Below are 55,613 nucleotides of genomic sequence, written 5' to 3'. Positions count from 1 at the left end.
GCACAGCTTGACGACAACGACACATCCCGCGGTTTCCTCCTTCGCGGCTTGCCCAACGCCGGCCGGAGACGCTTGCGTGCATCAGTTTGAGTCTGTGACGGCGGCCGGCATCGGACAACCCTTAACGGGAGCTGTCGATCACCATATGCCCCGTGTCGGATTGCGTGTGAGGTACCACAAAAATTACCCCAACCGTCGATCCCGCGCAGGAAACGGTGCGCTTACGCGACCTTCAAGTTGACCGCCTCAATCGGCGCCAACCCGCGCAAACGCAGCGCAATCGCCAGCGCCAGGCCGAGCGCCAGCGCCAGCAGGCCCACCACCCCATTCCACCCCGCCGCGCTCCACACCAGCCCCGACACCGACCCGATCACGCTCGACCCAATATAGTAAAAGAACAGGTACATGGCCGACGCCAGCGCTTGCGGCGCCCTCGCCCGCCGTCCCACCCAGCTGCTGGTCACCGAATGGGTGCCGAAAAACCCGAACGTGAACAAGCTCATACCCGCCAAAATCAGCACCAGATGGCTCGATAATGTCAGCAGCAGCCCGGCCAGCATGATCATCATTACCATCCACAGCACATTGCGCCGTCCGATCCGGTCGGCCAAGCGGCCGGCCCACACGGAACTGAACATCCCGATCAGATACAGCACCGACAGCGCCCCCACCGCGCTCTGGCTCAGGTTAAACGGCGCGGCCAGCATGCGGTAGCCGATGTAGTTATACAGGCTCACAAACACGCCCATCACCAGGAAACCCAGCCCAAACAGCCACGGCATGCCATCGTCGCGCAGGTGGGTGCGGGCGCCTTCCAGCAAACCGCGCAGGCCAGGCTTGCCGCCCCTGAAATTGCCTGACTCCGGCAGGCTGCGCGCAAACTCCCAGGCGGCGTACAAACCGGCCGCGCCCATCAGCCCCAGCGCCAGGCGCCACGAGTAATGGTCGCTTGCCACCGAGGCGATCACCCTCCCCGCCATGCCGCCGAGCGCGGTGCCGCTGATGTAGAGCCCCATGGACAGGCCGAGCGACGGTCCCTCGATCTCTTCGCTCAGGTAAGCCATGGCGACGGCCGGCATGCCGCCCAGCGAAAACCCGAGCAAGGCGCGCAGCACCAGCAACTGGGCGTAGTTCTGGGCGATGGCGGTCAGCACCGTGAAACCGGCGGCGCCCACCAGCGCGAAAGTCATCAGCTTCTTGCGACCGATGCGGTCCGACAGTGCGCCGCTGATCACCAGCGACACCGCCAGCGCCAGCGTCGCAATCGACAGCGACCAGCTGCTCTGGGCGGGCGTGAGCGCAAACTGGTGCGCCAGCAGGGGCATCAGCGGCTGCACCGAATACAACAGCGCGAAGGCGGAAAAGCCGCCGCACAGCATGGCGCGGTTGATCCGTTTGAAGGCGGGCGAACCGGCGGTGACGGCACTGGAAGACATGATGGGCGACCCGAAGTGAATAAACTGGAGCCATCTTAGGTTTGCGCTTTAATACCGTCCAATATATATTTAAGTCGTTTCTAATACACTAAATCGATTACAGCCATGGAATTTCGCCAGCTCCGCTACTTCATCGCCGTGGCCGAAGAACTGCATTTCACGCGCGCGGCCGAGCGCCTGCACATCGGCCAGCCGCCGCTCAGCCACGCCATCCAGATGCTGGAAGCGGACGTCGGCGCGCAGCTATTCGAGCGCAGCAAGCGCTGGGTCAGGCTCACCGAAGCTGGCCGCTTGTTCCTGGCCGATGCGCGCCGCATCGTCGCCTTGTCCGAGCAGGCGGCGGCCACCGCGCGCCGGGCCGAGCGCGGCGAGGCGGGCGAGCTGCGCATCGGGTTCACGTTTTCGACGCCGCTCACGCCCTTGTTTGCGAATGTGATCAACCGCTATCGCCAGCAGTATCCGGCGGTGACCTTGACCTTGCACGAGATGGCCACCGTGCCGCAGCTCGACGCGCTGGCGCGGCGCGAGCTCGATCTGGGATTCGTGCGCCCGCCTGAGAATGGTCTGCCCGAGAACATCGGCTTGACGGCGCTGCGCGAAGACCCGCTGGTGGCGGTGCTGCCGACCGGCCTGGCCCTGGCGCGCAAGAAGGCGATCGCGATCGGCGAGATGGCCGAGCTGCCGTTCGTGATGTATCCGCATAGCGCGGGGACGGGGATTTATCCGCAGATTTTCAGGCTGTGCAGGGATGCTGGCTTCGTGCCGCGGGTGGAGCAGACAGCGGGGGAAGCGTCGACGATTATCGGGCTGGTGGCTGCGGGGTGCGGGGTGTCGGTGCTGCCAGGGTCGTTCGAGCGGATCAGGATGGATGGGGTGTGTTATCGGCCCTTGCTCGATCCGGCGGCGACGACGACTTTGCTGCTGGCGCAGAGGAAGGGCGAGCATGCACCGTTGGTGCAGGCGTTTTTGGCGTTGGCGAGTGAGGTTGCGGTGTAGCTGTCCGCATAGCATTCCTGCCACTGGCAGACATGATTTTCCGCGCCAAGGCTGCACCGGCGGGAATCCATGGCATCTATGTTCAGACCTGCTATGGATTCCCGCCTTCGCGGGAAAGACGGTCTAAAAGCTAACGGTGCTAATCAATCCCGGGATCCGGCCTTAGCCGTAATCGGCATCGAGCTCCGACCCCGCGTAATTCTCGAACTCCGCGAACAAGGTCTTCATCGCCGTGCGCGTTCGGATTTTCTGGATGACGGTGCAATTGGTCCGATACGACGCGATCCGCTCCGCGATCACCGGCTGGTGCTGCGCCGGCACCTGCTTCATCAGCGCCGCCCAGCCCTCTTCATAATCGGGCTTGTTCTTGCGTACCGATTTCACCAGGCGCTCGAAATCGGCCTGCCCGGTGCGCGCCACGATCCGCCCGCCTCCCTCGATCGCGAAAATGATCGCTACCGCAATCACCCCTTCCGCGTTCAGGTCGGCGTCGTTGATCGGCCCCGCGTAATGATGGCGGCGCAGCCAGCCGGCCGCGCGCACGATCGCCTGCACCGCCTTGCGCTGCTTGTATTGCACCTCGAACTTCTCGTACCCGGCCCAGTTCTGATGCGGATCGGCGCTGCAGATGTCGACGAACAAATCCTTCAGGCGCCGCTGCGCGTACACCGGGTCCTGGTCGTACTCGCCCACCAGCGAATCCTCGGGCAAGGCGGCCAGGTCGCGCACCATGCGAAAGCCCGCCTGGAACGCGTGCTCGGCTCCATGCTCGATCAGAAAATCAAGCGCCGCTTCGTCACCTTCGTGCATCAGCTCATGTTCCAGCCCCAGCGACACGCAGCCCACCGTCAGCAGCAAGGCTTTCTGGATGCCGTCGGCGGTGCGGTCGTTGGTGAACTTTTCGGCCACCATGGCGGTGATGCCGGCCAGTTCGTCGGCCAGGATCACGGTTTCGTCGCCGATCTCGCGCGCGGACAGGCAGCGGATCGCCCGCACCAGCCGCGGCAGGCGTTCGACGACAATCGCGGGCAGCGTGTTTTGCGCCGCCTCCATCACGAAAAGATTCCCGTGCCGATGCTCTTGCGCACGCCGCGCTTGGGCACATTGCTGCGCGACGATGGCACCTGCTTGCGCAAGCGGTACAGCAATTCCTTGGTCGAACGCTGCAGGAATTTCTGCTCTTCGTCCGGGTCGTCGTTGTACTCGGCGTCGGCGATGTCGCCGCTGTGGCGGAAGTCGGGGAACAGCTCGAACAGGGCACGGTCCCAGCCATCTTCGCTGGCCTTGGCCAGTTCGATCGCCAGCGGCGCGACGTCGCTGTCGGACGAGGTCTGGCTGGTGATGTACGGGCCCTTGGCCAGCACTTCGCCGGCCAGTTCCAGCATTTCCTTCGGCGCCATCGAGAACAGGATCGCGAACACGGTCGCGCCGTGGTCGGTGGCCGAGGCTTCGGCCAGCAGCTCCTGGCGGCGTTCCGGTTCGTCGGCGGAAAACACGATGCCGTGCACGTGCGCGAACAGGGTTTCGGCGACGCGTTCAGGGTCGTCTTCGATCATGTCGTCCGACCAGGTCGCGGCGAAGAACGCCAGGCTGTCGGCCCAGGCCTTGGGCGGCACCAGCAAGGTGGCCAGCGAGGTCTTGCCGCCGTCGAAACCGGACAGGTGCAAGGCCGTGACCTGGGGCGCCAGCGTCGCCAGCACCTCGACCACGGCCAGGTCGCCATGCTGCTCGACCGCTTCGGAAAACGCATGCTCGGCATGCGCCAGCGAACCGGCCAGCACCAGTTCGCTGATCTGTTTCGACAGCGCCGGCAGATTGCTATTTTCACTCATGCTCAATCTCCTTCCTGGTCGAACATCTGGGCGAAGTCGTCGGTGACGCCGTCGTCTTCGTCGTCATGGCGGTCGTCGCCGTCATCGTCGCGCGAAAGCTGTTCGAGCGATTCGTCCTCTTCGTCCCACAGGCGCGGATGCTTGAACAGGAAAGCGGTGATGATGGCCTGGCGCGCCAGTTCCGGGTGCTTGCCGGTCATGGCGCTGTACATGGCTTCGGCTTCGCCTTCGCAGGCGGCCATGGCGAACACTTTTTCCGGGCTGCCGCCTTCGTAGTCGCCCGCTTCCACCAGCAAGCCCTTGGGATTGCTGAAGGTGATGTGATCGACCAGCGCGAAGCTCATCATGTTGACGTCTTCGATGCCGCCGCCGCCGGCGTATTCGCCCACGAGCGCATTGAGCATCATGTCGTAGTTCTTGCGGTTCGGCGGGTCGCCCAAAATGCCGTCGATCTGGCCGCCGAGTTCGCGCGACTGGTAGGCAAATTCGGGATGTACTTTTCTCATTTTCTGGTCCTGTTGTGGTGCGTATGACTGCTGATGTGCTGCGCGTGGAGCTTGGCGCGGATAGGGGGGCGGCGCTTACGCCGGCAAGGTCACGCCATTCAGGCTGAACAGCGAACGCCACAAGGCAAATGCCTCTTCTTCCGCATCGATGATGATGCGGTGGTTGACGCTCTGGTTGTATTCCTCGCGCTTGGCCGGGTCGGACAGGATGTCGTAAGCCTTGGTGATGCTCTTGAAACGCACTTCCGCACCGGGGGCGTCGTTGCGGTCCGGATGGAAACGCATCGCCAGCGAGCGGTAAACCTTCTTGATCTCGTCGTCGGTCGCATTCGGCGCCACGCCGAGGATGGTGTATAAATTGTCCACGGGAAACTCCTGCTGCCGAAACTATAAAGCGAGATTATCCTATAGAACGGCGTCGGCCGGGCGGAACGACGGTGCGGGCGCCGGGGGATGGGCGATATACGCATTGCGTCAGGGATGCCATAGGAGAGCGCGTGCCCGAACGAGACCGCGGCCACTAACGCAATATATACGCATTGCGTTAGAATGACGCAACCCTATCATTCGCAAAGCATTTCTCCATGAGCAACGAAAAAAACCCTGCGGCGCCGGCTGCGAATGCCCCGTCGCCGAACTTCCTGCGCGCCATCGTCGAGAACGACCTGGCCGCCGGCACCCACGTGCGCGAGGGCTTGCCGCCAGTAATTACCCGCTTTCCGCCGGAGCCGAACGGCTACCTGCACATCGGCCACGCCAAATCGATCTGCGTGAACTTCGGCCTGGCGCGCGACTACCAGGGCCGCTGCAACCTGCGCTTCGACGATACCAATCCGGCCAAGGAAGAACAGGAATACGTCGACACCATCATCGACAGCGTCAAGTGGCTCGGTTTCAGCTGGGAACAGCAGGGCGAGAGCCACCTGTACTACGCGAGCGACTATTTCGAGCGCCTGTACCTGATGGCCGAATACCTGATCACGGCCGGCTACGCCTACGTGGATAGCCAGAGCGCCGACGACATCAAGAAAAACCGCGGCAACTTCGGCACGCCCGGCGTCAATTCGCCGTTCCGCGCACGCACGCCGGAAGAATCGCTGGCCATGTTCCGCGACATGAAAGCGGGCAAGTACAAGGACGGCGAACACATCCTGCGCATCAAGATGGCCGCCGATTCGATGGCCTCGCCCAACATGACCAACCGCGACCCGGCCATCTACCGGATCCGCCATGCGCACCATCACCGCACGGGCGACGCTTGGTGCATCTATCCGATGTACGACTTCACGCACCCGATTTCGGACGCGCTGGAAAACATCACCCATTCGGTGTGCACCCTCGAATTCCAGGACCACCGCCCGTTCTACGACTGGCTGCTGGCCACCCTGTCCGAAGGCGGCTTCTTCAAGCTGCCGGTGCCGCGCCAGTACGAATTCGCGCGCCTGAACCTGACCTACGTCGTTACCAGCAAGCGCAAGCTGCGCGAGATGGTCGACGAAGGCATCGTCACCGGCTGGGACGATCCGCGCATGCCGACCATCGTCGGCCTGCGCCGGCGCGGCTACACGCCGGAAGCGATCCAGCTGTTCTGCGAGCGCATCGGCGTGTCCAAGGCCGACGGCTGGATCGACATGAGCACGCTGGAAGGCTGCCTGCGCGACGACCTCGACCCGAAGGCGCCGCGCGCCACCGCCGTGCTGCGTCCGCTGAAATTGATCATCGACAATTTCCCGGAAGGCGAATCGGTCGAATGCAGCTCGCCCGTGCACCCGCACTTCCCGGAGCGCGGCCTGCGCACCTTCCCGATCACGCGCGAACTGTGGATCGAACAGGATGACTTCATGGAAGTGCCGAGCAAGGGATACTTCCGGTACTTCCCGCCAATCGGCGACGCTCCCGGCAGCCGGGTCCGCTTGCGCCACGGCTACGTGACCGAGTGCACCGGCGTCGACAAAGATGCCGACGGGAACATTACCGCCGTGCACGTGAAGTATTTTGAAGACAGCAAATCGGGCACCGAAGGTTCGAACACCTACAAGGTCAAAGGCAACATTCACTGGGTCAGCGCCGCGACCGCTTTGGAAGCCGAAGTGCGCCTGTACGACCGCCTGTTCACCGAGGCGCAGCCGGATGCCGGCGGACGCGACTGGAAACCCTTCCTCAACCCGAACGCGCTGGAAGTGGTCACCGCCTACCTGGAACCGGGCATGAGCGCGGCCGAACCGGACCAGCGCTTCCAGTTCGAGCGCCACGGCTACTTCGTCGCCGACCGTGTCGATTCCACGCCAGGCAAGCCGGTATTTAACAGAGTTACCACGCTGAAAGATAGCTGGGTTAAATAAACGTTGCCAAAACACGACATTTTTTCCCCCGAATCCCGCCCTGCTCACTGCTGTGGTGGGATTCTTTCGATATTCAGACTTTTCCGATCTCCATACCTATCAGCTCGACTAGGTATTCTGACAACTTACTTCCGGTTAATGTTGATCAAACAATGCATCGCCATTTGCGGCTACCGAAAGGAATGCAACGCGCAATGCTTACTTTAAAGACAACTATAAAAACATTCTCTATGGCACGTCCTGCCCTATGGGTTGGCCTGCCCTTCTCGCTGGCGGTCGGCATGGTGCTTTACTTTGCGACCGCCAATTCTATCGAAGCCGATTCGCGCACCCGTTTCGCCGGCCTGGCGCAAAACGCCCGCAATACCATCAGCGCCCGCATCAAGTCGTACACCCACGTGTTGCGCGGCACGGTCAGCCTGTTCCAGATCAGCGAGCCACTCACGCGCCATCAATTCCATGGCTATGTGAAGGGATTGGACGTGACGCGCAACTTCCCCGCCATCGAAAACATCAATTACGCCCAGCTGGTGCATGATGCCGAGCGCGACGCCTTCCTGCGGCGCATGCGCGACGAGCGCGTGGCCGACGGTTTGGCGCCGGAAGCGTTTGCGATCAAGCCGCCCGGGCACCGTCCGACCTACACCGTGGTCACCTTTACCGAGCCGGAAGAACCCTGGGCCGCCACGCTCGGCTACGACCTGCTCGCCAATCCCCTGGTGCACGACACGCTGGCCAGCATGCGCGATACCGGCAAGCTGATCCCCTCGGGCATGCCGGTCTCGTTTATCTCGGGACCGAAGCGCACCGGACTGGCGATGCGGCTGCCGGTGTACAAGCCGCACGCTCCCACCACCACCACCGAGCAGCGCCGTGCAGCCTACATCGGCACGGTCGGGATCGCCTTTAGCGTGCAAAAGCTGGTGCAGGGCGTGATCGATGAAATTCCCATCAAGAATGTGCGCATGACCCTGGTCGATAACGCAATCGGGGTCGACCGGCGGCGCGGACGCGTGCTGTTCGACAGCCATCCGGCCGACGAGAATACGCTGGCACCGTTCCTGATGCCGCCAAGCCGCTTCAGCGCCACCCTGCCGATCGACTTCAACGGCCGTCCGTGGGATGCGACCTTCAGCGTCGACACCACCGAAATGTACACCGCCTTCGAGGAATTCGCGCCCTGGCTGGCGTTGATGGCCGGCTCGGTCAGCTCGATGCTGCTGTACGCGCTGTTCCATGCGCTGACCTCGTCGCGCCGGCGCGCCATCAAGATGGCCAAGGGCATGACGCGCGAACTGCGCGATAGCCAGGCCAAGCTGCAACTGTCGCACCAGAACCTGCGCCGTCTGGCGGCCCACGCCGACCAGATCAAGGAAGGCGAACGCAAGCGCATCGCGCGCGAAATCCACGACGACCTCGGGCAAAACCTGCTGGCGCTGCGCATCGAAGCGGACATGCTCAGTTCGCGCACGCGCGAGCGCCATCCGCGCCTGCACGCACGCGCGCGCTCGACCTTGCAGCAGATCGACGCCACCATCAAGAGCGTGCGCCAGATCATCAACGACTTGCGTCCGAACGTGCTCGACCTGGGCTTGTCGGCGGCGGTCGAATGGCAAATCGCCGAATTCAAGCGCCGCACCGGCATCGCCTGCGAACTGATCGATGAACCGAAGGAAGTCGCGCTCAATGACCATGCCGCCACGGCCTTTTTCCGCATCTTGCAAGAGTCGCTGAGCAATATCGTGCGCCATGCGCAAGCGACCAGGGTCCGCGTCGAACTCAAGCTCAGCGGAAATCGCCTGTCGATGACGGTGACCGATAACGGCATCGGCCTGCAAGCCGGCGAACAGGGCAAGGTCGGCTCGTTCGGCCTGGTCGGCATCGAAGAACGGATCAGCATCCTCGGCGGCTCGTTTTCCATCTCCAGCCACGGCGGCGACGGCACCACGGTGTGCGTCAGCGTGCCCCTGCACAACGAACCTTCGCGTGGCGGCCCGGCCGACACCGCATCCGGCAAAAACGAATCGCATGCCGCGTTTGTCTGATGACGCCAGGCATTGTCCTAAACAGAATCCTCTTGAATGACCTGCGGCACAGTCGGAGCATCCGGTATCCGCTAGGAATTACCTCAATTAATGATTGAGCTAAGTCAAGAAGCGGCGTTTGGACCGGCGCAACATCCTCAAACAGTAACGGAAATCAATGTAATCGGGCAATTGATTTACCAGAGGAAAGGAAGGAGGCGATTGCTTTACAACAGCCGTAGCACCCGCAGGATCAAACAGGGATGTAGCACATAAATCAATCACAACTCTAAAAAAGAGGCTTAATCATGATGACCAACGACGCAATCAAAGCAATCTCGGAACTCGATCTGGAACCGATCAAAATGAAGCTCATGCACGTGGAATCCGGCGAAGGCTGGTCCCTGGAAAAAGCCGAGGCCGTTGAAGTGGAATATCGCCGTTTCCTGTATCTGATGAAAGCGTTCCCTGAAGAAGACACCTCGCCACTGGTGGAAGTCGATATTTTCTGGCACTACCATATCCTGGACACGATGAAGTACGCGAAAGACTGCGAGCAAGCGTTTGGCTACTTCCTGCACCACTACCCGTACGTTGGCATGAGCGGCGCGCACGACGATGCGCAAGTGCTGCAAGCGGGCGCCGACCGCATGCGCGATCTGTATGAACAGGTATTCGACGAGCCGTATGGCCAGCGCGCCGCAGCCTGGTGCGCCAAGGCGGCGCCGGTAGCGCCCACATCGGCGTGGTGCGCCAAGGCGGCTGCCGCTGCGCTCGAATCGGCGTGGTGCGCAAAGGCCGCTCCCGCTGCACACAAGTCGGCGTGGTGCGCCAAGGCTGCTGCTGCTGCGCTTGAATCGGCGTGGTGTGCAAAAGCGGCTCCCGCTGCGCTCGAATCGGCGTGGTGCGCAAAGGCGGCTCCCGCTGCGCTCACGTCGGCATGGTGCGCAAAGGCGGCTCCCGCTGCGCTCGAATCAGCGTGGTGCGCAAAAGCGGCTCCCGCTGCGCGCGAATCGGCGTGGTGCGCAAAGGCGGCTCCCGCTGCGCTTGAATCAGCGTGGTGCGCAAAAGCGGCTCCCGCTGCGCGCGAATCGGCGTGGTGCGCAAAGGCGGCTCCCACTGCGCTCACGTCGGCATGGTGCGCAAAGGCGGCTCCCGCCGCGCTCGAATCGGCGTGGTGCGTCAAGGCAGCTCCCGCTGCGCGCACGGCGGCATGGTGCGCTAAGGCGGCCCCGGCTACACTACAGTCGGCGTGGTGCGTCAAGGGCACTCCCGCTGCGCTCAAGTCGGCGTGGTGCGTCAAGACGAGACTACCGGGCGTCGGCGCGGCGGCGTCCAGCACCGTCGAGCCGTCCGCGGCAGCCCATGCCATGCGCGTGAGCGCGGCAACGGCGGCGCTGATCCAGTCTATCGCGCACGGCAATCCGCAGCCGGCGTAAGCATGGGCTGGAAGGCACTGCGGGTTGGAACACGCGCAGGGCCGTTGATTCGAACGACAATGCGAGCGGCAAGAAAGAGGGATGGCGAGGCGGTTGCGCGCACGAGGTCGATGACCTGGGCGGACGCCCCGCAAGATCCTGAAGCGATCCGGTTGCAATGTCGAGGGGCACACACAGTGCCCCTTTTCTTTTGCCCAGCCTCAGGCGTTGATATTGATGCTCACTGCGGGCACGCCCATCATCGCGCGCAATTCCCGGATACTGAAATCGCTGATTTCATGCATGCGCAACAGGATCGTCGCGCCAATCGGCAAGGTGCGGTGGCGGATTTTACTGATCACGGGCGGCGCCACTTCCAGTGCGCGCGACAGGGCCGCGTCGTTTTTGAGCTGCAAGCGCTCAATGATGGCATCGAGCACTTTATTCGGATCGTAGGTCGGATCTTCCGGAAATCTGCGATTGGTCATGTGATTGAATCTTTCCAAATTCGCACCCGTGGCATATTCGCCGGTGCGCTGTCTTTACAGTCGATTAAGTAAGCGGTACTGGCAAAAACAGCCCGAATATGCGGCTGTGCTTGCATAGGCGTGCATCATACACCTATGTGTTGACATTCGCTCAACCAGTAGAACTTTAGTTCAATTAAGTTTGTATTTAAGGCAATACTTGGTGAGAATTGCGCCGGCGGGCGGCGCGCCGGACAGGCGCAAACAGCCAGTCCAGAGCCACTTGGGTGGCCAAACAGCTGTAATTGGTGGGAATCAGATAGAATTGAACGAGCAAGCGCTCACTATCGGTGGGTACCAGGCGCCAGCCCAGCTGGCGGCGGATCTCGTCGGGAGGGGGCGGCGGACGGCGCGCGCTTTCGCGCCTCGCCATGTAGGCGCGCACTTGTTCTTTGGTAGGCTGAATGATTCGATGCGGCATGGCAGTTGGCACAAGTCAGCAATTGAGGGACGACACTGCACACAATACGGCCACGCCGACGCCAGAACTTGATGGCCGTCAAACGAGCGTAAGTATGCGCCCATTGACAAGCCGCTTTCCGCCCTATTTCTTCTGGCTTGCCAGATACAGGGTTTTGGCATCCTGATGCGCGCGGTCGACCGTGCGCATGGCTTCCTTCTCGTCATGTTCGACGAAAAAATCCGCGTCCTGCGCTTTTACGACCAGCTTGATCGCGGCGGCATCGCTCAGATTGAATTTTTCCGTGATCAGGGTGGTTACTTCATCCAGGTATTCTTCGTAGGTCATCGTGCTTCCTTAGTGGGGACCGTCATTTTACCAGCGCCATCGCCGCCACCGCAGGCGCAAGGTGCGGATACCGCAGGCGCACCCCCAGTTCGCGCTTGATGCGCGCATTGCTCATGCGCCGCGACTCGGACATGAACGACAGCAACATGGGCGATACCGAAGCAACTAGTTGCGATCGCGCAACGCGAGGCGGGCGCGCCATGCCGAAGGCATCGGCCACGGTATCGAAATAATCGGCCATTTTCATGTGCGTATCGTCGACCGCGTGATAGATGCGGCCGGGCAATGTCCTGTACAAGGCCAGCGCGACGATGCGCGCCAGGTCGTCGGCGTGGATGTGATTGGTGAAGACATCCTCGGACGCCAGCAGCGCCGGCGTGCCCTGCTCCAGGCGGCGCAGCGGCAAGCGCTCGCGCGCATAGATGCCGGGCACGCGCAGGATCGCCAGGCGCGCCCCGCTGCGGCTGGCCCAGGCGCGCAGCACCCGTTCCGCGTCGACCCGGCGCAGCGCGCGGGCATTGCGCGGCGCCACGGTGCGCGTTTCATCGATCAGCTCGCCGGCGCAATCGCCGTACACGCCGGTGGTGCTGATATACACCATGCGCGCCCCGGCCGGCAGCACCGCGCACAGATGGCGGGTGCGGCGGTCGAGCGTGCCGTCGGTCTGCGGCGGCGCCATGTGCACCACCCAGTCCGCCAGGCCGGCCAGGCGTTGCAGGCTGGCGGGCTGGTCGAGGTCGGCGATGATGGGAATGGCACCGGCCGCGCGCAGTTCGGCGCAGCGCCCGGCGTTGCTGGTGACGGCGAACACGCGAAAGCGCGCGCGCACCAGCGGCAAGAGGCGCATGCCGACATCGCCGCAGCCGAGAATGAGCAGGCGCGGCCGCTTGAAGGGGGAAGTGGTGGTCATGTGGAATTGTTTGTCGTCGATGGCGTAGCCACACAATATACAAGATAAGCGCAGCGTCGGCAGGGTCCGCCGCTGGCCGTGGCGGCGGCCCTGGCGCACCCGGCCAGCGCAGCGGAACATGTAAAATACCCGCACCCGTTGCTCGCGACCGTAGCGGCGCGATCAACCCCGACCATGTAGTTCTTCTTGATGACGATAACACTATGACGTTTCAGATTACTGTCCAGCCCAGCGGCCACCAGTTTGCCTGCGAAGCGGACGAAACCGTGCTGGCGGCGGCGATCCGCGCCGGCATCGGCCTGCCCTACGGCTGCAAGAATGGCGCCTGCGGTTCCTGCAAAGGCAAGGTCGTTTCCGGCACGGTCGCGCACAAGGCGCACCAGCAGCGCGCCCTGAGCGACGCAGAAAAAGCCGCCGGCTTCTCGCTGTTCTGCTGCGCCACCACGTCCGCCGACCTGGTGATCGAAGCGCGCGAAGTCGGCGGCAGCACCGATTATCCGGTGCGCAAGATGCCCTCGCGCGTGGCCAGCATCGAGAAAGTCGCGCCGGACGTGGCCATCATCACCCTGCAACTGCCGGCCAATGAAGCGCTGGCTTACCGCGCCGGGCAATACATCGAATTCATGCTGCGCGACGGCAAGCGGCGCAGCTACAGCATGGCCAGCGCCCCCAGCCTGGCCGGTCCGCTGACCTTGCACATCCGCTACATGGCCGGCGGGCTGTTCACCGAGCAAGTGTTCAACACCATGAAGGAGCGCGACATCCTGCGCTTCGAAGGCCCGTTCGGCACGTTTTACCTGCGCGAAGACTCGGACAAGCCGATCGTGCTGCTGGCCTCGGGCACCGGGTTTGCGCCGGTCAAGGCGCTGGTCGAGCACCTGATCCACCTCGGCTCCACCCGTCCGGTCAGCCTGTACTGGGGCGGACGCCGCCCGGGCGACCTGTACATGAACGCCCTGTGCGAAGAATGGGCCGCCACCCTGCCCCACTTGCGCTACGTACCGGTGGTCTCGCACGCCTTCCCGGAAGACCACTGGAGCGGGCGCACCGGCTACGTGCACGCGGCGGTGATGCACGACCTGCCGGACCTGTCCGGCTACCAGGTGTATGCCTGCGGCGCCCCGGTGGTGGTCGAGGCTGCGCGGCGCGAGTATGTCGCGCAATGCGGGCTGCCGGCCGAGGAGTTCTACGCCGACGCCTTCACCAGTGAAGCCGACCTGGCCTAGTTCGCACCCGGGAACCGCCGTGGCCGCCCCCTCGTCCTCGACCAGCAACTGTGCTTCAAGCTGTATCGACCTCGCTGAAGATGACACAGCGCTACAAGCCGCTGCTGGCCGGGCTGCACCTGAGCTATCCGCACTATCTGGTGATGGTGGTGCTGTGGAAACAGGAAGGCGCGCGCCGCTTGCTTAACCGGGGTCAGAGCTCTAATTAGAAAGATTTCAATTTAGAGCTCTGACCCCGGTTGTAGGATTATTTACGCTTGACTGCGGAGGCGTCGAATTGGTCGCTGTTTTTGCCGGTCACGCCGCTGTAGAAACGCTGGATTTCGACCATATCGACCGTGATGTCGCCCGTGGTGTGGAACATGCAGCCAATGCCGCCCGTCTTGCGCTTGAAGTCGAGGAAGGCAAGCGCGATCGGGACGTTGGCGCCGTGCGCAATGTGGTAAAAACCGGTCTTCCAGTGCGTGACCCTGCCGCGCGTGCCTTCCGGCGCAACAATCACCGCCAGCCGCTCGCGCTTGGCAAACGCGTCAATCGTGTTCTGCACCGTGTTGTTGGAGGCCGTGCGGTCGATCGGAATGCCGCCCAGCCAGCGCGATAACCACCCGATCGGCCAGGTAAACAGGCTCGACTTGGCCATCCAGTACACCCGCAAACGCAAGGCGAAACACACCATCAGCGTGATCGGGAAATCCCAGTTGCTGGTGTGCGGCGCGGCGATGAGCACGTACCGGGAATAGCCGGCAATCTGCTCCGGCGTCAGCCCATCGGTACGCCACCCCATCAGCCGCAGCGTCAGGAGCGAGAATCCTCTCATCAAGGTGTTGACGACAGGTGTTTCAAATATGGTGTTCTGCATAAAACGATAACGGCAAGGAAGCGGCACAGCCAGCAGGGTCGGGAAACATCGGGCACAATGCCATGCTGATTCCAGAAAGAATCATTTTACCCTACCCGCGTAGCCAGTCCCGAAAGTTCCTATGCCTGTGATGCCGCCGTCCAACGGTTTCAGTGTTTTGCGCCACCGAAATTTCTCGTTTTACCTGGCCGCGCGCGTGCTGGGGACCCTGGCGGTGCAGATGCAGAGCGTGGCGATCGGCTGGCAGGTATATCAAATGACGGGCAGCCTGTTCGACCTGGGCCTGATCGGCCTGGCCCAGTTCGCACCTTTCCTGGTGCTGATCCTGCTGGCCGGCCATACGGCCGACCGCTATGACCGGCGCCGCATCATTATCCTGTGCCTGCTCACGCAGTTGCTGTGCGGCTTGATGTTGCTGGCCTTTACGGCGAGCGGGGTGGCGGTGGTGTGGCCGGTGTTTGCCATCCTGGTGCTGTTCGGCAGCGCGCGCGCATTCATGATGCCGGCCACCCAGGCGGTGCTGCGTAATATGGTGCCGGATGAACATTTCAGCCAGGCGGTGGCCCTGAGTTCGTCGGCGTTTCACGTGGCCGTGATCGCCGGTCCGGTGCTCGGCGGCTTGCTGTACATCACGGGGCCGGCCACGGTGTATCTGGCGGCCGCGACGCTGCTGGTGTTGTCGGTGATCCTGATGTCGATGACCCACAGCGCGCCCCAGGTCGTCAACAAGGAGCCCGCTACGTGGCACACGGTGCTGGAAGGCCTGCGCTTCGTGTGGTCGCGCCCGATCATGCTGGGGGCCATTTCGCTCGATCTGTTCGCGGTGCTGTTCGGCGGCGCCACGGCGCTGCTGCCGGCCTATGCGCACGATGTGCTGCAGGTCGATGCGGTGGGACTGGGCTTGCTGCGCACCGCGCCGGGCGTCGGCGCCGCGCTGTGTTCGGTGGCACTGGCGTTTTATCCGATCCGCCGCCGGGTCGGCACGTGGATGTTCGGCGGCGTGGCCGTGTTCGGCGTGGCGACCCTGGTGCTGGGCTGGAGCGCGAGTTTCCCGGTCGCCCTGGGTGCCCTGTTCCTGCTCGGCGCCGGCGACATGGTGAGCGTGTACGTGCGCCATCTGCTGGTGCAGTTCGAGACGCCGGATGAAATCCGCGGCCGCGTGAGCGCGGTCAATGCGGTGTTCATCGGCGCCTCCAACGAACTCGGCGAATTCGAGTCGGGCCTGACCGCCGGCTGGTTCGGGCTGACGCGCGCGATCCTGTTCGGCGGCGCCGCCACGCTGGCGGTCACGGCGATCTGGATCTTCAAGTTCCCGGTCCTGTCACGCATGGACCGTTTCCCTCATCACGAGAAGGAAGAGACGGCGCTGCGCGACGGCAAGGCCGGCGCGTGAGCGCGCTGGCCGCCCATCTGCGGGCCTTCGCTGCGCGTGCGCCGGTGGAAGCCGACGCGCCCTTCCTGGCGCGCCTGTACGCGTCCACACGCCAGGATTTGCTCGGCACAGGCAGCGCCGACCCGGCCCTGGCGGCGTCGCTGATCGCGATGCAGCAGCGCTTGCAGGCGGCCGATTACCGCGCGCGCTTTCCGGATGCCGAGTATCTGGTCTTGCACCAGGCTGGCGAGCCGGTGGCGCGCATCGTCGTCGACCATGGCCGCGCGGCGCTGCGCCTGGTCGATATCGTCCTGCTGCCGCGGGCACGCGGGCGCGGCACCGGCCGCGCGCTGCTGGGCGCGCTGCAGCGCTTTGCGGCCGACCATGACCTCCCGCTGACCTTGTCGGTCCACCACGCCAACCCGCGCGCGCGCCGCCTGTACCTGGGACTGGGCTTCCGGATCGAGCGCGCCGACACCCACGCCGACGCCCTGCGCTGGCAGGCGGCATGACCCGATTTCATTTGCGCTGAGCAATATCAAACAAAGGTGTAAGATAGGCCGTGTGCTTAACGATGTGCCAACCCTGGCGCGGCGCAGCAATGCGCCCAGGCAGCACATGCAAGTCAACAAGGGTTGTGCCAGTACCTTTATGAACAGCCGGGAGTGAGCTTATGCAAATCAACATCAATACCGATAAAACGATCGAACGTCATCAAGGCCTCGACGATCATGTCCAATCCGTGGTCACCGCTGCCGTTTCGCGTTTTAGCGAACACATTACCCGTGTTGAAGTCCACCTCAGCGACGAGAACAGCCAGAAATCCTCCGACGGCGGCAACCGCTGCCTGCTCGAAGCGCGCGTGACCGGCTACCAGCCGATCGCCGTGAGCGACCACTCGGTGCATCTGCACCAGGCCATCACCGGCGCAGCGGACAAACTCAAGCGCGCTATCGAAAGCGCCCTGGGCCGCCTGCACGACAAGCAGCTGCACGCAACGCCGAAACTGGTGCCCGAGCCGGACGAAGTCAGCGAGTAACTACGAAGTAACACGGCCAGGGCCAGCGCCCTGCCCCCGCGGCAGGCTGGCCCGAGGCAACGCCAGCAAGACAGCCAGCCTGTCTTGCTGGCGCAGGATCAAAACATCGATGCCGACTGTGCCAATGCGCGCAAGTAGCGCAATCCGGCCAGCGAGCGGCTGCCGTACCACGACATCATTTCACCATCGATCACATGCACCGGCTTGCCGATCTGTTTTTCCAGCGCGTCCGCGTGGACGTCCGTGAAGCGGTAGGGTTCGGTCGACAGCAGCACGCCGTCGATGCGCGCCACCAGTTCATCGGACCAGGTGACCAGCGGGTAGCGCGTCGCATAGCGCGCGGCGCTACCCGACGGGTCGTCCAGTTGCGGCACGCTCCAGCCGATCTCGGCCATCATGCGGGCGATGTAGGTGTCCGCCGAGACGCTCATCCACGGATCTTTCCAGATGCAATACAGCAGCGTCGCCGGCCGGCCCTTGGGCAGCGCCCGCAGCGCCGCGTATTCTTCCTCGAAGGCGGCGCACCAGGCGGCGGCCTTGTCATCGGCGCAAAAAATCCCGCCCATCAGGCGCGCCAGCGCCAGGTTGTCGCGCGGCGCCAGCGGGTGCGTGACGACGATATTGGGCACGCATTGCGCCAGCGCCTCGACGGTCGGTTTTTCATTCTCGTCGATGTTGACTACCAGATGGGTGGGCGCGAGCTTGCGGATTTTTTCCAGGTTGACATCCTTGGTGCCGCCGATCTTGGCAATGGCGGCGACCTGGTCGGCCGGATGGATGCAAAAGCCGGTGCGCCCGACCAGCTGCCCGGCCAGGCCGAGCTCGCACAGCAATTCGGTAATCGAGGGCACCAGCGACACGATGCGTGCCGCCGGGTCGGGCCGGTGTGGGGTGCCAAGGGCGTCGGTGAAGTGCATGTGGGGGCGGGTTCGATTCGGATGACGCTATTGGAACACTGATATGATGCGAACGCCAATGGTTATAGCGGCGCACACCTGACCGGAGAGACTATTTTGGAACAGATCGGCACCTTCGCTGCATCAAGTTACACCATCCGGGACTTGCATTTGTTCCGCGACATCGACGACGAGCAGATCGCGCGCGCGCTGGCCGAGTGCACCGTGGTGCGGCTCGCACCCGGGGCCAGGGTCGAGGATAGCAACCGTGCGCGCCTGTACATCCTGCTGCGCGGTGCGCTGGCGGTCGAGGCCGACACCCGCAACGGCATGGCCGACGGCACGGTCAGCAAGATCTTGCCGGGCGAGAGCGTGGGCGAGCAGTCGGTGCTGGATGAAGCGGCCAACCTGGCCTCGATCAGCGCGCTGGAGGAATCGGAACTGCTGCTCATCGAAGGCGAACTGATGTGGAAGCTGATCGACCAGTCGAACGGGCTGGCGCGCAACCTGCTGCGCCTGCTGTCGTTCCGCATCCGGGCCGCCAATGCGCTGCTGCGGCGGCGCCAGAAGCTGGGCGAATTCTACCGCCAGTTGTCGATGAACGATGGCTTGACCGGCATGTACAACCGCGCCTGGATGAACGACATGCTGCCCAAGCTGATCGCCACCGCGCACCGCGCCGGCACCCCGCTGGCGCTGGTGATGCTCGACCTCGATCATTTCAAGCGCTTCAACGATACCCATGGCCACCTGGCCGGCGACGACGCCCTGCGCGCGGCCGCCGACGTGATTTCGACGGCGCTGCGCCCGTCCGATTTCGCGCTGCGCTACGGTGGCGAGGAATTGATGGTGATCCTGCCCGAAACGCCGGAACCGCTGGCGCTGATGGTGGCCGAGCGCTTGTGCTCGCGCATGCGCGAGGCGCCGATTTTCCGCGACATGCGCATTCCGCTGCCGCACATCACGGCCTCGTTCGGGGTCGCCTTGCTGGAAGCGGGCATGGATGACAGCGCCCTGATCGCGGCGGCCGACGCGGCCATGTACCGCGCCAAGGAAGGCGGACGCAACCGCGTCGCGCGCTGACCTGCCGCGCCGCGCGCTCAATCCAGGCACCAGCGCGGCGCCAATCTGTGTACCATATGGGTCCGCCCCTGATGCGCTTGACGCCTGCCTCAACATGCAGCGCCGTCATTCCCGCGCAGGCGGGAATCCAATCTCTCGTGGCTCAGCGGCGGGCCTTGGATTCCCGCCTGCGCGGGAATGACGGATCGTCAGTTATCGGCATTAGGGTTCGCCCCGGAATGCGCACGGCGCCGGGCTGCCACTTATTGATCGACGTTCCATGACCACCCACACTTTTCTTTGGCACGACTACGAAACCTTCGGCGCCCAGCCGCGCCGCGACCGTCCGGCGCAGTTCGCCGCGATCCGCACCGATGCCAACCTCAATGAAATCGGCGCGCCGATCATGCTGTACTGCCAGCCGGCGCCGGATTTTCTGCCGGACCCGCAGTCCTGCCTGATCACCGGCATCACGCCGCAGCAATGCCTTGAACTGGGCGTACCCGAGCACCAGTTCGCGGCCACCATCGAGGCGGCCTTCAGCCAGGCCGGCACGATCGGGGTCGGCTACAACACGATCCGCTTCGACGATGAAATCACGCGTTTCCTGTTCTGGCGCAACCTGATCGATCCGTACGCGCGCGAGTGGCAACACAATTGCGGGCGTTGGGACTTGCTCGACGTGGTGCGCATGACGTACGCGCTGCGCCCGGAAGGCATCGAATGGCCGCTGCGCGAAGATGGCAAGCCGAGTTTCAAGCTGGAGCACCTGGCCAAGGCTAACGGCTTGCTGCACGAAACGGCGCACGATGCGCTGTCGGACGTGCGCGCGACCATCGCGCTGGCGCGCCTGATCCGCGACAAGCAGCCCAAGCTGTTCGATTTTTGCCTGGCCCTGCACAAGAAAGACAAGGTCGCGTCGGAAATGGGCATGCATCTGGCGGCGGCGCAGCGCCAGCCCTTCCTGCACGTGTCGGGCATGTTCCCGACCGAGCGCGGCTGCATCGGGCTGGTGTGGCCGCTGGCGACCCATCCGACCAACAAGAATGAAGTGCTGGTCTGGGATTGCAGCCATGATCCGGCCGAGCTGTTCGGTCTCGATGCGGAAACGATCCGCCTGCGCATGTTCACGCGCTCGGCCGATTTGCCGGAAGGCGTGACACGCTTGCCGATCAAGAGCATTCACCTGAACAAGTCGCCTATGCTGGTGGGGAACCTCAAGACCCTGAGCGCGGCAATGGCGCAAAAGTGGGGCATCGATATCGAGCAGGGACGCGCGTTCGCCGCCGTGGCGGCGGCAGGGCCGGATATGGGCGCCTTGTGGGCGCAGGTGTATCAGCGCCCGGGCGCGCAGGAAGCGGTCGATGTGGATGAGGATCTGTATAACGGGTTCATCGGCAATGGCGACCGCCGCAAACTGGAATCGCTGCGGGCCGAGACGCCCGAGAAACTGGCCAAGGCCAGGCCGTCGTTCGAGGATCAGCGCCTGGTGGAACTGGTGTTCCGCTACCGCGCGCGCAATTTCCCGGAGTTGCTCAGCGAAGCCGAAGCGCAGCAGTGGGAAGAGCACCGCGCCGCCAAGCTGTTCGACGGGCAAGGCGGGGCGAGGACGATCGAGCAGTTGTTTGCCGAGATCGATGCGCTATCGGAAGATGCCGACGAGCGCGCGGAGGAGATTTTGGGGACCTTGTACGATTATGCCGAGGCGATTGCGCCGAGCCGATATTAAGCGCGTCGTTCCGGCCACAAGCCGGTCGTACCGGCCGCGAGCCCGTCGTACCGGCCACTAGCTCGTCGTTCCCGCGCAGGCGGGAACGCATGCGTTCCCGCCGAGTGCCGCCTTGGCGCGGGAAGTCGTTTCTGGCAATGCCAGGAACGACGTGTTAGCGATACAAATTAATCGCGTCGCGCGTCTCCAGCGCCACCCTGCGCGCCGCTGCCGCAAAATCCTCACTCCCCTGCGGCACCGCATACAAAATCGCGCGCGAGGAATTGATCATCATGCCGGCGCCGCTGGCCGTGCGTCCGGATTTCACGGTCGCTTCCACATCCCCGCCCTGCGCGCCGACACCCGGCACCAGCAGCGGCATCTCGCCCACGATCGCGCGCACCTGCGCCAGCTCCTCCGGAAACGTCGCGCCCACCACCAGCGCGCACTGCCCGTTCTTGTTCCATTTCTCGGCCACCAAGCGCGCCACGTGCTGGTATAAAGGCTTGCCATCGGCCATCAGGAACTGCAAATCCGATCCGCCCGGATTCGAGGTGCGGCACAGCACGATGGCGCCGCGGTCGCTCCACTCCATGTACGGCTCGACCGAGTCGAAGCCCATGTACGGATTGACCGTCACCGCGTCGGCCCCGTAGCGGTCGAACGCTTCGCGCGCGTACTGGCGCGCGGTGGCGCCGATGTCGCCGCGCTTGGCGTCGAGAATCAGCGGAATATGCGGATAATGCTGGCGCGCATACGCGCAAATGCGTTCGAGCTGGCCTTCGGCGCCGAGCGCGGCGAAGTAGGCGATCTGCGGCTTGAACGAACACGCCAGGTCGGCCGTGGCATCGATGATCACCTTGCAGAACAGGAAAATCGCATCGGGCTCGCCAGCCAGCTGCGCCGGAAAACGGGCCAGGTCGGGGTCGAGGCCCACGCACAGCAGGGAGTGGTTGGTGGTCCAGGCGGCGGACAGCTTGTTGATAAAGTTCACAGGACAGCCTCGTAGTCGGTTACAAACCCGTCATTGTAGCGCGTCCCCCGCCCCTCCCCGCCGCCCACCACGCACGTTTGAAAAGTCATCGTGTTGGCATTTAGGGTATATTTTTGACCATTCGACAACTTGCTACGGACGGAAATACCATGACAAACACTGCATTCGCACGCTGCGCCCGGGTGCTGCTGACCCTGGCACTCACAGGCACGCTCCTGTCCGGCTGCGGCTACAACGATTTCCAGACCAAGGATGAGGCCAGCAAAGCCGCCTGGGGCGAAGTGGTCAACCAGTACCAGCGCCGCGCCGATCTGATTCCGAATCTGGTCAACACGGTCAAGGGGTACGCCACCCACGAAAAGGAAACGCTGGAATCGGTCACGCGCGCACGCGCCGCCGCCACCAGTTTCCAGATCACGCCCGAGGTCCTGAATAATCCGGAAGCGTTCAAGAAATTCCAGCAGGTGCAGGGCGAACTGTCCGGCGCCTTGTCGCGCCTGATGGTGGTGGCCGAGAAATATCCGGACCTGAAGGCCGATGCCAGCTTCCGCGACCTGCAATCGCAGCTCGAAGGCACCGAGAACCGCATCACGGTCGCACGCCAGCGCTACATCGTCACTGTGCAGGAATACAACGTACAGGTGCGCAAGTTCCCGACCAACCTGACCGCGATGATGTTCGGCTATCAGACCAAACCGTCGTTCACCGTCGAGAACGAAAAGGCGATTTCGACCGCCCCGACCGTCAATTTTGGCAAGTAAGCACATGCGCTGGCTGCCATGTTTATGGATGCTGGTCCTGGCGCTCGGCCTGGGCGGCACGGCGCACGCGCAGTTGGTGCCGGTGCCGGCCCTGAGCCGCCATGTCACCGACCAGGCCGGCATGCTGAGCGAGGAACAGCGCGCCAAGCTGGAAACCGTGCTCACCGACTATGAAAGCAAGACCGGTAGCCAGATCGCGGTCTTGCTGGTCAAGAGCACGGCGCCGGAACAGATCGAGCAATACAGCATCCGCGTCAGCGATGCCTGGAAACTGGGGCGCAAGGGCGTCGATGACGGCGTGCTGCTGCTGGTGGCGCCCGATAATCCGCCGGCCCTGCGGCGCCTGCGCATCGAAGCCGGACGCGGGGTGCAAGGCGTGCTGACCGATGCCCAATCGAAACGCATCCTGCAAGACGTGATCGCGCCGCATTTCCAGCAAAAACAGTTTTATGATGGCCTGGTGGCCGGCGTGGGCGCGATCGCGACCTTGCTGAACGCGGAAAAATTTCCTGCGCCGCCACAGCAGCAACAAGCCGGTGAATTGGAAGAGAACAATATCCTGGTCCCGCTCGTCCTGTTTGGCGCATTTCTCGTGTTCTCCCTGTTCCGTCCGCGCCGTGGGCGTCTTGGCCGGGGCGGCTGGAGCAGCGGCGCCACCGGCTTCATCATCGGCAGCATGCTCGGCGGCGGCGGCGGTGGCGGTGGCGGTGGTTCTTCCGGCGGCGGGTTTTCCGGCGGCGGCGGCAGTTTTGACGGCGGCGGCGCCTCGGGAGATTGGTAATGAGTCAGTCCGCCACACCATCGATGGGCGCACGCATCGCACGCATCTGGCGCCACTGGCGCAGCACGGCAGCCAAAGGCCGGCGCGCGTTTCCGCCGGAAACGCTGGACGCGATCGGCAAGGCCATCACGGTCGGCGAGCAAACCCACCGCAGCGAGCTGCGCCTGATCGTCGAACACGGCATGCCGTTCGATGCCTTGTGGGCCGGCATGGGGATGCGCGAACGCGCCATTGCCCTGTTCGCGGAATACGGCATCTGGGATACGGAAGACAATTGCGGCGTGCTGATCTATGTGAACCTGGCCGAACGCAAGGTCGAGATCGTGACCGACCGGAATGTCGGACGCAAGATCGACAATATCGTCTGGAACCGCTTGTGCGCGGCCATGACGCAGGGATTCGCGCGCGGACAATTCCACGGCGCCACTCTCGCTGCCTTGGAACAAGTCAACACCTTGCTCGGACAGCACTTTCCGGCCCAGGGTGCGCGCGCCAATGAGTTGCCGGACGGCCCCATCATGCTTTGATGCAGCGCAAAAATATCAACGCCGGGCGCGCTGTGTGGTTAAAATTCGCTATTCCCGCACCATACTGAAAGCAATACATGAGACTTGAGCAAAAAGTAGCGATCGTCACCGGCGCCACGCAAGGCATTGGCCTGGCCTGCGCCCAGCGTCTGGTGAAAGAAGGCGCGCGCGTGATGCTGGTCGATATCAAGGCTGATGGCGTCGCCGCGGCCGACGCGCTCGGCGAGAATGCGCGTTTCTTCGCTGCCGATGTCAGCCAGAAAGCCGATGTCGATGCCATGATCGCCGCTACCGTGGCCGCCTTCGGCCGCATCGATGTGCTGGTCAACAATGCCGGTGTGACGCACGCCGCCGATTTCCTCGACTTGACCGAGGACGATTTCGACCGCGTGATGCGCATCAACCTGAAGTCGATGTTCCTGTGCGGCCAGGCTGCGGCGCGCCACATGGTGAGCCAGCAGCAAGGCTGCATCATCAATATGTCGAGCGTCAATGCCGAAGTGGCGATCGCCAACCAGGTGCCCTATGTGGTGTCCAAGGGCGGCATCAACCAGCTGACCAAGGTGATGGCGCTGAACCTGGCCGGCTACGGCATCCGCGTAAACGGCATCGGCCCGGGCACCATCCTGACCGAGCTGGCCAAGAAAGCCGTGCTGGGTAGCCCGGAAGCGCGCAAGACGATCCTGTCGCGCACGCCGCTGGGACGCTGCGGCGAACCGGACGAAATCGCCTCCGTGGTGGTGTTCCTGGCCAGCGACGACGCCTCCTACATGACCGGCCAGACCATGTATGTCGACGGTGGCCGCCTCGCCCTCAACTACACGGTGCCGGTGAAGGAATGAGCCAAACCAAACAGACGCTGCCGGGGTCGGTCAACATGCTGGCGCTGGAAAACCAGTTTTGCTTCGCGCTGTATTCGGCCTCGCATGCGATGACAAAGACCTACAAGCCGATGCTCGACCGGCTTGGCCTGACCTACCCGCAATACCTGGTGATGCTGGTGCTGTGGGAACAGGACGCGATCCTCGTCAAGGATATCGGCGCGCGCCTGTTTCTCGATTCCGGCACGCTCACGCCGCTGCTCAAGCGGCTGGAAGGCAACGGACTGCTCTCGCGCAACCGCGACCCGCACGACGAGCGCCAGGTGCGCATCGTGCTCACGGAGCAAGGCCGGGCGCTGCGCGCCCAGGCCGAGGCGATTCCCGAGCAGGTACTGTGCGCCAGCGGACAGGAACTGGCCGCGCTGGGACGCATGCGCAGCGAACTGTCGAGCGTGCGCGACGACCTGTTCAAGGCCATGGACGAGCACGACTGAGTCTGGCGGCGGGGCAGGCCCCGCTGTTCGTCGAAAAAATAGCGATAAATAGGTTGCTAACAATTGAATTGCTCGCTATAGTTCATGCATCGGCACAGCGTTGCCGCCCCAACCCAAGCAAGGAGTTACCATGCAAGTTCTTTACACAGCACACGCAACAGCAACCGGTGGTCGCGATGGCCGCGCCGTTTCCGATGACAGCGTCCTGGACGTCAAACTGTCGACCCCGAAATCGCTGGGCGGCGCGGGCGGCGCCGGCACCAATCCCGAACAACTGTTCGCGGCGGGCTATGCGGCATGTTTCCTGTCGGCCCTGAAATTGGTCAGCGGCGCGCTCAAGACCCCGGTGCCTGCCGACACCAGTATCGACGCATCGGTCGGCGTGGGTCCGAACGACAAGGGCGGTTTCGGCCTGACCGTCAAGCTGGTCGTGAAAACCCCGGGCATGGACCAGGCAACGGCCCAGGCGGCGGTGAACAAGGCGCATGAAGTCTGCCCGTACTCGAACGCCACGCGAGGCAACATCGAGGTCGCGCTGAGCGTGGCAGTTTAAATGTCACGGTAGAGATATAAGTCAGGCGCATGTCTGGTATCAAAAATGTCAATTAGACATATAAGTGACGACCCCGCATAATTGCACCTGTCTCCACTATCTTCCTCCAAGAAAATAGTTTAAGCCCGCTTTCATCAGCGGGCTTTTTTTTGCCTACACGAAACGCGGCGGTGTGCGCCCTTGCGCCTGCGCCGTGCAGCCTGCCTGGTTTTTTCCTTTATTTATCGCGCCAGCGCAATTGTTGCGCATTGTCATAGCTGGGTCACATTGCCTGCCTATACTTGCTTCATCTGCTGTACACGCACCCGATATGCGTGACTGGCAGCCAGGTGTGCCGACCCAGAGGGCGGCACACCACTCCGAATGGACGAACTCTTGGCCCGATCTTGGGTTTAGCCCGCTCCCACAAGCGGGCTTTTTTTTGCGCAACACTTTTTCCTGTTCGTTTGACTAGGGTTGACAAAAAGATGATACAAAAGCTTGAAGCTGCGCTCTATTCAACTATGATGAAGGTCCTCGAGCTTTTTTCATAACCATTGGCCAGCCAAGCGGAGCGATAAGAATGAGTGAATATGTCCTTGATGCATTATCAGAAGAACTTTCTCAACAGGCACACGCCAGCCGCCGCCAGCGCCACAGCACCGACGATACGCTCGTCCTAAGTGAACTTCGTTCCAGCGCCGTCGTCGACCATCTCGACGACGACGATGCCCCGGTCGAACTGATCACCTTTGGCACGCTCCGGGAAACCTGTCCTAATTGCGGCCATGCGCACCTCAAGCTGGTCTTGCGCCAGCGCGCCGTGCGCGTTGCCCATCTGTTCTGCGCCGAGTGCCAGGGCTGTTTCGATGCGCGCTATAGCAATGGCGCGCCGGCGCTGACGATCTGATCTGGCGCCCACGCAGGCAACGTGCAGGCCGTGCAAGTCCGACGGCCGGCATGGTAAGGTGATGGTTTTTCCCACGCACCCTGCCATGCCCGCCCTGATTTCCCTCCTTGTCCTTGACGAACGCTTGCGCAAATTGCGCTACGGCACCGCATTGGCGATGTACGCCGCCATTCTCATCATGGGTTCCGTACCGGGCGCGCGTGCCGAGATCGGCACCGTGGCGTCAGGCATTATCCTGCACACGATCGCCTATGGTGCCATCACCTTTCTATTGTTCACCGGCAGCTTGGGCAGTGCGCGGGAACGCGCGATCAAGTCGGTCCTGACCGTGATGGCCATGGGTGCGTTGGACGAGCTGGTGCAGAGTTTCCTGCCGTACCGCTCAGGCGCGGTCGGCGACTGGATGGTCGACTGCAACGCCGCACTGATCACGGCTGGCCTGCTCTGGGCCTTCCTGCCGCAAACGGCGCGCTCCCGTTAAACGCGGCGCAGCGTCCGCCGCGTCCGCATACTGCCCGGCACTCGCCTCGCGCACGAGGCGACGCACGGCTTGCCCGGACTGATGATGTTCACGCAGGCTGATGGCGGTCGTTTCCATCGAAGCGACCAGGTCGACAATGAGGCTGGAGAGTGACGAAGCAGGCATGGCGGGCTCTCAAAAAATAGCATGAAGAAATTATGGCCCGCCCAACCCGGCGGGCTTTTGCGTTGCGTCAATCTCTTATTGCGCATGTCTTGCGTTCAGCCCTTCCCCCTGTGCGAAAAGCAAGCTTATCTGATCACTGTTTGATCTGGGTCAAACTGTAGAGAATGCATGGGAACGCCGCCAGAATTTCCCGCTCTTACCGAAGTGGCACGCGGCATTGTCACGCACCAACGGAAAACACCCAACCAAAGGAGTTGATCATGAAGCGTATCGAACAAAGCGTGCTGTTGGCGGGCTTGCTGGCTCTTGAACTGGCGGCCTGCAGTTCCACCGGCATGAACGGCGACACAGCCAGTGGCACAAGCGGCACAAGTGGCGACACATCCACCAGTACGCCATCGAGCGGGAGCACGACGGACAGCGGCGGAACGACGGGGACCGGTTCCGGCACTGCGGCGACGGGCAGCGGCGGCATCGCCGGAAGCAGCGGCGGCACCGCAGGGACGGGCAGCAGCGGGTCGACGGGCACGAGCGGAACGACCGGGAGCGGCGGCAGCGCCGCAGGGGCGGGTGGCAGCGGATCGATGGGGACCAGCGGAACGACAGGGAGCGGCGGCGCCGCTTCAGGCAGCGGCAGCGGCAGCGGCCAAGCTACTGGCGGCACGAGCACCAGTGGGGGTAGTGGAAGCATGGCAGGCACAGGAACCGGCAGCGCCACGGCAGGGATGGGAAGCTCCGGTGCGACAAGCAGCGGCACGCAGTCAGGAAGTGGGAGCATGGCAAGCGGAGCCAGCGCGCCAGCCGGCCCGCCCAACAGCACCGTGAGCAAAATCGAAGTGGTGCCGCGTCAAGGCAGCGGGGCGACCGGAGCGGGAGGGTCCGTGGGCGGCACCGGCAGCGCTGGCAGTACGGGCACCAGCGGCAGCACCATGACTGGCGACCGCGTCTACCGCATCACACTCAAGATGGACGACGGCGCTACCCAGGTCATCACACAGGAATGGGCGCCGTCCTTCGTGACAGGTGACCGCGTCCGTATGTCAGGCGGCGCAATCGAGCGCTAGCGCCGCGCCGACAAGCGACGTTGAAGGGCCAGGCGATAACGCCTGGCATCGGCACGCCCAGTTCCTGTGCCGAATGGCGTACCAGCGCAGTCGCAAGGGAGTGGTCGATCAGAACCGCCGTTGCCGCGCGTCCTTGCGTCCTTGTGTCCTTGCGTCCTTGCGTCCTGCCGGTGCCTGGAACTGCGGCGCTGCCATTTCTGCTGTGGGACGAAATAGCTTCCCGTTCAATGACAACCTGCCCCGCGTTGCACCTCCCCTAATGACAGCGTGTCCGCGTCTGCACCTTCTCTAATAACAGCGTGTCCGCGTTTTACCTTCTCTTATGACAGATGTCCGCGCTGCACCTCCCTTAATGAGAGCGTCTCCGCGTTTGCACCTTCCCTAAAAACAGCGTGTCCGCGTTTCACCTTCTCCGATCACAGGTGTCCGCGTGGCACCTTCTCTAAGGACAGCGTGCCCGCGTTTGCACCTTCCTAATCAATGCCACCACGGTATGCGTGCACACCCGACGTCGATATCACTGAATGAGGCAAATGGATGCGCGAATCGAACCTTGATTCCGATTCCGATTCCGATTCCGATTCCGATTCCGACTCCGATTCCGATTCCGATTCTCGCGGCTGTCAATTCCGTGCCGTGAAGTCAGCACCGCGATAGCGTTCATCGACACAGCCCCGATTACTCTCACAACAACGCCACGACCACGACCGGGGTCCGCGCGGAGTCTCCATCAACCTTCGCGCGTTCGTGGAATGTGCGCCAGTCCATGGACCTGCTTGCGGCAATTTCACTCCGACCCGACATTCTGCGCCGCATCGGCGCGCTGGCGAAGCACCGCTTCCGCTGCCTTCTTGCCGGCGATGAAAGCGTGGTCGGAGTTGTAGTATTCCCATTCGCTGTAACGTCCCGCCAGCACGATGTCGTAACGCGCCAGCCACGCCTTGACGCGCGCTACATTGGCCGCGCGCGCGTGATCGTAGACCACATACGCATAGGGCATGTCGACCAGGTTGGCGATAATGATGCGGTCATCCGGCCGGAGCATGGTGACCTTGATGCAGTCGTCGATGCAGCGCTCGATCAGCGCCTGGCCATCGAGCGGCAAGGGCTTCCATGGGGAGTAGGAAATCTCGCAGCTCAGCCCGAATCCGCCGGGCGGGTTGCAATGGGGACTGGCGTTCCCCTGGACGAAAATCCGGTGGAAAATCGTGTCTTCCGGGTAGTAGATCCAGTGCTTGTCGGTGATGTTTTCGCGCGCCACGCCAAGGTTGACGCAGCGGACCGATATATGACGCAAGCCCGCGGCCGCTTCGCGCACATCGCGCGGCGCTTCGCTGCCGATCAGCTTGATCAGTTCCGGCAAGGGCATGGTGCTGATCAGGTGATCGTAGCGGTAACGGCTGCCGTCGGCCATCACCAGCACATGTTCGCGTGGCAGCAACTGGGCCGCCTCGGCCTGCATTTCAATCCGGCCCTTGATATGCGGCAGGAAACCGGACATCAATGCTTGAAAGCCACCGGAGAGCGGATAGCCAAAGCGGGCATTCGGTCCCATGGGCTTGGCGACAGGTTCCAGCGCGCCCTCGATGATTTCTTCGAGGTCGGGCAGCGGCACCCTGCCCCCGAGCCAGGAAGTTTCCATGTCACTCAGCGGAACGGTCCACAGCTTCTTGTTGTACGGGATGGCGAAGTGCTCGGCGATGCCGCGGCCCCAGACCTTGTAAATGAAGTCCTCGAAATTCTGGCTTTCGCGCTTGCGCGGTGCAATGCTGGCGGTACCGTGCGCGACCTCGACGCTACCGTCCGCGCAGCAGTCTTCCACCGGCTTGACTGCACACGGTGGCGCCGCGCATGCGCCGTCGAGGCTGCCGAAGCGCGCTTCGACCGCGCCGATGATGCACTCGGTGATCACTTTCGGCGGCAAGCCGTACAGGGCGCCCTGGAACGGGTAGCGCGTATACACCTGCTTGCTGTAGACCCAAGCTTCGCGATTTTGCCAGTGCAGGTTGGGGCCGAGCAGCATCTCGTACAGCGATAGCACGTAAGGATCGTTGGAAAACATGATGTGGCCGGCATGGTCGAACGTGAAGCCCTGGTCATGGATCGAACGGCACCAGCCGCCGACGCTCGGGTTCTTGTCGAGCAGCACCGTGCCCTCGCCCAGGTGGTACGCGGCCGACAGGCCGGTGGGGCCGGCGCCGACGATGACAGTCTGCACCTTCTGCCCCCCGCTCGGCGAGCGCAAGGGGTTGACCGTGGCCCCGGCGCCAGCGCCGGAGCCCGTGCCTGGGGCGCTGACACCGGCCCCGGTGGCCAAGCCTGCGTTGCCCGCATTGCCTGCGCCGCTGAAGCGGCCCGTGCCGCGTCCGGGCCGGGTCTCCGCCAGCAAGCGGCGCATGGCGTTGACCGTGACATCCCACGAGGTGCCGGCCACGATGGTGCGCATGGTGGCGCCCATGGCGGCGCGGCGTTCGGGCGTCATCGCCAGGGCTGCCTCGCACGCCGCCACGAAGCCGTCCGCATCGCGCGCGATCGCGACCACGTGGCCGTACGGACGGGCGACGTCGGCGATATCGGTGCTGACGATGGGCAGTTCGGCGGCCATGTATTCGAGCACCTTGGTCGGGCTGATGAAGCGGGTAGCATCGTTCAGCGCGAACGGCAGCAGGCATACCTCCCAGCCGGCCAGCAGGCCAGGCAGCGCTTCGTAAGGCTGCTGCCCCAGGTAGTGGATATTGGGGCGCTGCGGCAGGCTGGCGGGGTCGATTTTCATGACCGGCCCCACCATCACCAGTTGCCAGTCGGGATGGGCGTCGGCCAGCGTGGCGACCAGGGGCGCGTCGAAGCGTTCATCGATCACCCCGTAAAAGCCCAGGCGCGGCGCGCCGATGCCGGCCTGGAGCGGATGACCGTTATCGCGCCCGAGCGCGCGCTCGAAGTGGCGCACGTCGACGCTACTGGGAAAGCAGTGCGCATTGGTGTGGCGCTCGCGCTTGGCCTGATACAGGCTGGGCCCGCCGGCAAACACCAGGTCGGCCAGGTTCAGCAGGGCCGTTTCGCGTTGCAGCAGCTGGCGCGGAGGATTCTTGAATGCCGCCAGCTCGTCCATGCAGTCGTACACCACCAGCCCCGCATGCAGTTCCTGCAGCAGCGGCAGGGCCATCGGCGTATAGAACCAGACGATGGGGTGTTCGCCGGGCTCGACCAGGCCGGCCAGCATCGGTTGCAGCAGGCGGATCTGGTCGTCGTGGAAGCCGGGCGCATGCACCGGCGTGTGCGGCCGGTACACGGTCACGTTGGGAACCGGCGTCGATTGTTCCATGAAGCTGCCGCCATCATCGTGCACGGGCTCCTCCACAAAGAGGATGCGGAAATATTGCGCCAGCCGCGACAGCAACTGCTGCGGCCGCTGGTAAACAAAATCCCAGCGCAGGTGGCAAAAAACGATGATCGTCGACATGCTATCTCCTTTCGCCCATCCCGGGCGTATGTTGGCAAAGTGATGTGTCCTACTGACCCGCGGCGCCGTCCCGCGCGGGTGGTGCCAGCGGCTCGTCAGGCAATTTCGGGGTAGCATTCCTCCTTCGCATCATCGTTGCGCGTGGCGGCGCTGATCAGTTCGAGCGGGATCTTGGGCGTGCGGTCGGCGCACAGCAGGCCGTTCGCTTCCTGGAAGGTGTCGCTGAATTGGGTGTAGCAAAAGCCGCTGAACATGGTCGTGCTGTTGACCACCGCCAGCAGGCGCCGGTACAGGTCGAGAAAACTGTCTTCGGTGTGGGCGCGCGAGTAGCCCCAGGTGTGCGCGCTGCCGTTGTGCTTGTCGAAGGCGACGCCGCCGAATTCGGTCAGCACGATGGGTTGGCCCCGGTGCGGAAAGCCGTCCAGCGTCAGGATGCGCCCGCCCGGACGGCGCTGGTCGAACAGGGTGCGCGTCGGTTCGCTGGTGGTGTAGCGCGCCGCCAGCTTGTCGGGATTGCAGTCGTAGTCGTGGATGCCGAGGATGTCGGTGGCCGACGCTTCCCAGCCATCGTTGCCGATCACCGGCCGGGTCGCGTCAAGCGTGCGCGTCAGGTGGTACAGGGCTTCGACCGCATTGCGGTGGGCCTGGGTGAGGGTCAGGTTCGGCACGCCCCAGGATTCGTTGAAGGCCACCCAGACGATGATGCACGGGTGGCTGTAGTCGCGTTCGATGGCCTCGGTCCACTCGCGCACCATGCGCGTGATGGCCTTGGGACTGAAGCGGTAGGCCGATGGCATTTCTTCCCACACAAGCAGGCCGAGCCGGTCGGCCCAGTACAGATAGCGCGGGTCTTCGATCTTCTGGTGCTTGCGCACACCGTTAAACCCCATCGCCCTGGCCAGCTCCACGTCGCGCTTGAGTGCTGCGTCCGACGGCGCCGTCAGCAGCGATTCGGGCCAGTAGCCCTGGTCGAGCACCAGCCGCAGCGCGTAGGCGCGGCCATTCAACATGAAGCGGTCACGGTTGATCGCCACCGAGCGCAGCGCCGTGTAGGAACGCACCATGTCGAGCACCTTGCCCCGATGGTGCAGGCTCACCTCGGCAGTGAGCAGGGTGGGCCGCTCGGGACTCCACAGCAGCTCGTTGCGCGAGTCGTCGATGCCCGGATCGGACAAGGCGATCTTGCGGTTGGCCTCGTTGCCGAGCAGCTTGTAGTGATCGTCCGCCAGCAGATTGGCGCCATGCCAGATCTTGACCTCGACAAACAGGTCTTCCGTGATGTCGCCGGTGGCAAAGATTTCGCAGCCGATTTCGTAGGTCTCGAAAATCGGCGTCCAGCGCAAGCTCTGGATGTAGGTCGACGCCACCTGCTCGATCCACACCGTCTGCCAGATGCCGGTGGTGCGCGGATACCAGATCGAGTGCGCGTCGAGCAGCCAGTCCTGCTTGCCGCGCGGCTTGGCCAGGTCGTGCGGGTCATCCTCGACGTACACCGTCACGACCTGCGTGCCCTCCTCCGTGAGCACGCCGCTGATATCGGCCGAAAACGGCGTGTGTCCGCCCTCGTGTTCGGCCACCAGGTGCTGGTTGACCCAGACCCGGGCGCGGTAGTCGACCGCGCCGAAATGCAGCAGGGTGTGGCCCGCGTGCGGCGCCAGATGGAAGGCGCGTTCATACCAGCACACCGTATGGAAGCCCATGTCGCCGATACCGCTGGCGCGCGACTCCGGCGCGAACGGCACCTCGATCTGGTGCGTCCACTCGGTCGCGCCATCGGGCATGCGGCAGCGCCGTTCATCGTCGAACATGAATTTCCACGGCCCGTTCAGGCTGGTCCAGTGCTCACGCACGAGCTGCGGTCGCGGGTACTCGAATTGCCTCATTGGTGCTCCTCGTCATGGGCTTGCGACGGCGCTGGCCGCCGGCGCGGCGCAAGGCTGCGTGACGCCGCATGCCGGACAACAAGCGTGCGCCACGCCGCGAACAAGCGCCGTTATCGCGGACTGGGAACGGATGCTAGCACGCCAATTTTGCGCATTTTCACACCCCGGAAAGGCAAGATTTCTAGGTGAAAATGGCTTGTGACCAGTGGCGTTCAATCATATGGAACGCAAAGGTTTTTCTGAGAGGGAGAGGCGCTGTTCGCTGACTTTTTGAGGTCGGAACTGGTTACATAAAGTAGGCTGCTGCCTACATCAAAAATCGGCGTTTTTACGGTTACGAACCAAACGGACAGGGGGACCCGGCGCGTGCGATCTGCTGCGCGCCGGGTCCCCCGCGTACCGCTATTTGGCCAGTTCGGCCATGACGGCCGTGTACATCTGCAAGTTCAGCATGAGCTGCTTGACGGTGATGAATTCGTGTTCGGAGTGTCCCGAATACACCGTCCCCGGCATGCTGGGGCCGAAGCTGACCGCGTTCGGGAACAGGCGCGAGTTGGTGCCGCCGCCGATGGAAATCGGGCGCGGATTCTTGATGCCGGTGTAGTAGGAAAACACGGACAGCAAGGTCGGCACCTGGGGCGCGCTTTTCTGCAGCCATGGTTCCGTGATCTCGACCTTCACATCGGCCAGCGCGATGCGCCGCGCCTGCCACTGGGTCAGCGCCTCGTTCACTTCGCGGGTCAGCTGTTCGGTGCTCTTGCCTTGCGGACGGCGCAGGTTCACATGCAGCGAGATCCCGGCCTCGCCCTGCTTGATGACGGTCGGCGCCACGGTCATCGGCCCCATGAACTTATCGCGGTAAGCGATATTGCCGAACTTTTCCCCGTAGACGCCGGTCCCGATCAGGTCATTGAGCAGATTGACCATGGCGCCGGCCGTGGTGTTCGGCCACGGCTGACCATTGAGCGCATCGGCCAGCATGCTGATCGCATTGACGCCGTCTTCCGGCTTGGACGAGTGTGCCGACAAGCCTTGCGCCTTGACCAGCAGCTGCTTGCCCTGGCGGCTGAAGGTATAGCGCATGCCGCCCTGGGCGCTGGCGCGCTGGCGGATGTTCGCTTCCAGTTCCGGTGTGGCATCGTCGATGGCGGCGCTGGCGTCTTCCGGAATCTGGCTGCCGAAAAAGCCGCCGCCGAAGGCGGCCAGCGCGGCCGTGCCCGCCGGCACCGGCGCCTGCGGCGGCACCGTCACGCTGATCGTGCCGTAGCCCTTCTCGGCCGTCACCACCGGATACTCGGCGTCGAGCGTGATGTTCACCTGGGGCGGCTGGTGCGTCTTGAGAAACGCGGTCAGCGGTCCCCAGTCCGATTCCTCGGCCATGTACACATACAGTTCCAGCCGTTTTGCCAGCGCCAGCTTGCTGTCCTTGATCGCCTTCATTGCATACAGGGCGGTCGCGATCGGTCCCTTGTCATCCTCGGTGCCGCGTCCGATCAGGCGCCCGGCCTCGCTCGTCTTGTCCAGCTCGAAGGGCGACTTTTTCCACTTGGACGGGTCGACCGGCTGGATATCGCCGTGCGTGATGATGCCGACCCGCTCGCTGCCGCTGCCCAGGCCGATGACCATCACATAGCCATGGTCGGTGTAATCGAGGCCGAGCCGCTGCGCCTCGCTCTTGAGGTAGTTTTTGAAACCGAGATGCTGCGGATTGCGTTCGAACGGCAGCGCCGGATCGGCGACCGTATTGAAGCTGACCATCTTCGCCAGGCTGTCGATCAGCGCGGTACGGTAGTTCGCGGCCGCATGGGCTGCCGCGCGCAAGGCCGCTTCCCCCGGTGCTTGCGGGGGAGCGGCACCGGCAGCGGTGCTCAGGCAGCACAGCAGGCTGGCGAGGACGAACGAGTGGCGCATGGTGACATCCTGGACGTTGGGTTTGCGGAACGTCAAAGTCTATCACCGCCGGCCATGCTGCGCAGGCCCCGGGCGCGCGGCGGCAAGCGCGCGGCCCAAGAGAGCGGGCGCACGCGGACATGGCAAGCGGACGCCGCACGCGGGCGCCGCAAGCGGGCGCCGCAAGCGGGCGCCGCAAGCGGGCGCCGCTAATGCTGGCGTGCGGCCATCTTGCTCAACAGGTAAATAGCGTACAGCGAGGCGATGCCGACCAGCGCATACACCAGGCGCGGCCCGCTCGTGCGATCGCCGAACAGCGCCGCCACCAGGTCGAACTCGAAGGCCCCGACCAGGCCCCAGTTGATGCCGCCGACGATCATCAAGACCATCGCCGTCCAGTCGAGGGCGGAAAAGTGGGTCGCGTGCAGCGCGCCGCCGGCATTGCGGCGTTCCGGAATATGGCGGCGTTCGTTTGCGGGTGCGTTCATTGTTGCCATTATTGCCTCCTTGTGGTCTCCACCAGAATGGTGGCGTCACGGTAGGACAGCAAACCGGGGCATAAAGTTTTCGCCATCGTGCAGGCCGACGCCGCGCGCGCCGCGCTTCGGGTATGGTGGGAGACGACACCACCATCCAGGGAGTGAGCCCATGAGCGAAAAAAGCATCAAGCGCCTGCATCCGGCGCAACGCGACGACATCGGCGACCTGCTGACCCAGCGCCCGCTGCCGGGACCGTACGCCGACCAGATCGATCCCTTCCTGTTTCTCAATCATCACGGACCGCAGCACTACCCGCCGGGCAACCGCGGCCTGCCGTTCGGCCCGCATCCGCACCGCGGCTTCGAGACCGTCACCTTCATCGTCGACGGCAGCCTGATGCACAAGGATAGCGCCGGGCACGAGAGCGTCATCGGCGCCGGCGGCGTGCAATGGATGACCGCTGGCAGCGGCATCGTGCATGCGGAAGTGTCGCCGCCGGCGTTTCGCGCGCAAGGCGGGCAGCTCGAAATCCTGCAATTGTGGATCAACCTGCCGGGACGCCTGAAGATGAGCGCGCCGGCGTACACGGGATTGCAGCGGGACGATATGCCGACCATCGGCCTGGACGGCGGCAAGGTCGACCTGCACCTGGTCGCCGGCGAGTGGAACGGCATCAAAGGCCCGCTGCAATCGCTGACCGGCGTCTTCATGAGCACGGTGGCGATGCGCGCCGGCGGCCAGTTGCACCTACCGGACCTGCGCGCGCGCCATGTGTTTTTGTATGTCGTGCGCGGCAGCGTGGACATCAACGGCGACCGTGCCGGCGCTTTCCACCTGGCCGAACTGAACGACGAAGGCGATGCCCTCACCGTCAGCGCCGAGACCGATGCCCTGCTGATCGTCGGCCACGCCACACCGATTGGCGAGCCGGTGGTGTCGCACGGACCGTTCGTGATGAATACGCGCGAGGAAATCCAGAGCGCCATTGCCGACTTCGAGGCCGGGCGTTTCCAGGGCCTGCGTCAAGACTGGAGCAGCGCCTCGGTCGACAGCACCAGCGTCTCCTTGATCTCCTCCATCACCACATAACTCTTCGACTGCGCCGCGCCGGGCAATTGCAGCAGCATGTCGCCGAGCAGCTTGCGGTACTCCGCCATCTCGTGGATGCGCGCCTTGATCAGGTAATCGAAATCGCCCGACACCAGATGGCATTCCTGCACCTCGGGAATGCGCAGCACCTCGCGCCGGAACTGCTCGAAGGCCGAGGCCGACTTCTGGTTCAGCGTAATTTCCACAAACACCAGCAGCTTGGCGCCCAGCGCGGCCGGATCGACGCGCGCGTAATAACCGCTGATGACGCCGTCGCGCTCCATGCGCTTGACGCGCTCGATGCAGGGCGTGACCGACAGACCGACCCGCTCGCCCAGGTCCTTCATCGAGATGCGGCCCTCGTTTTGCAGGATGCGCAGGATGTGGCGGTCGAGCTTATCGAGGCTGCGGGTCGATTCTTTAACAATTCGCATGAAATTCCACTAAATAAGTGCAGTTATACGTGAACAAAGACTGGTTGAATCCCAATAATATAGCGGAAATTCTTGAATCCTCATTTATTCTTCCGGAGAGACCATGCGTGTCGTCATTTTGGGTAGCGGCGTTATCGGCGTGACCACTGCTTACTACCTGGCCAAGGCCGGCCACGACGTCACCGTGCTCGACCGCCAGCCCGGTCCGGCGCTGGAAACGAGCTTCGCCAATGCCGGCCAGATTTCGCCCGGCTACGCCTCGCCCTGGGCCGCGCCCGGGATTCCCCTCAAGGCCATGAAATGGATGCTGCAGCGCCATGCGCCGCTCTCCATCACGCCCGACGGCACCACCTTCCAGCTCAAATGGATGTGGGACATGCTGCGCAACTGCACGGCCGACCGTTACGCGGTCAACAAGGAACGCATGGTGCGCCTGGCCGAGTACAGCCGCGACTGCTTCAAGACCTTGCGCGAAGAAGCCGGCATCAGCTACGAAAGCCGGCAGCGCGGCACCATGCAGCTGTTCCGCACCGAACAGCAGTTTGCCAGCGCCGAAAAAGACATCAAGGTGCTGCAGGATTCCGGGGTGCCGTACGAACTGCTCGCGCGCGACCAGCTCGGCCAGGCCGAGCCGGCACTGGCGCTGGTCAAGGACAAGCTGGTCGGCGCGCTGCGCCTGCCCAATGACGAGACCGGCGACTGCCAGCTGTTCACCACGCGCCTGGCCGCGATGGCCGAAGCGCTGGGCGTGCGCTTTCGCTACAACGTCGCCATCGACCGCCTGGCGGTGACGGGCAACGCGATCAGCGGCGTGCATTGCGGCGACGAGCTGGTGCAGGGCGACGCCTATGTGGTCGCGCTGGGGGCGCACTCGACGGCGCTGCTCAAATCGATCGTCGACATTCCCGTGTACCCGATGAAAGGTTACTCGATCACCGTGCCGATCACCGATGCCAGCAAGGCGCCGGTATCGACCATTCTCGATGAGAGCTACAAGATTGCCGTGACCCGTTTCGACGACCGCATCCGCGTCGGCGGCATGGCCGAGATTGCCGGCTTCGACCAGCGGCTCAATCCGCGCCGCCGCGCCACGCTCGAAATGGTGGTCAACGACCTGTTTCCGGGCGCGGGCGACAGCGCGCGCGCCACGTTCTGGACCGGGCTGCGGCCGATGACGCCGGACGGCACCCCGATTGTCGGGCGCACCGCGCTGGGCAATCTGTTCCTGAACACCGGGCACGGCACGCTGGGCTGGACCATGTCATGCGGCTCGGCGCAGATGCTGGCCGACCTGATGTCGGCCAAGCGCCCGGCGATCCGCTTCGACGACCTCTCCGCCGGCCGCTACCAGGGTCGCGGCAGCGACGCCCGTCTCGACCTCGCCAACGCCTGACGCCAACGCCGACAACCGCAGTAAAGACTCCTACAACCGGGCTCAGAGCTCTAATCTGCAATATTTTTGTTGCTAGTTAGAGCTCTGACCCCGGTTGTAGGCGTTTTGGGCTCAGCCGTAGGAGTTCGCTCGTTGTAAAACGTAAACACAGCTGCCGCCGATATTTTTTCCACCGCGCATCTATGTTACTGTTTGATCACTGTGCGTGTATCGGATGACCATCCGCTACACCATGATTCAGCGCCAGCACCCAGATTCGGCGTCCATCGCATTTGTTGGACGCCTGTGCGGGGCGAAACCCTTTTTATACTTACCGCGCAGCATTGCGCGCGCGGTGCTTTGTCCAGGAAAAATATGAAGAAAAATCTCTCATGGATGTTGGCAGTGACTACCCTGACGCTTGCCGCCAATGCCGGCGCTAGCGCGATCGTCATCGAATCGGCTTCCGCCACCCCGCCCGGCCCCTTGTCCAGCGCAGCCGATTATCGCAGCGCCGTCGATGCCGCGCTGCTGGGCCCCACCCATGCGTCAGTCAGCGTCGCTTCGTACGACAATATTACCCACGCCAGCCTGTTCGGCGGCAGCAGCAATTTCGCGCTCAAGTCGACCATCAGCTTCGGCGTCAGCGACGCCAAAGCCGGCTTGTGGCAGTTCCGCGCAGGGGTCGATTTCGGCTACGGCGGCGCGCTGTTCCTGAACGGCGTGGCGCTCGATGCGAAGAGCCACGATATCTGGTGGGACAGCCAGTACACCAACCCGTCGCAGTATTTGGGCGCCACGGTAAACTTGGGCGCGGGCAATCACACGCTGACCATCTATGGCTTCGAGGGATGCTGCGATGGCGGCCAGCAAGCGCAGTTCATGGCGCCAAGCGGCACGTTCACCAGTTTCAGCACGTCGGATAATCTCATCAGCGCGGTCCCGGAACCGGAAACCTATGCCATGTTCCTGACCGGCATGGCAATGCTGGGCTTCATGGCCCGCCGCCGCAATCGTCCGGCAAACATCAGCGCCTGACCAGAAGCCGGGAGGCCGGTAGCGGTCTCCCGGCCCAGCCTTGTCACTCCACCGTAATCGGCAGGTCGCGTCCGTTGAGCGCTTCGTTGCCGACATAATCGGCCGCAAAGATGCGGATCAGGTAGTCGCCCGGCGCCAGCGCGGCCGGATCCCATCCCCCGGTCTTGGCCGCGCCGTCGCGCACGGTGTTGGTCACCACATATAAAAACCGCGTGGTCGCGCTGCCGTACACGGTGATGCCGCTGTTGTCGGCGTAGGCCAGCTTGACGCTTTCCGGGTCCGGCGGCAACTTGTTGAATTCGATGTTGATCAGCGGCTGCTCGAATCCGGCCAGCGGCGTGCCGTCCGCCCGCAGCACCTGGTAGCCGACCTTGTACAAACCCAGCTTGCGCCGCGCGGCATTGCCGTCGGCCTGGTCGTAGGCATCGACCACGATCCCCAGCGGCCCCGCGCCGCGCGCCACCACCACCCGCTTGCCCGGCTTGCGCGCCAGCGCCGTACCGGCCGCGTCCACCAGCCCGATCTTGTCGATGCGCGGCGCCACCTGGTCGCTGAAGCCCGTGAAGGGCAGGATCAGCGGATTGGCTTCCGCCCCGCCCGGCTGGTACACGAGGTGTACATGGAACATGCGGTTGACCGTGCCGAGCGCGTCGCCCACATGGAAGCGCGTGCCGCGCTTGACGCGCATGCGCGCCGCCTTGCCTTTGTCGTCGGCTAGCATGATGAAGCGCGCTGGGTCGAGCGGCGCATCCTTGACCGTGCGCCCGACCCGCATGTGGATGTAGGCCATGCTGTCGACGCTCATGCCTTCGCCGACCTCGCCGAAGGCCCAGTTGGGCGCCGGGCTGCTGACTTTTTCGTCGGCCACCGCCAGCACCGGCACGCCCATGTCGGCCTGGACATCGAGGCCGCTGTGAAAGTGATGCCGGCTCTCGCCGCCATAACTGCCGCGCACTTCGCCGATCGTGCCGACCACTTCGCGGCGCTGGTCCTGCGGCTTGAACGGCCATGGAAAGCGCGCGGGCGCGGCGGCCGGCGCCGGCGATACCGCCGCCGCAACAGGCTGGGACGCGCTCGCCGTTGCCGGCACCGGCGCTGTCGCGGCGGCGACCAGCGCCGGCGCCCTGGGCGCCAGCACCGCGGTCGCCCCATCGAGTCGGGGCGCAACCCGGTGCACGCTGCGCTTCACGGCATCGGCCACGTAGAGCGCGCCCTCGCGGTCGACCGCTATCGCACTCGGCCGGCTAAAGCGCAGCGCCTTGTGGTCGCCGATCTCGATGTCGACGCCAATCCCGGTCAGGCCGCGCAAGCTGCCGTCGGGACTGACCTGCAGGATGCGTCCGCGCCAGATATCGCCCACGTACAGAAAGCCGTCATGCGTGAGCGCCAGGCCCACAGGGCGGCGCAGCAGCGGTTTGTCGGCGTCTTGCGGGGCAATCGCCAGGGTGCTCACCTGCCCGTCCGGCGCCAGCTTGCGCAGCGCGCCGTTGCTGGTGTCGGCCACGTACAGGTTGCCCCTGGCGTCGACCACGACCGAGGTGGGCGTGTCGAAGCGGGCGGCATCAGCCGCTCCGTCGACATAGCCGGGCGCGCCGCCAGCGAGCGTGCTGACCGTGCCGTCGGGCGCAATCTTGCGGATGCGGTCGTTGTAGGTGTCGGCCACAAATACCACGCCGGCCTGGTCGACCGCCACGCCGACCGGTCCGTTGAACTGGGCCTCGCCCGCCTTGCCGTCGCGGTAGCCGGCCACGCCGCTGCCGCCGATGGTGCTGACCACGCCATACGGCGTGATCTTGCGGATCGCATTGTTGCCGGTATCGGCCACGAACAGGTTGCCGGCGCCATCGATGGCCATGCCGGACGGCGTGTGAAACGCGGCGGCGGCGCCGGTGCCGTCGGCCAAGCCTTCGCTCGCACCGGCCAGGGTGGAGACCACGCCCTCGGGCGTGATCTTGCGGATGCGGTTGTTGTCGCCCGCGTCGGCCACGTACACGTTGCCGTCGCGGTCGATCACCAGGCCGAAGGGGTCGGAAAAGCGTGCCTGCGCCGCGGCGCCATCGGCCCATCCGGCGCTGCCGCTGGCACCGGCCACGGTGCCGATGCTGACCGGCCAGCCCAGCACGGTCGGCTGCGGTGTGATGCCCGCCATGGCCGCCACTTTGCGCATCGCCGGCTGGTGGATCGGTTGCAGCGCGATCCAGATGGCGCCCGCCGCCAGGACGCCGATAGCCGCCGCAATCAGCAGCGGCTTCCTGTATTTACCATTCAAGCTTGTCACCTGGCTGAGTATGATCAAAACACGAAGCTTACCTCATCATCAAGTACACTGGGTGCCGGCCGGATGACCGGCTTTTTCCCGATCGGAGTTGCATGGATACCTCGACCCGGCTGGCGTGCGCGCTGGCTTTTGCCGCCTGCCACGCGGCGCACGCGGTGGCCGCCGGCGCGCCCCCGGCCACCCTGGAGCGGCTGCACGTGGCCAGCGCCCTCACCCCGCCCCAATCGTTCACCTTCGGCGTGGAAGGGCCGGCGGTTGATGCCGCCGGTAATGTGTACGCAGTCAATTTCGCGCGCCAGCAAACCATCGGCAAGGTCAAGCCGAATGGCGAGGCTGCGGTGTTCGTGACCCTGCCCGGCACCAGCGTGGCCAACGGCATCCGCTTCGGGCCGGATGGCGCGATGTTCGTGGCCGACTATGTGGAACACACGATTTACCGCATCGACCCGGCCAGCGGCGCCATCGCCGTCCATGCGCGCGAGGCCGCCATGAGCCAGCCGAACGACCTGGCCATCACGGCCGGCGGCGTCATCTATGCGAGCGATCCGGACTGGAAGAAGAATGCGGGACGCGTGTGGCGCATCGATCCGGACGGCAGCGTCACGCTTGCGGCCGACCAGCTTGGCACCGCCAACGGCATCGACGTCAGTCCGGACGGGCGCACCCTGTACGTCAACGAAAGCGTGCAGCGCAATATCTGGGCCTTCACGATCGCGCCCGATGGCACGCTCGGCGGCAAGCGCCGCATCGCCAGCTTTGCCGATTTTGCGCTCGATGGCATGCGCGTCGATGTGGACGGCAACCTGTACGTCACGCGCATCGGCAAAGGCACGGTGGTCAAGCTGTCGCCGCAGGGCCGCATCCTGGCCGAGATCGCCCTGCCCGGCAAGAAGCCGAGCAATATCAGTTTCGGCGGGCCGGATGGACGCACTGCTTACGTGACCGAGGTGGAGAATGGGCAGCTGCTGCAATTCCGGGTGGCGCGTCCGGGATTGGAGTGGCAGCAGCGCCAGGCCGGCGGCGTCAAGGCGGCGCAGTAAGCACAAGGCGGAGCGGCGCTGGTGGCGCTGGTGACGGTGCTGCCGTGGCGCTGGCACTGCGCGGGCCGGCGCTCGGGCCGGGAGCGCGATCACGGCGGCGCGATGCGCCTTGGGCTAGCGCGCAGGCGCCCTGCGGCTCAAGGGCGCGGTGGCGGCAGGTCGGCGCGCGACGGGTCGGACTGGCCGCGCATGCCCGCCTGCGGGTTGATGGTGCCGCCGCATTCACCGTATTTGTGCAGGAAGCTCTCGTACGCCGCGTCGGGCGCCGCAAAGCGCCCCTGGCTGGCTGGCGTTTTGGGCAAGCCCGGCCAGCAGACCCCCGCCATGACCAGGGTGGCGTCGATATCGCCGGCCTGGATCTTGCCCAGCACGCCCAATCCGCGCAGCACTTCCACGGCAATCAGTTCCTGCGTCTCGGCACAGAAATCGCTCAGGTCCATGCGCGCGCCGTACTCTTCCCATATTTCGCGGGTGATGCGGTACAGGCCGGCCGCAGTGCCCTTGCCGTCGTGGCCGGGGCCGGGATGGGTGGAGAAGTCGGTGAAGCGCCACGGGTCGCTGCGCCGGCCGCGAATGGCGCCATCGAGAAAATCGACGCCGCCACCCAGGCTGTGGCACATCGCGCGCAGGAAGGCGCGGATGTTGGGCTGCTTGAGGTAGACGCGGTTTTCTTCAAGCCGGCATGCCTTCTCAAGCCGGATGCGCACCGCCTTCGCTTCGGCTTCGGCGGCCGGCGTGGTGCTCACGCGTGCCCGGTGGTGCAGGACTGCACCGGACGGCGAAATGAGGGTCGCGCTCATGCTGCTTCCTAGACATAGATTTCGACGGATTCGGGCACCGCGGTCGTCGACAGCAAGTGCGTGTAGCCATTGCGGTCCGAGGTGCCGAATTCGAGTTGCCCGCTGGCGCGCACCACCGCATATTCCTTGTGCACCAGCGGGTCGCCGGTTTCTTCGTCAAGCAGCACGAAGCGCTCGTTGAAGCTGGGACCGCGCGGCGCGCCACGCGCGGGACGGGATGGATCGCCGTCGCTGGTATTGGACAGGGCGCGGCCGGTATCCTTGAGCACCTGGCTGCGCATGATCTGCACCGGCAGCAGCTTGGGCGGGGGCGAACAGCGGCAGGTGCACAAATCGTTTTCGAGCGCGACGTGCTTGCCGTCGGACATTTCGGGGATGCGCGGGCCGACGCACAGGATGCGCCCGGTAGCCTTGCATGCGGGACAGGCCACCAGGTCGCCCTCGAGTGCGATGGGCACGCCGTTGATGCAGCCGCTGCCGCTGGCCGACATGACGCGCCCGCCGGCCGTCGTGGTGGCCCCAAGGGTGATGGTGTAGCGCCTCATTGCGCCAGGCTCCGCGTGGCTGGACGGCGGCTGGCTCCTGCGGGAACGACGGGGTGGGAGGTCGGTTTCATGGCTCTTCCTTTGCGACGACATAAACAAACTGGCGTTAGCGGCACCGGGGCGCCTGACATATGCCAAGGTTACGTTTCGACGCCCTGGAAGGCTTGACATCGATCAAGCAAGTCTTCGCTAGCTAGCAGTCTCAACAGGGGCAGCAACTATCGCCCATTGGTGCGCGCCATGCCGCCCGATCCGAGGCGCTCGGCAAACGATGCCAGCATATCCATGTCGCCGGTTGCCGCCAGACGCGCGCTCACCAGCGCCATGGGGATGTAGGTGCGCTGCTTGCAGACCATTTGCAAAGACAATTTCCGGCCCGTGCGCGAGACATCCATCAGCGCCGCCAGCGCGATATCGTCCTTGTCGCCGGGGGCCAGATGCAGCCATTCGGTCAAGGCCTGGGCCCGGACCGACTGGCACCCGTGCGTGGTGAAGGTCCGCAGAAAGGCAATGTCCTCCGGGTTGCGCAGGCTGGCCAATCCGGCCAGCGCAGTGACCACCTGTCTGGCTTTCTGGTCCGGCTGCCGCGCCGCGGTCCGGTAAAACGCCCGGAGATCGACACCGTGGCGCGCCATGAACGGCTTGGCCACGGCGCGCACCGATGAGTTGGCATCGAGCAGGGCCGCGCGCGCGGCCGGCAGCCACTCGTCGCTACTGATATCGATATCGATCATGGCTTGCAGCGCGAGCATGCGGACACTGCCGAAGGGCGAAGCGAGCGCCATGCGGCACAGTACGCTGCGCTGATCCGGCGGCAATCGCACGCACAGGCGCACACCCTGGATGGCCAGCATCACGTCATTCCAGTTGCGGCCGATGGCGCCGATCAGTTCGGCAACCGTGCATGCGCCGTGCTGGCGCAACAGACGGAAACTGGCGCGCGCCACGGCGTGATCGGCATCGTGCACGCGTTGTAGCAAGGCCTGGACACCGGCGACCCGAATCAATTCTTGTTCAAACGCATCGACCCAGGCACGGTGATCCGTTCTGCCGGCGTTCAGCAGATGCTGCACGCGCGGCAAGATGGCGAGGGAGGCGGACGGGGGTAGTTGCGCAAGCAGCGTCATCAGGGCTGCGCGGGCCGCCTCGCGCACCTGCGGCACCCAGTCGTTGAGCCGGGACGCAAGCAGTGGCAGCACGCGCGGATCGGCCAGCGCGCCGCATGCGCGCACTGCTGCCTCGCGCTCATAGCCGCAATACGATGCCAGCCCTTGTTCCAGATCCGCCAGGCCGGCAAAGGCGAACTGGCCAGCGCCAAGGGGAAGCGCGGGCGCGCTGCGGGCGGGAGCAGGTTCGGCGGGCAGCGCAGGGGGAAACAGTCGGAAGAAAATACTCATGAGATCAAAAAAGCACGATGACGTAGCGGCCAGTATAGTGCATGCAGCCGCCCCGTCCTGCTGCTGCCGCGCAGCCGGCGTGGCAAGGCCTCTGCCTGGAAGGCGCGCGACGGCATGTCCGCGCACCCGGCGAAGCGCGACGTCGGCAACCGCCCGCTTTTGCCGGAACGCATGCCAATCACGTGGTGCGGAAATGCTCCCAGGGAGCGGGTCCGTTACCGGCCGCGCGGTTGAGCGATTGAGCTATTTTTTTGAACGGCTGATCAGTTCTTTTTCTCGTTGGTCAGGGCCAGGTCTTGCATCGCCTCGACGGCCTCGCCTGCGCTCACCTCGTCGATATTGGTGCGCCCGCCAAAGCTCGATGCGCCCATCCAGGTCTTGAAATAAATCACTTTCGGCGTACCGACAGTGACGCTGATTTTGCGCTCACCCGGATACATGACCGAAGGGATGGTGATCTCGCACTCGCCGGCCGGCAGATCCGCATAGAACATGCCGCCTGGAATGGATTCTCCGACCTTGCTTCCGCACGCGAAAATATCGGGGCGCATGCCGGCGCCGAAGGACGAGTATTCGCGGTAGAAGAAGACGCGTCCGGTCTTGTCCGCCACGGCGGGAAGGGTATTTTCTATCGTCGAAAATTTCGGGCCGGTGGCGGCGCATGCCGTCAGGAACACGGCCAGGCCGGCGCAGGCCAGGGGTTTTGCGAAGCGCTCGAACATGGTTTTCTTTTCTTTTATCAGGGTAAATGAGGCCGCTATTCTGCCCTATTTGCCGCCACAAGTCGTGGGTATCCAATCCGCTCCGCTCGCCAGGTGACCCGTGCATGCCGGAGCTGCCCGTCCTTTGCGGCGAGCGCCCGGTTCGCCTACTTATTCGCCACGCCGGGGATATCGCGCGTCGGGCGCGCGAACTTGCCCTTGAGGTCGTCCGTGCCCGATTGCGGCCGGGCCAGCCTGGCCAGATCGGCGCGCTCCTTGCGGGCGCGGGCGGTATCGAGCTTCATGCGGCGGTCGCGCTCTTCGACCAGGCCGGGCTGCGCTTCGCCGTCGCGGCTGAAGGACCAGGCCAGCATCGGTTCGCCCAGCGGCAGCTTGTCGTTGGGCTGGCCCATGTGGCCGGTATTCCAGACGTGCCAGGTTTTGCCGTAGCTATTCATCTTGGACTTCATCAGGACTTTTTCGGCGACCTTGGGAATGCCGGGCGCCATCAGCTGGCCGCTGAGGATCTCGCCGTTGTGCGGATGCCAGAATTTCTTTTCTTCGGTGGGCAAGGTCTCGAACAAGGTCTCGGAAATGATGTACTCGACGCCGTGCATATTGGCTTTTTTGGTGTTGCTGTCGAACAGGATGCACTGGGCGAAATCCTCGTTCATCTGGTGGCAATAATGATGCGCTTCCATCTGCTGTTCGGGATGGTCCTTCATCGGATGGAAACCGACCAGATAGAGATCGAAACCGGCGACCGGACTATTGCTTTGCAAAAGCTTGGCGCCGGCTTCGAGCGCGATGGTCTTGGGCGCCTTGTCGGCTCCGGGCGGCGTTTGTGGCGGCGCTACTTTTTCTTGCGCCCAGCTTGGAGACATCGATAGCAGCAGGGCTGCCATCGCCATGGAAAGATGTGTGCGTGTCATGAAGCCGCTCCCGAAAAGTGTGACGGCGTGGGAGATTCCCACGGCGTTTGTTCACTGATACGGTAGCGCAGCCGCGCGCTTTGCGCCACGCGTTACGGCTGCGACACAGATGATGCCGGGGTCAAGTTTTGCATGGCGCGCAGGCCTCCGGCTTATCTTCACCGGCATTGCCGTCCGCGCCCAGTAGCGCATCGACATCCCTTGCGGCGCTCAGCCCTTGGCGACTTTTACCAGCTCCACACGGCGGTTCTTTGCGCGTGCTTCGTCGCTGCCATTGTCGGTGAGCGGCTTTTCCGCACCATGGCCGGCCGCGCTCAGACGCGTGCCGTCGATGCCGTCGCTGACCAGGGCCTGCACCACCGCTTGCGCGCGCTCGCGCGACAAGGTGACGTTGCGGGCCTTGTCGCCCAGGTTGTCGGTGTGGCCTTCAACCGACAGACGCAGCGCGGCTTCCTTCTTCATCAGCGCGGCGATTTCGTCGACCGCCGGCTTGCCGTCCGGGCGGATGGCGGCCTGGTCGGTGTCGAAGTTGATGTACAGCGCGACATGGCCCTTGCTGTCGAGTTCAGACTTCATGGCGGCGGCGGTCACGATCTTCACCGACGACGCGGTCTGTTTTTCCTCGACGGAAATGACATCCACAGCTTCGTCGCTCACCATCAGCACAATCCATTTCCGGCCGGTCGCGGTCGGCAAGAAGTAGGCCTCATAGGAATAGGTATGAAACTCATAGCGCAGCTTTTTATCGAGCTCGCTTTGATTGTCGCCATGGGCCGCCAGGAACGCGCTGTCGTGCGGCTTGGCGGTATTGACCTTGATGCCGCCCATGTCCTGCACCGCCTTGGAATAATCGCGCTGGGCCTGGAATTGCGAGATCTTGGCCTTGTCCAAGGTGAAGTGGATGGCCCGCACCCGCCCTTCGACCGCATGCAGTTTATCGCCGAGAATGAGCTGCACCTGGTCGAAATCGGACTCCTTGGTGCTGTAAAACTGTTTATCGACGGCTGGCGGGTAATCGATGAACGGGAACGGCGGCACCGGCTTGCTGATGACAGCGATCTTGTCGAGGTCGACAACGGCGCCAACGTTGACCGCGGCCGGCGCCGCCACTGGGGCCGCTGCCGGGACGGCGGCCGGTGCCGGCACGCTCGCCGCTGCGCCCGCCACAGGTGCTTGTGCCGCGTCGACCGGTGCTTTCGGCTTGCATCCGCTGATGGCAAAGGCGAGCGAGATTGACAGGCAAAGTGCGGCGTTGAATTGTTTGGTCATGTCGTGCAATCGTAATAAGATGAATTGGCCTGGCGGTGCAGGAAAAAAATACAAGCATTGCATAAAGAATCGATCAAACGGTGCGGCTATTCCACCGCACCCGGGCCGAGGCTCAGCCTTTGACGACCTTGACCAGCTCCACGCGGCGGTTTTTCGCGCGGCCCTCTTCGCTGCCATTGTCCATCACCGGATTTTCCGCACCATGGCCGGCGGCGCTCAGGCGGGTGCCGTCGATGCCGTCGCTCACCAGGGCCTGCACCACGGCTTGCGCGCGTTCGCGCGACAGGGTCACGTTGCGGGCCTTGTTGCCCACGTTATCGGTGTGGCCTTCGACCGACAGGTGCAGCGCCGTTTCCTTTTTCATCAGCGCGGCGATTTCGTCGACCGCCGGTTTGCCGTCGGGGCGCAGGGCCGCCTTGTCGGTATCGAAGTTAATGTACAGCGCAATGTGGCCCTTGCTGTCGAGTTCCGACTTCATCTCGGCGGCGGTCACCATATTCACCGACGAAGCCGTCTGTTTTTCTTCGACCGACAAGATCCGCACGCCGCTGTCGTTGATCATGATGAGCATCCATTTGCGGCCCGTCGGGGTCGGAACGAAGTACACGTCATAGCTGCTGGAGTTGCCGTGGAAGTTCAATTTCTTGTCCAGGGCATAGCTGTCGCCGCCATGCGCCGCCACGAATTCTTTATCGTCCGGCGTGGCGGTATTGACCTTCACGCCGCCCATGTCCAGCGCTGCCTTGGTGTAATCGCGCTGCGCCTGGAATTTTGAAATCTTGGCATCCGACAGATGGAAGGACATCAAGCGGAAGCGCCCTTCGATGGCTTTCACCTTGTTACCGACGATCAGGTGCACTTGGTCGAAATCGGATGCCTCGTTTCGCCTGTCGCCCTCCTTGACGTTGGTCGGATAATCGATAAACGGAAATGGCGGCAGCGGCTTGGTGATGACCGCGATTTTATCGAGGTCGACGCCGGTGCCGGCACTGTCGGCCGCCGGCGCTGGCGTGGCCGCCGCCACTGGGGCTGGCGCTGGCGCTGCGGGCGCCACCACGGCCGGAACACTGGCGACGGGCGCCTCGGCTGGCGCGGCCGGCGGTTTTGGCTTGCATCCGGTCGCGGCGAAGGCTAGCGAGATCGAAAGGCAAAGAGCGGCGTTGAATTGTTTGGTCATGTCGAGCAGTCGGAGCGAAAAAGGATGGGCCTGACGGTGCAGGGGATGAAATAACGATTACATAAAAGCAAGGCGATCATACACCGGTGTTAATCAATCGCAATCGGTAATAGGGGCGGCGTTTTACCGCTTCGCCTTGGCCGCGGCGGCAAGCGCGCACCAGGCACAGCGCCGGGTGCCGCCCACGCTCAGCTTTTGACGACCTTGACCAGCTCGACGCGGCGGTTTTTCGCGCGGCCCTCTTCGCTGCCATTGTCGACGAGCGGCTTGTCCGAGCCGTGGCCGGCGGCATTCAGGCGGGCACCGTCGATGCCGTCGCTCACCAGGGCTTGCACCACCGCCTGCGCGCGCTCGCGCGACAGGGTCGCGTTGCGGGCCTTGTCGCCGACGTTGTCGGTGTGGCCTTCGACCGACAGATGCAGCGCGGTTTCTTTCTTCATCAGCGCGGCGATTTCATCGACCGCCGGTTTGCCATCCGGACGGATGGCCGCCTTGTCGGTGTCGAAGTTAATGTACAGCGCGACGTGGCCCTTGCTGTCGAGTTCCGATTTCATGACGGCGGCAGTCACCATCTTGACCATCGATGCCGTCTGTTTTTCTTCGATGGAGGTGACGCGCACACTGTAATCGTTGGCCATGATGAGCATCCATTTGCGGCCGGTCGGCGTCGGAAAAAAATAGGTTTCGTAGCTGTAGTTTTCATTCGGATAATCGAGCTTCTTGGCCATGGCATCGGTGAAAGCGCCATTCACCTTCTGGAACGCCTCATCTTTCGGCATGCTGGCATTGACCTTGACGCCGCCCATGTCGGTTGCCGCCTTGGCGTAATCGCGCAGCGCCTGGAAGCGCGAGACCTTGGCATCGGCCAGTTCAAACACCAGCCGCCGGAACCGCCCTTCGACGGCCTGCACCTTGTTACCGACGATCAGGTGCAACTGGTCGAAGTCGGAGGCCTTGGTTTGCTGCTTCGGTTCACCGATGTTTTCCGGGTAATCGACAAACGGAAACGGCGGCATCGGCTTGCTGATGACCGCGATCTGGTCGAGGTCGACGCCATCGGCGCTGGCCGACACCGGCGGCGGCGTGGCGGCCACCGGCGCCGGCGCCACGGCGGGCGGCGCCGCGGGGGCGGGGGCGATTGCCACGGGCGCCGGCACGGGTTCGACCGGTGCTTTCGGCTTGCATCCGGCGAAGGCAAAGGCGAGCGAGATCGACAGGCAAAGAGCGGCGTTGCGTTGTTTGGTCATGGCGGGCAGTGGGGCAAAAAAGGGATCGGCCTGACGATGCAGGAAAATGTATAACGATTCCAAAAAAACAAGCAAATCATACACGGGCGCTGATCCGTCGCAAGCGGTAATCGCCGCGCCGTTTTACCGGCCAGGGTGACATTGCGGCGAACGCAGGCCGGGGCCGCGCTGCGGGCGCTCGATGGTATGATGGCGCCCCGAACGCGCGGCCGCCGGCCCGCTCCCACACTCACATGACCAATATGGACCCGTACAAAATTGTCGAAGAAGCCCGGCCAATGCTCGATGCGGTACTGACCCAGGCCGGACTGGTTGCGCCGGGCGAACCGCTCGATCTCGACGCGCTGCGCGCACCGTTCAGCCAATGGCTGCAAGCGCAGACGGTGGGGCGCGAGGATCTGGGGTTCTTCGTCGGGTTGGTAGGCGCGTTCATTTCGCAGTATTTGCTCGATACGGCGGATGCGTCGGTGCAGGTCGACGGCGAACGGATCAGCGTGCGGGTGCCCTTCCCCGGTGGCACGGAGCGTCAGTTCGATCCGTATGCGGCCGCCTCAAGCCTGATTCTCAAAAAAGCCAGCGTGGCCGATTTCCTGGCCAGCGTCTGCGCGTAGGCTGGATACACGCGGCGCTACAGCCAGACATCGTCGGCCCTAGCCGTAGTACGTTTGAATCGCATCGACATACTTGGGAACATTGATCGCGTAAAAACCCGAGCTGTTGATGTTATTGAACTCGATCACCTTCAATCCCTCCTGCGTCAGGCAGACATCCATGACGAACGACTGCGCCGGGGTCCATGTGTCGATCACGCCGCGGGCATAGTCGAGGACATCGTCTTCCACGTCGGGCGATATCTCCGCGCGGCCGCCGATCCGGTACACCGAGCCGGTCACCACCTTGCGGTTCACGACAAACAGGCGATATTCACGATAAATCGCCTTGACCGGCGAGACGATGACGTCGATCTTTTGCAGGTGGGCCTTGGCCGGATCGCGCCGCCAGTCAGCGATCATTTCGCTGTCCATCACCATGCCGTCGAACGCCTTGTTATCTTCGGACGGGCGGATGAAGAACTTCGCCAGGTGGCAGGTGCGTACCTCCGCCAAGGTGCCGGACTCGATGTCGTGGTTCAGCAGCCCGGCACCGAGTTGGGCGAGCCAGATATCGAACTTGAAATTCTCGTTCAACAAGCTGCCGGGAACCCAGCCCTTGTCGCGCGCGATCCTGGCGAGCTTGATGGCGCCGCAGACATAGACTTTCCCTTCCGGGTTCACATCGGGACTCATGTCGAACGTCCCGTTGGGAATCGCGACCGGCGTATAGGAAATGCCGACAGTATCGAGCGCATTGACCAGCAACTGGTAATTGCCCGGCTTGAAAATACTTTGTTGAATCACCCAATGCATGACGGTTCCAGTAAAACGTTGATGCCCACAGCCGCCCAGTGTCGCAGCCTCGTCAGCGCAAGGCAACAAAAACCGTGCTCGCTGGAACAACGCGGCCAGTGCGACTGCCTGCAGGTTGCGCCCGTCAGCGTAAAATCGGGTCCAGTGCAAGCGCTGTCGCTCGCAGTCAAGGATGATCTGCTTTCTCACCTCTATCACCGCCAAAAGGAGTACACGCATGCCTGCGCTCACGCCTGATCGTTTCATGAAGGAAGAAGGCTCCCCCGAAGAATTGGCCGAACCCAAGCAGACGCTCTGGATTTCGGAGGCCGGCGGGTTGACGCAGTTTGGCGCCTTCGTGGAAGTGCTGCAACCGGGCACGCGCTCGTCGATCAAGCACTGGCACAGCGCGGAGGATGAAATGGTCTACGTCCTGGAGGGCCACGTGACAATGGTGGAAGGCGATACCGAAACCATCTTGAAGCCCGGCGACGCGGCCACGTTCCGCGCCGGCGTCGCGGTCGGTCATTTTCTGTGGAATTGCAGCGCATCGCCCACGCGCTGCCTGGTGGTCGGCACCCGCGCTCCGGTCGACAGGATCACCTATCCCGACCACGACCGGGTATGCCAGCGCGACCGCTCGCTGCCTGACGACATCTGGATAAACGCTGCGGGAGAACCCGCAGCGAGTCCCTATTGACGATGCATTGATCTGGCGGCACGCACAGTAACGACGCCGCATGAGGCGCAATACGGCCCGGATATCGGGCGCAGTTGCGTAACATCCGGTAACTCATCCATGCGCCACTTTCCGACAGCATACGCTATGATAACAAATTGTTATCAGCAGTCATCACGTTTGACTGGCTTGTGTCGACCGGTGCGCAGCTTGCGCGGTCGAGCTTTTGGAAGAGGTTTGCATGGGTGTTGTTGTCGAAAAAATAGCCGGGGCCAAGGCAAGCGTCCCGGCGCAGTTTGGATTTATCAATTTATTGAAAGTTATCGCAGCGCAGTTGATTGTGTTGCATCACCTGGCCTTCTACGGCCCGATGGCGGACTACGCGCGGCCCCTGATGCCGGACGTGATCGATTGGCTGGGGTCATTCGCGCGCATCGCGGTGCAGGTCTTCCTCGTCATTGGTGGATTTCTGGTCGCCAAATCCTTGTTCCCGAAAGGCCAGCCAGGCTTGATCAATCCGCTAGGGACCGTGTGGCGCCGGTATGCCAAGCTGGTGCCGCCGTTCATGGTGGCGATGCTGTTCGCCGTTGCCGCTTCCGCCCTGGCCAACCGGTGGATGACGCACGATTCCATTTCTCCGCCGCCCGATTTTCTGCAACTGGCGGCGCATGCGCTGCTGCTGCAGGGCGTGCTGGGTTACGACTCCTTGTCGGCCGGGGCGTGGTATGTCGCGATCGATTTCCAGTTGTATGCGGTGGTGGCGGTGCTGGTCTGGCTGTGCGGACGGTTTTCCGGTGGCGGGTTGCGGCCTTGGCTGATGCCCGCCGTGATTGTCATCGGGATCAGCACGTCCCTGTTGTACTTCAATCGCGATCCCAACTGGGATGATTGGGCGCCCTACTTCTTTGGCAGTTATGGACTCGGCATCATGGCCTGGCTGGCGAGCGATCCAACACGGCGGCCGCGCGTGGTGGCGCTGCTGGTGGCGATGATCGTGCTGCCGACCCTGATCGCGCTGGCGCTGGATTTCCGCCTGCGCATTGCGGTGGCGCTGGCGGTGGCGTGCGTCCTGTTTTTGTTCGGCCGTGCGCGCACCGGTTCCTATTCACATTGGGGCATGTCGGCGATTAATCGTCTCGCGCAAATTTCCTATTCGGTATTCCTGATCCACTTCCCGGTCTGCCTGGTGATGAATGCGGCGTTTGCCCATTTCGTACCACCTGAACCGCACTATCAGGCCATTGGCATGCTGGCGGCCTGGGGTGCGAGCCTGATGGCAGGCGCTATGTTTTATCGATGCGTGGAGCTTCCGCTGGGACGCGTCTTGCAATCCGTAACCGAGGCACCTGCGTCGCGTACCGCCTTCATTTAATCAAGCGGATCAATCCCGGCCAAGGATTGCCCGTTCTATCGTGGCGATATCGATCTTTTTCATCGTCATCATCGCATCGAACGCGCGCTTGGCTGCGGCACGGTCGGGGCCGAATACTGCCGAGGTGAGTGCCCGCGGGCTGATCTGCCAGGACAATCCCCAGCGGTCCTTGCACCAGCCGCATTCGCTTTCCTGACCACCATTGCTGACGATGGCGTTCCACAAGCGGTCGGTTTCGGCCTGATCATCTGTCGCAATCTGGAAAGAGAAAGCCTCGCTGTGCTTGAAATGCGGGCCGCCATTGAGCCCGATGCAGGCAATGCCGGCGACAGTGAACTCGACGGTGAGTACATTGCCCTCTTTACCATCTGGATAGTCGCCCGGTGCGCGGTGGATGGCGTGGACGGCGCTGTCGGGGAAGGTTTCTGCGTAGAAGTTTGCGGCGTCGACAGCGTCGCCGTCGTACCAAAGACAGATCGTGTTCTTGCTGGTCATTTCGAGCCTCCTGAAGAGTTGAAATTTGGCATTCATTTGCCGCGATAAAACCAAAGCCACGTGAGGGGACCTCGGTCCGTCGGAGGAGACTAATGAGCCTCTTGCAAAACTAGCGGAACGGATGAAAATTGCTTGGCAGCGCAAGCGAAAAGGTGGGGGTGGGCGCCCATTTCTGGCATGATTTAGTTTCTAACGCTTAATCAAAACGCCCACACCATG

At 63.5% G+C, this 55,613-nt stretch carries 55 protein-coding genes; 27 read left to right on the top strand and 28 right to left on the bottom strand.

Translation table 11 applies throughout. The annotated features are described in order from the left end of the window. Window positions 1-221 precede the first annotated feature (221 nt). Window positions 222-1,436, bottom strand: coding sequence for an MFS transporter (locus F2P44_RS28625; RefSeq protein WP_167092273.1), 1,215 nt, complete (start codon window positions 1,434-1,436; stop codon window positions 222-224). Between the two features lie 105 nt (window positions 1,437-1,541). Here F2P44_RS28625 and F2P44_RS28620 point away from each other — a divergent pair, with 105 nt between their 5' ends. Then, window positions 1,542-2,432, top strand: coding sequence for a LysR family transcriptional regulator (locus F2P44_RS28620; protein ID WP_167092271.1), 891 nt, complete (start codon window positions 1,542-1,544; stop codon window positions 2,430-2,432). 162 nt (window positions 2,433-2,594) lie between these two features. On the opposite strand, the gene F2P44_RS28615 is transcribed toward F2P44_RS28620, so the two are convergent. From F2P44_RS28615 to F2P44_RS28600, 4 genes are all read right to left on the bottom strand, one after another. Beyond that, window positions 2,595-3,485: a hypothetical protein gene (locus tag F2P44_RS28615; RefSeq protein WP_167092295.1), complete on the bottom strand. Its 891-nt coding sequence runs from the start codon at window positions 3,483-3,485 to the stop codon at window positions 2,595-2,597. Next, window positions 3,485-4,264: a hypothetical protein gene (locus tag F2P44_RS28610; protein WP_167092268.1), complete on the bottom strand. Its 780-nt coding sequence runs from the start codon at window positions 4,262-4,264 to the stop codon at window positions 3,485-3,487. The genes F2P44_RS28615 and F2P44_RS28610 overlap by 1 nt, the downstream gene beginning before the upstream one ends. Before the next feature lie 2 nt (window positions 4,265-4,266). Next, window positions 4,267-4,770: a hypothetical protein gene (locus F2P44_RS28605; protein WP_167092265.1), complete on the bottom strand. Its 504-nt coding sequence runs from the start codon at window positions 4,768-4,770 to the stop codon at window positions 4,267-4,269. Window positions 4,771-4,845: 75 nt separating this feature from the next. Then, the gene (locus F2P44_RS28600) at window positions 4,846-5,136 is read right to left on the bottom strand and encodes a DnaJ domain-containing protein (RefSeq protein WP_167092262.1); all 291 of its coding nucleotides are present in this window, start codon (window positions 5,134-5,136) and stop codon (window positions 4,846-4,848) included. Window positions 5,137-5,354: 218 nt separating this feature from the next. Between F2P44_RS28600 and F2P44_RS28595 the strand changes: the two genes are divergently transcribed. The 3 genes from F2P44_RS28595 (at window position 5,355) to F2P44_RS34960 (ending at window position 10,575) form a co-directional block, all read left to right on the top strand. Next, the gene (locus F2P44_RS28595) at window positions 5,355-7,112 is read left to right on the top strand and encodes a glutamine--tRNA ligase/YqeY domain fusion protein (RefSeq protein WP_167092259.1); all 1,758 of its coding nucleotides are present in this window, start codon (window positions 5,355-5,357) and stop codon (window positions 7,110-7,112) included. A gap of 230 nt (window positions 7,113-7,342) precedes the next feature. Further along, window positions 7,343-9,157 (top strand): CHASE domain-containing protein, encoded by a 1,815-nt coding sequence (locus tag F2P44_RS28590; protein WP_167092256.1) that lies wholly within the window; start codon window positions 7,343-7,345, stop codon window positions 9,155-9,157. A 287-nt stretch (window positions 9,158-9,444) separates the two neighbouring features. Continuing rightward, window positions 9,445-10,575 carry a glycine-rich domain-containing protein gene (locus tag F2P44_RS34960; protein ID WP_187363461.1) on the top strand — a complete coding sequence of 377 codons (1,131 nt, stop codon included), beginning with the start codon at window positions 9,445-9,447 and terminating at the stop codon, window positions 10,573-10,575. Window positions 10,576-10,775: 200 nt separating this feature from the next. Here the strand turns inward: F2P44_RS34960 and F2P44_RS28580 are convergent, their stop codons facing one another. From F2P44_RS28580 to F2P44_RS28570, 3 genes are all read right to left on the bottom strand, one after another. Beyond that, entirely contained in the window at window positions 10,776-11,042 is a 267-nt protein-coding gene (locus F2P44_RS28580) for a hypothetical protein (protein ID WP_167092253.1), read from the bottom strand. 583 nt (window positions 11,043-11,625) lie between these two features. Continuing rightward, window positions 11,626-11,829 carry a hypothetical protein gene (locus F2P44_RS28575; RefSeq protein ID WP_167092250.1) on the bottom strand — a complete coding sequence of 68 codons (204 nt, stop codon included), beginning with the start codon at window positions 11,827-11,829 and terminating at the stop codon, window positions 11,626-11,628. Window positions 11,830-11,851: 22 nt separating this feature from the next. Next, complete coding sequence (locus F2P44_RS28570) at window positions 11,852-12,739, bottom strand: SDR family oxidoreductase (protein ID WP_167092247.1); 888 nt, start codon at window positions 12,737-12,739, stop codon at window positions 11,852-11,854. A 203-nt stretch (window positions 12,740-12,942) separates the two neighbouring features. On the opposite strand from F2P44_RS28570, the gene F2P44_RS28565 reads away from it, so the two are divergent. Both F2P44_RS28565 and F2P44_RS28560 read left to right on the top strand, forming a co-directional pair. Beyond that, window positions 12,943-13,965 (top strand): CDP-6-deoxy-delta-3,4-glucoseen reductase, encoded by a 1,023-nt coding sequence (locus F2P44_RS28565; protein ID WP_167092244.1) that lies wholly within the window; start codon window positions 12,943-12,945, stop codon window positions 13,963-13,965. A gap of 50 nt (window positions 13,966-14,015) precedes the next feature. Further along, on the top strand, window positions 14,016-14,174 hold the full coding sequence (locus F2P44_RS28560) for a hypothetical protein (RefSeq protein ID WP_187363460.1): 159 nt from the start codon (window positions 14,016-14,018) through the stop codon (window positions 14,172-14,174). A 38-nt stretch (window positions 14,175-14,212) separates the two neighbouring features. Here the strand turns inward: F2P44_RS28560 and F2P44_RS28555 are convergent, their stop codons facing one another. After that, on the bottom strand, window positions 14,213-14,824 hold the full coding sequence (locus F2P44_RS28555) for a lysophospholipid acyltransferase family protein (protein ID WP_167092241.1): 612 nt from the start codon (window positions 14,822-14,824) through the stop codon (window positions 14,213-14,215). A gap of 121 nt (window positions 14,825-14,945) precedes the next feature. On the opposite strand from F2P44_RS28555, the gene F2P44_RS28550 reads away from it, so the two are divergent. The 3 genes from F2P44_RS28550 (at window position 14,946) to F2P44_RS28540 (ending at window position 17,235) form a co-directional block, all read left to right on the top strand. After that, window positions 14,946-16,217 carry an MFS transporter gene (locus tag F2P44_RS28550; protein WP_167092239.1) on the top strand — a complete coding sequence of 424 codons (1,272 nt, stop codon included), beginning with the start codon at window positions 14,946-14,948 and terminating at the stop codon, window positions 16,215-16,217. Beyond that, window positions 16,214-16,708: a GNAT family N-acetyltransferase gene (locus tag F2P44_RS28545; RefSeq protein WP_167092235.1), complete on the top strand. Its 495-nt coding sequence runs from the start codon at window positions 16,214-16,216 to the stop codon at window positions 16,706-16,708. The genes F2P44_RS28550 and F2P44_RS28545 overlap by 4 nt, the downstream gene beginning before the upstream one ends. A gap of 161 nt (window positions 16,709-16,869) precedes the next feature. Next, the gene (locus F2P44_RS28540; protein WP_167092232.1) at window positions 16,870-17,235 is read left to right on the top strand and encodes an HPF/RaiA family ribosome-associated protein; all 366 of its coding nucleotides are present in this window, start codon (window positions 16,870-16,872) and stop codon (window positions 17,233-17,235) included. Window positions 17,236-17,333: 98 nt separating this feature from the next. On the opposite strand, the gene F2P44_RS28535 is transcribed toward F2P44_RS28540, so the two are convergent. Further along, window positions 17,334-18,152: a helical backbone metal receptor gene (locus tag F2P44_RS28535; RefSeq protein WP_167092229.1), complete on the bottom strand. Its 819-nt coding sequence runs from the start codon at window positions 18,150-18,152 to the stop codon at window positions 17,334-17,336. A 96-nt stretch (window positions 18,153-18,248) separates the two neighbouring features. On the opposite strand from F2P44_RS28535, the gene F2P44_RS28530 reads away from it, so the two are divergent. Together F2P44_RS28530 and sbcB are read left to right on the top strand one after the other, a co-directional pair. Beyond that, on the top strand, window positions 18,249-19,214 hold the full coding sequence (locus F2P44_RS28530; protein ID WP_167092226.1) for a diguanylate cyclase: 966 nt from the start codon (window positions 18,249-18,251) through the stop codon (window positions 19,212-19,214). 259 nt (window positions 19,215-19,473) lie between these two features. Beyond that, a complete protein-coding gene (gene sbcB, locus F2P44_RS28525; protein WP_167092223.1) occupies window positions 19,474-20,922 on the top strand; it encodes an exodeoxyribonuclease I in 1,449 nt (482 codons plus the stop codon). Between the two features lie 154 nt (window positions 20,923-21,076). Here the strand turns inward: sbcB and pyrF are convergent, their stop codons facing one another. Further along, window positions 21,077-21,895 (bottom strand): orotidine-5'-phosphate decarboxylase, encoded by an 819-nt coding sequence (pyrF, locus tag F2P44_RS28520; protein ID WP_167092220.1) that lies wholly within the window; start codon window positions 21,893-21,895, stop codon window positions 21,077-21,079. A gap of 149 nt (window positions 21,896-22,044) precedes the next feature. On the opposite strand from pyrF, the gene F2P44_RS28515 reads away from it, so the two are divergent. From F2P44_RS28515 to F2P44_RS28480, 8 genes are all read left to right on the top strand, one after another. After that, complete coding sequence (locus F2P44_RS28515) at window positions 22,045-22,656, top strand: LemA family protein (protein WP_167092217.1); 612 nt, start codon at window positions 22,045-22,047, stop codon at window positions 22,654-22,656. 4 nt (window positions 22,657-22,660) lie between these two features. Continuing rightward, window positions 22,661-23,437: a TPM domain-containing protein gene (locus F2P44_RS28510; RefSeq protein WP_167092214.1), complete on the top strand. Its 777-nt coding sequence runs from the start codon at window positions 22,661-22,663 to the stop codon at window positions 23,435-23,437. Continuing rightward, complete coding sequence (locus tag F2P44_RS28505; RefSeq protein WP_229423803.1) at window positions 23,437-23,964, top strand: TPM domain-containing protein; 528 nt, start codon at window positions 23,437-23,439, stop codon at window positions 23,962-23,964. Before F2P44_RS28510 ends, F2P44_RS28505 begins: the two co-directional genes overlap by 1 nt. 77 nt (window positions 23,965-24,041) lie before the next feature. Beyond that, the gene (locus F2P44_RS28500) at window positions 24,042-24,806 is read left to right on the top strand and encodes an SDR family NAD(P)-dependent oxidoreductase (protein ID WP_167092212.1); all 765 of its coding nucleotides are present in this window, start codon (window positions 24,042-24,044) and stop codon (window positions 24,804-24,806) included. Further along, on the top strand, window positions 24,803-25,279 hold the full coding sequence (locus tag F2P44_RS28495; protein WP_167092209.1) for a MarR family winged helix-turn-helix transcriptional regulator: 477 nt from the start codon (window positions 24,803-24,805) through the stop codon (window positions 25,277-25,279). The genes F2P44_RS28500 and F2P44_RS28495 overlap by 4 nt, the downstream gene beginning before the upstream one ends. Window positions 25,280-25,409: 130 nt before the next feature. Beyond that, window positions 25,410-25,832, top strand: coding sequence for an organic hydroperoxide resistance protein (locus F2P44_RS28490; RefSeq protein WP_167092206.1), 423 nt, complete (start codon window positions 25,410-25,412; stop codon window positions 25,830-25,832). Between the two features lie 562 nt (window positions 25,833-26,394). After that, complete coding sequence (locus tag F2P44_RS28485; protein ID WP_167092203.1) at window positions 26,395-26,721, top strand: hypothetical protein; 327 nt, start codon at window positions 26,395-26,397, stop codon at window positions 26,719-26,721. Between the two features lie 85 nt (window positions 26,722-26,806). Further along, a complete protein-coding gene (locus F2P44_RS28480) occupies window positions 26,807-27,202 on the top strand; it encodes a VanZ family protein (protein ID WP_167092200.1) in 396 nt (131 codons plus the stop codon). A 385-nt stretch (window positions 27,203-27,587) separates the two neighbouring features. On the opposite strand, the gene F2P44_RS28475 is transcribed toward F2P44_RS28480, so the two are convergent. Further along, window positions 27,588-28,145, bottom strand: a complete 558-nt coding sequence (locus tag F2P44_RS28475) for a hypothetical protein (RefSeq protein WP_167092197.1) — start codon at window positions 28,143-28,145, stop codon at window positions 27,588-27,590. Between F2P44_RS28475 and F2P44_RS28470 the strand changes: the two genes are divergently transcribed. Further along, the gene (locus F2P44_RS28470) at window positions 28,144-28,431 is read left to right on the top strand and encodes a hypothetical protein (RefSeq protein ID WP_167092194.1); all 288 of its coding nucleotides are present in this window, start codon (window positions 28,144-28,146) and stop codon (window positions 28,429-28,431) included. The genes F2P44_RS28475 and F2P44_RS28470 overlap by 2 nt on opposite strands. Window positions 28,432-29,218: 787 nt before the next feature. Here F2P44_RS28470 and F2P44_RS28460 read toward each other — a convergent pair. The 4 genes from F2P44_RS28460 to F2P44_RS28445 all read right to left on the bottom strand — a co-directional run bounded on the left by F2P44_RS28460 (window position 29,219) and on the right by F2P44_RS28445 (window position 36,161). Then, window positions 29,219-31,891 (bottom strand): NAD(P)-binding protein, encoded by a 2,673-nt coding sequence (locus F2P44_RS28460; protein WP_167092191.1) that lies wholly within the window; start codon window positions 31,889-31,891, stop codon window positions 29,219-29,221. 95 nt (window positions 31,892-31,986) lie between these two features. Then, window positions 31,987-33,774, bottom strand: a complete 1,788-nt coding sequence (locus F2P44_RS28455; RefSeq protein WP_167092188.1) for a glycoside hydrolase family 2 TIM barrel-domain containing protein — start codon at window positions 33,772-33,774, stop codon at window positions 31,987-31,989. 402 nt (window positions 33,775-34,176) lie between these two features. Then, window positions 34,177-35,721 (bottom strand): dipeptidase, encoded by a 1,545-nt coding sequence (locus tag F2P44_RS28450; protein ID WP_229423802.1) that lies wholly within the window; start codon window positions 35,719-35,721, stop codon window positions 34,177-34,179. Between the two features lie 152 nt (window positions 35,722-35,873). Then, window positions 35,874-36,161 carry a DUF378 domain-containing protein gene (locus F2P44_RS28445; protein WP_167092185.1) on the bottom strand — a complete coding sequence of 96 codons (288 nt, stop codon included), beginning with the start codon at window positions 36,159-36,161 and terminating at the stop codon, window positions 35,874-35,876. Window positions 36,162-36,312: 151 nt separating this feature from the next. Here F2P44_RS28445 and F2P44_RS28440 point away from each other — a divergent pair, with 151 nt between their 5' ends. After that, a complete protein-coding gene (locus F2P44_RS28440; protein ID WP_167092181.1) occupies window positions 36,313-37,233 on the top strand; it encodes a pirin family protein in 921 nt (306 codons plus the stop codon). Here the strand turns inward: F2P44_RS28440 and F2P44_RS28435 are convergent. Next, entirely contained in the window at window positions 37,167-37,667 is a 501-nt protein-coding gene (locus F2P44_RS28435) for an Lrp/AsnC ligand binding domain-containing protein (RefSeq protein ID WP_167092178.1), read from the bottom strand. The two genes, F2P44_RS28440 and F2P44_RS28435, sit on opposite strands and share 67 nt — an antisense overlap. A 103-nt stretch (window positions 37,668-37,770) precedes the next feature. On the opposite strand from F2P44_RS28435, the gene F2P44_RS28430 reads away from it, so the two are divergent. After that, window positions 37,771-39,060 carry a D-amino acid dehydrogenase gene (locus tag F2P44_RS28430; protein WP_167092174.1) on the top strand — a complete coding sequence of 430 codons (1,290 nt, stop codon included), beginning with the start codon at window positions 37,771-37,773 and terminating at the stop codon, window positions 39,058-39,060. A 354-nt stretch (window positions 39,061-39,414) separates the two neighbouring features. Then, window positions 39,415-40,077: a CCXG family PEP-CTERM protein gene (locus tag F2P44_RS28425; RefSeq protein WP_229423801.1), complete on the top strand. Its 663-nt coding sequence runs from the start codon at window positions 39,415-39,417 to the stop codon at window positions 40,075-40,077. Window positions 40,078-40,120: 43 nt separating this feature from the next. Here the strand turns inward: F2P44_RS28425 and F2P44_RS28420 are convergent, their stop codons facing one another. Next, the gene (locus F2P44_RS28420) at window positions 40,121-42,346 is read right to left on the bottom strand and encodes an NHL repeat-containing protein (RefSeq protein WP_229423800.1); all 2,226 of its coding nucleotides are present in this window, start codon (window positions 42,344-42,346) and stop codon (window positions 40,121-40,123) included. 101 nt (window positions 42,347-42,447) lie between these two features. Here F2P44_RS28420 and F2P44_RS28415 point away from each other — a divergent pair, with 101 nt between their 5' ends. Further along, entirely contained in the window at window positions 42,448-43,395 is a 948-nt protein-coding gene (locus tag F2P44_RS28415; protein WP_187363459.1) for an SMP-30/gluconolactonase/LRE family protein, read from the top strand. 137 nt (window positions 43,396-43,532) lie between these two features. Here the strand turns inward: F2P44_RS28415 and F2P44_RS34955 are convergent, their stop codons facing one another. The 8 genes from F2P44_RS34955 to F2P44_RS28375 form a co-directional block, all read right to left on the bottom strand. Then, entirely contained in the window at window positions 43,533-44,195 is a 663-nt protein-coding gene (locus tag F2P44_RS34955) for a lysozyme family protein (RefSeq protein WP_187363458.1), read from the bottom strand. A gap of 8 nt (window positions 44,196-44,203) precedes the next feature. Then, the gene (locus F2P44_RS28405) at window positions 44,204-44,740 is read right to left on the bottom strand and encodes a PAAR domain-containing protein (RefSeq protein WP_167092171.1); all 537 of its coding nucleotides are present in this window, start codon (window positions 44,738-44,740) and stop codon (window positions 44,204-44,206) included. 218 nt (window positions 44,741-44,958) lie between these two features. Next, window positions 44,959-46,137: a HEAT repeat domain-containing protein gene (locus F2P44_RS28400; protein ID WP_167092168.1), complete on the bottom strand. Its 1,179-nt coding sequence runs from the start codon at window positions 46,135-46,137 to the stop codon at window positions 44,959-44,961. 263 nt (window positions 46,138-46,400) lie between these two features. After that, complete coding sequence (locus F2P44_RS28395; RefSeq protein WP_167092165.1) at window positions 46,401-46,859, bottom strand: hypothetical protein; 459 nt, start codon at window positions 46,857-46,859, stop codon at window positions 46,401-46,403. Between the two features lie 146 nt (window positions 46,860-47,005). Then, window positions 47,006-47,770: an OBAP family protein gene (locus F2P44_RS28390; protein ID WP_223165118.1), complete on the bottom strand. Its 765-nt coding sequence runs from the start codon at window positions 47,768-47,770 to the stop codon at window positions 47,006-47,008. 210 nt (window positions 47,771-47,980) lie between these two features. Further along, complete coding sequence (locus F2P44_RS28385) at window positions 47,981-49,039, bottom strand: OmpA family protein (protein ID WP_167092162.1); 1,059 nt, start codon at window positions 49,037-49,039, stop codon at window positions 47,981-47,983. A gap of 112 nt (window positions 49,040-49,151) precedes the next feature. Next, a complete protein-coding gene (locus F2P44_RS28380) occupies window positions 49,152-50,216 on the bottom strand; it encodes an OmpA family protein (RefSeq protein ID WP_167092159.1) in 1,065 nt (354 codons plus the stop codon). 188 nt (window positions 50,217-50,404) lie between these two features. Beyond that, entirely contained in the window at window positions 50,405-51,463 is a 1,059-nt protein-coding gene (locus tag F2P44_RS28375; protein WP_167092156.1) for an OmpA family protein, read from the bottom strand. Window positions 51,464-51,696: 233 nt separating this feature from the next. On the opposite strand from F2P44_RS28375, the gene F2P44_RS28370 reads away from it, so the two are divergent. After that, window positions 51,697-52,074, top strand: a complete 378-nt coding sequence (locus F2P44_RS28370) for a hypothetical protein (RefSeq protein ID WP_167092153.1) — start codon at window positions 51,697-51,699, stop codon at window positions 52,072-52,074. Between the two features lie 39 nt (window positions 52,075-52,113). On the opposite strand, the gene F2P44_RS28365 is transcribed toward F2P44_RS28370, so the two are convergent. After that, entirely contained in the window at window positions 52,114-53,058 is a 945-nt protein-coding gene (locus tag F2P44_RS28365; protein ID WP_167092150.1) for an ATP-grasp domain-containing protein, read from the bottom strand. 28 nt (window positions 53,059-53,086) lie between these two features. On the opposite strand from F2P44_RS28365, the gene F2P44_RS28360 reads away from it, so the two are divergent. Together F2P44_RS28360 and F2P44_RS28355 are read left to right on the top strand one after the other, a co-directional pair. After that, window positions 53,087-53,548, top strand: coding sequence for a cupin domain-containing protein (locus tag F2P44_RS28360; protein ID WP_167092147.1), 462 nt, complete (start codon window positions 53,087-53,089; stop codon window positions 53,546-53,548). Between the two features lie 220 nt (window positions 53,549-53,768). After that, entirely contained in the window at window positions 53,769-54,899 is a 1,131-nt protein-coding gene (locus F2P44_RS28355) for an acyltransferase family protein (RefSeq protein ID WP_167092144.1), read from the top strand. A 9-nt stretch (window positions 54,900-54,908) separates the two neighbouring features. On the opposite strand, the gene F2P44_RS28350 is transcribed toward F2P44_RS28355, so the two are convergent. Continuing rightward, on the bottom strand, window positions 54,909-55,394 hold the full coding sequence (locus tag F2P44_RS28350) for a VOC family protein (RefSeq protein ID WP_167092141.1): 486 nt from the start codon (window positions 55,392-55,394) through the stop codon (window positions 54,909-54,911). Between the last annotated feature and the right edge of the window lie 219 nt (window positions 55,395-55,613).

This window comes from Massilia frigida (assembly GCF_011682175.1).
In the GTDB taxonomy this organism is placed as follows: Bacteria; Pseudomonadota; Gammaproteobacteria; order Burkholderiales; family Burkholderiaceae_D; genus Telluria_A; species Telluria_A frigida.
This window is presented reverse-complemented; position numbering and strand designations above follow the sequence as displayed.

Bases quoted from the DNA above. Each gene is read 5' to 3' on its own strand.
- F2P44_RS28355 (WP_167092144.1), top strand. From the start codon at position 53,769: ATGGGTGTTGTTGTCGAAAAAATAGCCGGGGCCAAGGCAAGCGTCCCG.
- F2P44_RS28445 (WP_167092185.1), bottom strand. From the start codon at position 36,161: ATGGCAACAATGAACGCACCCGCAAACGAACGCCGCCATATTCCGGAA.
- F2P44_RS28570 (WP_167092247.1), bottom strand. From the start codon at position 12,739: ATGACCACCACTTCCCCCTTCAAGCGGCCGCGCCTGCTCATTCTCGGC.
- F2P44_RS28610 (WP_167092268.1), bottom strand. From the start codon at position 4,264: ATGAGTGAAAATAGCAATCTGCCGGCGCTGTCGAAACAGATCAGCGAA.
- F2P44_RS28395 (WP_167092165.1), bottom strand. From the start codon at position 46,859: ATGTTCGAGCGCTTCGCAAAACCCCTGGCCTGCGCCGGCCTGGCCGTG.
- F2P44_RS28490 (WP_167092206.1), top strand. From the start codon at position 25,410: ATGCAAGTTCTTTACACAGCACACGCAACAGCAACCGGTGGTCGCGAT.
- F2P44_RS28460 (WP_167092191.1), bottom strand. From the start codon at position 31,891: ATGTCGACGATCATCGTTTTTTGCCACCTGCGCTGGGATTTTGTTTAC.
- F2P44_RS28565 (WP_167092244.1), top strand. From the start codon at position 12,943: ATGACGTTTCAGATTACTGTCCAGCCCAGCGGCCACCAGTTTGCCTGC.
- F2P44_RS28540 (WP_167092232.1), top strand. From the start codon at position 16,870: ATGCAAATCAACATCAATACCGATAAAACGATCGAACGTCATCAAGGC.
- F2P44_RS28350 (WP_167092141.1), bottom strand. From the start codon at position 55,394: ATGACCAGCAAGAACACGATCTGTCTTTGGTACGACGGCGACGCTGTC.
- F2P44_RS28415 (WP_187363459.1), top strand. From the start codon at position 42,448: ATGGATACCTCGACCCGGCTGGCGTGCGCGCTGGCTTTTGCCGCCTGC.
- F2P44_RS28625 (WP_167092273.1), bottom strand. From the start codon at position 1,436: ATGTCTTCCAGTGCCGTCACCGCCGGTTCGCCCGCCTTCAAACGGATC.
- F2P44_RS28480 (WP_167092200.1), top strand. From the start codon at position 26,807: ATGCCCGCCCTGATTTCCCTCCTTGTCCTTGACGAACGCTTGCGCAAA.
- F2P44_RS28380 (WP_167092159.1), bottom strand. From the start codon at position 50,216: ATGACCAAACAATTCAACGCCGCTCTTTGCCTTTCGATCTCGCTAGCC.
- F2P44_RS28430 (WP_167092174.1), top strand. From the start codon at position 37,771: ATGCGTGTCGTCATTTTGGGTAGCGGCGTTATCGGCGTGACCACTGCT.
- F2P44_RS28435 (WP_167092178.1), bottom strand. From the start codon at position 37,667: ATGCGAATTGTTAAAGAATCGACCCGCAGCCTCGATAAGCTCGACCGC.
- F2P44_RS28375 (WP_167092156.1), bottom strand. From the start codon at position 51,463: ATGACCAAACAACGCAACGCCGCTCTTTGCCTGTCGATCTCGCTCGCC.
- F2P44_RS28475 (WP_167092197.1), bottom strand. From the start codon at position 28,145: ATGCTCCCACTTCCTGACTGCGTGCCGCTGCTTGTCGCACCGGAGCTT.
- F2P44_RS28500 (WP_167092212.1), top strand. From the start codon at position 24,042: ATGAGACTTGAGCAAAAAGTAGCGATCGTCACCGGCGCCACGCAAGGC.
- F2P44_RS28360 (WP_167092147.1), top strand. From the start codon at position 53,087: ATGCCTGCGCTCACGCCTGATCGTTTCATGAAGGAAGAAGGCTCCCCC.
- F2P44_RS28620 (WP_167092271.1), top strand. From the start codon at position 1,542: ATGGAATTTCGCCAGCTCCGCTACTTCATCGCCGTGGCCGAAGAACTG.
- F2P44_RS28510 (WP_167092214.1), top strand. From the start codon at position 22,661: ATGCGCTGGCTGCCATGTTTATGGATGCTGGTCCTGGCGCTCGGCCTG.
- F2P44_RS28555 (WP_167092241.1), bottom strand. From the start codon at position 14,824: ATGCAGAACACCATATTTGAAACACCTGTCGTCAACACCTTGATGAGA.
- F2P44_RS28590 (WP_167092256.1), top strand. From the start codon at position 7,343: ATGGCACGTCCTGCCCTATGGGTTGGCCTGCCCTTCTCGCTGGCGGTC.
- F2P44_RS28505 (WP_229423803.1), top strand. From the start codon at position 23,437: ATGAGTCAGTCCGCCACACCATCGATGGGCGCACGCATCGCACGCATC.
- F2P44_RS28580 (WP_167092253.1), bottom strand. From the start codon at position 11,042: ATGACCAATCGCAGATTTCCGGAAGATCCGACCTACGATCCGAATAAA.
- F2P44_RS28485 (WP_167092203.1), top strand. From the start codon at position 26,395: ATGAGTGAATATGTCCTTGATGCATTATCAGAAGAACTTTCTCAACAG.
- F2P44_RS28535 (WP_167092229.1), bottom strand. From the start codon at position 18,152: ATGCACTTCACCGACGCCCTTGGCACCCCACACCGGCCCGACCCGGCG.
- F2P44_RS28455 (WP_167092188.1), bottom strand. From the start codon at position 33,774: ATGAGGCAATTCGAGTACCCGCGACCGCAGCTCGTGCGTGAGCACTGG.
- F2P44_RS28550 (WP_167092239.1), top strand. From the start codon at position 14,946: ATGCCTGTGATGCCGCCGTCCAACGGTTTCAGTGTTTTGCGCCACCGA.
- F2P44_RS28605 (WP_167092265.1), bottom strand. From the start codon at position 4,770: ATGAGAAAAGTACATCCCGAATTTGCCTACCAGTCGCGCGAACTCGGC.
- F2P44_RS28400 (WP_167092168.1), bottom strand. From the start codon at position 46,137: ATGAGTATTTTCTTCCGACTGTTTCCCCCTGCGCTGCCCGCCGAACCT.
- F2P44_RS28440 (WP_167092181.1), top strand. From the start codon at position 36,313: ATGAGCGAAAAAAGCATCAAGCGCCTGCATCCGGCGCAACGCGACGAC.
- F2P44_RS34955 (WP_187363458.1), bottom strand. From the start codon at position 44,195: ATGAGCGCGACCCTCATTTCGCCGTCCGGTGCAGTCCTGCACCACCGG.
- F2P44_RS28515 (WP_167092217.1), top strand. From the start codon at position 22,045: ATGACAAACACTGCATTCGCACGCTGCGCCCGGGTGCTGCTGACCCTG.
- sbcB (WP_167092223.1), top strand. From the start codon at position 19,474: ATGACCACCCACACTTTTCTTTGGCACGACTACGAAACCTTCGGCGCC.
- F2P44_RS28425 (WP_229423801.1), top strand. From the start codon at position 39,415: ATGAAGAAAAATCTCTCATGGATGTTGGCAGTGACTACCCTGACGCTT.
- F2P44_RS28405 (WP_167092171.1), bottom strand. From the start codon at position 44,740: ATGAGGCGCTACACCATCACCCTTGGGGCCACCACGACGGCCGGCGGG.
- F2P44_RS28385 (WP_167092162.1), bottom strand. From the start codon at position 49,039: ATGACCAAACAATTCAACGCCGCACTTTGCCTGTCAATCTCGCTCGCC.
- F2P44_RS28370 (WP_167092153.1), top strand. From the start codon at position 51,697: ATGACCAATATGGACCCGTACAAAATTGTCGAAGAAGCCCGGCCAATG.
- F2P44_RS34960 (WP_187363461.1), top strand. From the start codon at position 9,445: ATGATGACCAACGACGCAATCAAAGCAATCTCGGAACTCGATCTGGAA.
- F2P44_RS28595 (WP_167092259.1), top strand. From the start codon at position 5,355: ATGAGCAACGAAAAAAACCCTGCGGCGCCGGCTGCGAATGCCCCGTCG.
- F2P44_RS28470 (WP_167092194.1), top strand. From the start codon at position 28,144: ATGGCAAGCGGAGCCAGCGCGCCAGCCGGCCCGCCCAACAGCACCGTG.
- F2P44_RS28615 (WP_167092295.1), bottom strand. From the start codon at position 3,485: ATGGAGGCGGCGCAAAACACGCTGCCCGCGATTGTCGTCGAACGCCTG.
- F2P44_RS28495 (WP_167092209.1), top strand. From the start codon at position 24,803: ATGAGCCAAACCAAACAGACGCTGCCGGGGTCGGTCAACATGCTGGCG.
- F2P44_RS28575 (WP_167092250.1), bottom strand. From the start codon at position 11,829: ATGACCTACGAAGAATACCTGGATGAAGTAACCACCCTGATCACGGAA.
- F2P44_RS28390 (WP_223165118.1), bottom strand. From the start codon at position 47,770: ATGACACGCACACATCTTTCCATGGCGATGGCAGCCCTGCTGCTATCG.